Genomic DNA, 55,348 nt, shown 5'->3' with positions numbered 1-55,348 from the left:
GTCCAGCCGAAGTCGGCCGCGCCACCGGGGGCGATGAAGCCGGCGGTCGCGATGGTGCCGCCGAACAGGTACAGCCAGTAGGCGAAAGAGTTCAGCCGCGGGAACGACACGTCGGGCGCGCCGATCTGCAGCGGCACCACGTAGTTCGCGAAGGCGAACACGATCGGCGTCGCGAAGAACAGCAGCATGATCGTGCCGTGCATGGTGAAGAGCTGGTTGTACTGCTCGGGCGACAGGAACTGCAGGCCCGGCCGCGCCAGCTCGGCGCGCATGATCAGGGCCATCAGGCCGCCGATCATGAAGAACGCGAACGCGGTGACCATGTACATGATCCCGATCTGCTTCGCGTCCGTGGTGCGCAGCAGCCGCGCGATGGCCGACCCCTTGACCGGCTCGCGGACCGGCCAGGGCCGGGTCACGACCGGCTTGGGTGCGACGGTGGTCACGAGTGGCCTCCGGTTCTGGGTTGTCCCGCTCGGCAAACGCTGGTCATCTGCGCAGCCGTCATCCGCAAGGAGGATAGTCCCCGGCAGGTGGCACCGCCTCCGGGGGTGGGCCGCTACGATCACCGCCGCCCGGCCCAGCGCCTCAGAGCGGGTCCACGAGAAGCCGGTAGTGCTCCTGGAAGATGCGCCCGCCGCGGCCGCGCAGCAACGGGTCGCGCAGCGCCGGCGGCACGTCGCGGGTCCGGTTGCGGTCCCGGGTGCGGTCCCGCACCCAGCGGGTACGCGGCCGGCGGCGGCTCTCGTACGCGACCAGGGCGGCCTCCACGCTGCCGGCGGCCTGCAGCGACTCGGCGAGCACCACGGCGTCCTCGAGTGCCATGGCGGCACCCTGGGACAGGGTCGGCGCGGTGGCGTGGGCCGCGTCACCGACGAGCAGCACCCGGCCCTGGTACCAGCGCCCCAGCTCGACCTCCTCGGTGATCTCGACGTGCACGTCGTCCAGCGCGGCGAGTATCTCGGGGACCGGGCCGCCGTAGGAGCCGAACAGCTCGTGCAGGCGGGCGAGGGGGTCGGCCGGGACGGTGGTGCCCGCCTCGTCGGCGTAGCAGTGCAGCCCCCCGGCGCCGATGGGCACCACCAGGAAGCCGGCGCGCTGGCCGAGCAGGGCGGTCCAGTCGGCGACCCGGGGGCCGCCGCGGACGATGCCCCGGTAGACCACCTGGCCGGCGGGGCGGGGCGGGCCGCCGAGCGCGCCCAGGGTACGCACCGCGGAGTGCGGTCCGTCGGCGCCGATGACCAGGTCGTAGTCCCCGCAAGTCCCGTCGGTGAAGCCGACGGTGACGCCACCGGGGCGCGGCTCGACGGCGCTGACCTCGGCACCGTGCCGGACCGCCCCGCCGGCGCCGGTGAGCAGCACCCGGTGCAGCTCGGCGCGGGGCAGCGCCCGGCACTCCCCCACCCCGGCCCACAGGCCGTCGAGGTCCACCTCGCACAGCGGCGCGCCGGACGCGTCGAGGAACCGCTGGCGGTGGATGACCTGGCCGAGCGGGCGGAGCGGGCCGTCCAGGTCGAGCCGGCGCAGCGCCCGGGCCGCGTTTCCGGGGAGGTAGAGACCGGTGTCGGCGCGCTCGGTGGGGGGCAGCCTCTCCGTGACGTCGGGCCGGAACCCCGCCAGCCGCAGCGCTCGGGCCACGGCGAGACCGGCGATGCCTGCGCCGACGACGAGGATGCGCAGGGGTGGACCACCCATGGTGGGGTACGCCTCCGGAGGGGTTCGGCACGCGTTGGAGGCACGACACTACTCCCCGCAACCGAAGGGCGGAAGGGCCCATCGGCCCTGGCGGCACCGCCCGTCGGCGCGGCGCGGCGATCCCACCAGCAGGAGTCCCACGTCGACCGGGGGAGGTCGCGCCACGCCACCCGGCGCGGGAGCGAGTGGGCGGTCACCCGACGTCGACATCCGGGACGGATCCGACCGGATGGTTGCGGAAGGCTCTCAGACATGTAAATGTGTTGCGACCGGACTGGGAGCGCTCCCGGTCCTGCTCGCCGGCCCGAACCCGCCATCCTCCCCGCCACCCAAGGAGCACCATGAAGCGTCCACTGAGAGCCCTCGCGGCCGCCGCGCTGCTGGCCGCCGGTTCGCTCGTCGCCGTCGTCCTCGCCGGTGGCAACGCCTCCGCCGACACCCAGATCTGCGAGCAGTACGGCTCGACCGTCATCGGCGGCCGGTACGTCGTGCAGAACAACCGGTGGGGCACCAGCGCGCAGCAGTGCATCAACGTGACCTCCACCGGCTTCTCGATCACCCGGCAGGACGGGGTGGGGAACACCAGCGGCGCGCCGGTCTCCTACCCGTCGATCTTCGTGGGCTGCCACTACACGAACTGCTCGCCCGGCACCAACCTGCCGGTCCAGGTGAAGAACATCAGCAGCGCGCCGAGCAGCATCAGCTACAACTACGTCAGCGGCGCGACCTATGACGCCGCGTACGACATCTGGCTCGACCCCACGCCGAAGCGGGACGGGGTCAACCAGATGGAAATCATGATCTGGTTCAACCGGCAGGGCCCAATCCAGCCGATCGGCTCGCCGGTGGGCAACGCCACCGTGGCCGGGCGGACCTGGGAGGTCTGGCGGGGCAGCAACGGGTCGAACAACGTCATCTCGTACCTGTCGCCGTCGGCGATTCCGAGCCTGAGCTTCGACGTCCTGGCGTTCATCAACGACACCAGAAACCGTGGTGCGATCACCAACGACTGGTACCTGACCAGCATCCAGGCCGGCTTCGAGCCGTGGCAGGGCGGCGTCGGCCTGGCGGTGAACTCGTTCTCGCAGAGCGTCAACACCGGCGGCACCCCGCCGCCGACGACCGCTCCCCCGTCGTCCCCGCCGCCGACCACCACCCCGCCGTCGGGCAGCGCGTGCTCGGTGAAGTACACCCCGAACGCCTGGAACAACGGCTTCACCGCCGACGTGCAGATCACCAACACCGGCTCCGGCACCGTCAACGGCTGGACGCTGACCTACAACCTGCCCGCCGGGCAGCAGATCACCAGCGCGTGGAACGCCACGGTGACCCAGAGCGGGTCCGCGGTGACCGCGCGGAACCTGGCCTACAACGGGACGCTGACGCCGGGTGGCTCGACCAGCTTCGGCTACCAGGGCGCGCTGAGCGGGACGTACTCCTCCCCGACGACGTTCACCCTCAACGGCAGCACCTGCACCAGGGCGTGATGTTGGGGGCACCTGGTGAAGGGGGCGGGCCGCAGCCCGCCCCCTTTCATTCGTTCCGGCTCAGCTCACCAGTCCTCGCACGGGACGTGGCTCGACCTCAGGCAGTGGTCGTCCAGCATGAGCGCCACCCGATACCGGCCAGTGTCCGCCAGCTTCTGGTAGACCTGCTCCCCCACCTCCGCCTCACGTAGCTTCTCGGTGGTGAGGTCGAGATGGAAGGGGTGGCTCAGCGGCTGTTCGTCGTCCCTCGGCCAGTAGGTCACCGACACCTCGAATTCCTCGGTGCCAGCAGCCCCGACCCCGTACCTCAGTGCCGCCTCACGCGTCGGTCCATCGACTGGTGGCACGTAGGCGAAGAACGTCCGATGTCCCTTCGTGACGTCGTGAAACTGGACGCCGAACAACGCAGCCAGCTCAGCAACCAGCGACTCGAGAGGATCGCCGCCGACATCGTCGAGACGGCCCAGCACGATCTCTACATCCATGGATCTACGATCCTGAAATGGAAGCTCGACCTTCTGCTGGCTGGCTGCTTCGACCTCGCAGGACCGAGAGGATCAGCAGCGCCATTCCAGCCGCATTGACGGAGGTCAATCCCAGATCGGCCGCGACCAGCCCGGGCGGGAAATCGGTGATCTCGGGAATGCCACCATCGAAGTGGTCCCGACCCATGGTCCGGGACCACTCGTCCAGGAGGACCCCCCACCACAGCCCCGCGGCGTAGCCAACGGCGAGAATCGCGAAGCCGGTGATCGCTGTGCCGGCCGCCGAACCCAGCCGCCGACGCTGCAGAATCGCCATGACCAGACCTACCAACACGATCGTGGGGTAAGGCAAGTCCGAGAGGTGGTTCATCGCATCACCCTGCCAGGCACGTTGTCGACGCTGCCAGGCTCGGAATCCCTGTCGGCCGGGTCAGCGTCGGGGCCTCGCGGCCGCCGGGCCGCGAAGATCGACAGCACCAGTAGCAGCATTCCGATGATGCTCAATGCCCCGGCGAGAGTCCTGATCGGCTTGTTCCACCGCAGCACGATACGCCAACCTTCGTCGTGGTCACCGACCAACAAGTCCAGCTGATACAGCGTCCACACCGTGTTCGCCATCAGCGCGACGATCAGCATCGCCAACGCCCCCAAGGCCGCCCACGCCACCGGGCCGAGCCGCCGCCGCCGAAACAGCACCAGCCCCGACCCGGCCAGCAGGACGACGAGTTCAGGCATGGCCGCAACCACCAGCAGCAATGTCAACAGGTGTCTCCCCCGGGGCATTCATCCGTAGCTAACGCTACGGCGAGCCGCTGGCGTCCGCCGAAACAGGCCCGCGCAGCAGCGTACGCATCCGTTCCGGAGCCGCATCCTGGCCCCGCTGCGCAACCTCGCATCAGCGCCCTGCACCTGTCCGAACGCCCCGCCATCACCGAAAGCCATCCGATGGGCTCAGGTCGGTTCGAGGCAACGCGAATCGGCGGGCAGAACCTGCCCCAATGGCAAACCCGGACGCCCGCAAGAGAACCGCCCGCGGATCGCGGCGACAGCGCACCAACGACTCGAGTCAGCCACCCAAGGCGTCGATGTCGCGCATTTCCTCGGCGGTGAGCGAGAAGTGAAAGACGTCGGCGTTGGCCTGGATCCGCTCCGGGTGGACCGACTTGGGGATCACCACGATCTCGTGGTCGATGTGCCAGCGGAGCACCACCTGCGCCGGGGAGACGCCGTGGGCCTGGGCGATGCGCACCAGCACCGGGTCGGAGAGGTCGCTGGTCTTGAACGGGCTGTAGCCCTCCAGCACCACGCCCCGGTCCCGGTGGGCGGCGTGCGTCTGCCGGTCGTACAGCGTCGGGCTCCACCGGATCTGGTTGACCGCCGGATTCTCCTCGGTGGCCTGGATCAACTCGTCGATCTGGCTGATGCTGTAGTTGCTCACCCCCACCGTGCGGACCAGGCCCTCGTCCCGGGCGGCCAGGAACTCCCGCCACACAGGAATGCTGTCCCCCGGCGCGGACGGCGGCCAGTGGATCAGCCACAGGTCGACGTAGTCGGTGTCGAGGGCCCGCAGGCTGGCCTCGATGGCCTCCCGCTCCCGGCCGACCTGGTCCGGCAGCATCTTGGTGGTGAGGAAGACGTCCTCCCGGCGCAGCCCGCTCTCCTTGACCGCCCGGCCCACCTCCTCCTCGTTGCCGTACATGGTGGCGGTGTCGATCATCCGGTAGCCGGCGTCGAGGGCGGCGAGCACGGCGTCGTAACCGGCCCGGCCGGTGGCCTGCCAGGTGCCGAACCCGAGCAACGGGATCCGGACGTCGCCGGAGAGCGGGACGGTGGGTTGCTGCTCAACACCAGTCATGGCGGCTGTTCTACCCCTGATCGGGCCCACCATGCCGGCGACCCGCCGGCGGACGGGTCCGGCGCCGACGGCGGAAACGGGACGATCCGCCCCACGACACCCCTGCGGAGCGCCGCCGCGTACCGGACAATGCGGGAGTGGCTGACCGGCTGGAGGAGTACCGGCGGAAGCGGGACGCGGCGCGTACCCCCGAGCCGGTGCCGGAACCGGCCCCGGAGCGGAAGCGGACCTCCCGGCGCAAGCCCCGCTTCGTCATCCAGCAGCACCACGCCCGCAGCCTGCACTGGGACCTGCGGCTGGAGCACGACGGCGTGCTGGCCTCCTGGGCGGTGCCGCGCGGCCTGCCCCGCGACCCGGGTCGCAACCACCTCGCCGTGCACACCGAGGACCACCCGATGGAGTACCTCACCTTCCACGGCGAGATCCCGGCCGGCGAGTACGGCGGCGGGAAGATGACCATCCACGACACCGGGACGTACCGCGCCGAGAAGTGGCGCGACGACGAGGTGATCGTGGTGCTCGACGGGAAGCGGACGAAGGGCCGGTACGTGCTCTTCGCCACCGGGGGCCGGGGGCGGGACTGGATGGTCCGCCGCACCGACCCCGCCCCCGAGGGCTGGACCCCGATGCCCGAGCTGGTCCGCCCGATGCACGCCGCCCCGGGGAAGGGCCTGCCGAAGGACGAGACCGCCTGGGGGTACGAGCTGCGCTGGGCCGGCCTGCGGGCGGTCGCGTACGTCTCGGGCGGCCGGCTGCGGCTGCTCGACGAGTCGGACGCGGACGTGACCGGGGACTACCCCTGGCTGCGGGCGATGGCCGAGGAGTTGGCCCCCACCGAGGCGGTGCTGGACGGCGTGCTGGTCCGCATCGACCCGGCCGGGCGGGTCAAGCCGCCCACCAAGCGGGACGGCCAGTTCCTGGGCGTCGACCTGCTCTGGCTGGAGGGCGTGACCACCCTCGACGTGCCGTACGCCCAGCGCCGCGAACTGCTCGACGGTCTGGCGCTGGCCGGGAAGCACTGGCAGACTCCGCCGTGGTTCCCGGGTGTCGGCGCGGACGCCCTGCGGACCGCCCGCGAACAGGGGCTCCCGGGAGTCGTGGCCAAGCGGCTCGACTCCCCGTACGAGCCGGGTCGGCGCAGCCGGCACTGGCTGAGCATCGACCCGAGCTGAGGACCACCGTGCACCTGACGCACCTGGAGTGCCCGCGCTGCGGCCGGGAGCATCCGGCCGACAAGCTGCAGAACCTGTGCGAGTGCGGATCCCCGTTGCTGGCCCGCTACGACCTGGCCGCGGTGGCCGCGTCGGTGACCCCGGAGCAGTTCGGTCTCCGTCCGGCCGACCTGTGGCGCTACCGGGAGCTGCTGCCGGTGGCCGACCAACGCTTCGTGGCCACGCTGGGCGAGGGCTGGACTCCGTTGCTGCGCGTCCCCGGGTACGGCCAGGAGATCGGCATCCCGGACCTGATCGTGAAGGACGAGGGGCTCACCCCGACCGGGTCGTTCAAGGCCCGGGGCGCGGCGGTGGGGGTGAGCCGGGCCCGGGAGCTGGGCGTCGAGCGGATCGCCATGCCGACCAACGGCAACGCCGGCGCGGCCTGGGCGACGTACGCGGCCCGGGCCGGGATGGGCGCGACCATCGCCATGCCGCTGGACGCCCCGACCATCTGCCGGCGGGAGTGCCTGGCGGCCGGGGCCGACCTGCGGCTGGTCGACGGCCTGATCAGCGACGCCGGCCGGTGGGTGGCCCGGTTGGTCGCCGAGTCAGGCGGGCGGATCTTCGACGCCGGCACGCTGCGCGAGCCGTACCGCCTGGAAGGCAAGAAGACCATGGGGTACGAGATCGTCGAGCAGCTCGGCTGGCAGGTGCCCGATGTGATCATCTATCCGACCGGCGGCGGGGTGGGGCTGATCGGCATCCACAAGGCGCTGCACGAGTTGCGCGAGCTGGGCTGGGTGGAGGATCGGCTGCCCCGGCTGGTGGCGGTGCAGTCCACCGGCTGCGCGCCGATCGTCCGGGCGTTCGCCGCCGGCGAGCCGCGCGCCACCGCCTGGGCCGACGCGCGGACGGTGGCGTTCGGCATCACCGTGCCGGCGCCGCTCGGCGACGAGCTGATCCTCACCGCGCTGCGGGAGAGCGGCGGGACGGCGATCGCGGTGGACGACGCCGAGATCCTCGCCGACCTGCGTGACTTCGCCGCACGGGAGGGGCTGCTGCTCTGCCCGGAGGGGGCCGCCTGCCTGACCGCCGCCCGGCAACTGCGGGCCGGGGGCTGGATCCGGGCCGGCGAGCGGGTGGTGGTGTTGAACACCGGCGCCGGGCTGAAGTACCCGGAGACGGTGGACGTCTCCGGGGTACCGCTGGTGGCGGTCTGATCCCCACCTTGATCCATCGGCCGTAGCTCAGACGTCGAACCGGTCGGGGCACCACCGGTCGACCGACCCTTCCCGGTCGGATCAGGCCCGGCCGGTCACCCGGCGGGCGGCTCGTCCCGGCCGGCGGCCTCGGCCGCGTCGGCCTCCTCCTTGGTCCGGTGCACCGCGCCGTCGGCGTGATCGGGCGGGCCGTAGACGGTGTAGAGGACGAGCGGGTTGGGGCCGGTGTTGACGAAGTTGTGCGTGGTGCCGGCGGGTACGACCACCAGGTCGCCGGCAACGACCTCCTTCTTCTCCCCGGCCACCCGGGCCTCCCCGGTGCCGCTGACGAAGGTCAGGATCTGGTCGATGTCCTCGTGCACCTCCTCGCCGATCTCTCCACCCGGCGGGATCGTCATGATCACCAGTTGGGTGTGCTGCCCGGTCCAGAGCACCCGCCGGAAGTCCGGGCTCCTCTCGGCGACGGTCGCGATCGTGAAATGCTCCATGACGGGCACATACCCGATCGCCCGCACCAGTCACGCCGAAACTCGCGGATGGTGGAATTTGCCACCCGCCCTGGTTTGGACCCCCTCTGGACGGGCATCCGCTGCGCCAGGACCGGTGCACCCTGGCCGGTCGAGCCAAGTCCCCGCTGTCGTACCGCCGTTCGGCTGCGGTGGTGGGAGACGGCCAGAGCGCGGCGACGTTACGACCCCGGTCGAGCGGCGCCGTGCGCTCGTCTGCGTGCCCGTTCCGGCAGCCGGGCGGCTCAGTCGTGGGGGTCGGCCACCGGCTGCCCGCCGACGCACCGCACCCTCAGCTCGTACTCGCCCCCGGGGCCGACGAACCGGACCTTGACGTGGTCGTCCGGTCCTGGTTCGGCTTCCTTCTCCCGGTAGCCCTGGGCGGGCGACCAGGTGACCAGGCGGGCTCCAGCCGGCCCGCACTCCGCCACCGCCGTGCCACCGGGGGTGGCGAAGCTGCTCCGGGCTCCGGTCGGGCGGCCGGTGGGCGTCGGGCTCGCCGAGGCCGGCGGGGTCGTGGTCGGCGAGCCGGTCGGGCTTCGGGTAGGCCGCGGGGATGCCGGCTCGGGGGACGCGAGCGCCCGCTCGACCTCCTGCTGGTCGCGTACGCCGCCGGGGGTGCCGGCGATGCCCTTGCCGACCAACTGGATCGCGCCCACCCCGACGAGGGTGGCGGCGACGGTGGTGGCCAACCACCCGACGGCGGCGAGGATCTGACGACGGCCCATGCGCCGAGTGTCCCCGAGGGAAGGTTAAGGCCGGCACTGGGGAACGTTAAATGAGTCAGCGGGGCTTCGACGACGGCCGCAGCCGTTCGGCCGAGTTAGTCATCCGGCGGCGGTGGCGGTCGGCATCCCGCCTGGGGTCGGGGCGGGGGTCGGTGTGGCGCTCCCGATGGCCTTGACGACCGCGACGGCCACCGCCGTGGTCAGCGGGATCGCGAGCACCAAACCGATGGAGGCGACCAGCGTCCGGACGATCTCCTCGGCGATCTGGGCGGTGGTGAGCACGTTGAGCAGCGGGCGGTCGTAGGCGTTGATCAGCAGCAGGACGGGTAGGGCCGCCCCGGCGTACGCGAAGGCCATGGTGTAGACGGTCGAGGCGATGTGGTCGCGGCCGATCCGCATGGCACTGCCGAACAGTTGTCGGGCGGAGCTGTTCGAGCCCAGTTCGTGCAGCTCCCACACGGCCGAGGACTGGGTGATGGTGACGTCGTTGAGCACGCCGAGTCCGGCGACGATGACGCCACAGAGCACGATCTCCGGCAAGTTGATCCGGGTGTCGAAGAGGGCGAGCGCACCGCTGTCGTGGTCACCGAGGCCCGTCAGGTGGGCGGCGCTGGTGGCCCAGAGCCCGATACCGGCCGTGGCCAGCAGGCCGAACAGCGTACCGATCAGCGCGGAGGTGGTGCGCACCGAGAATCCGTGGGCCAGGTAGAGGACGACGAACATGATCGCCGACGAGCCGACCACGCCGACCAGTAGGCCGGATTCACCGGTCAGCAGCGCGGGCAGCATGAACTTGACGATGATCAGATAAGCGAAGCCGAGCCCGATCAGGGCCTTCAGCCCGCGCATCCGGGCCACTGCGATGACGACCACGGCGAAGGCCGCCGCGAGCAGTGAGATGGGCAGGGTCCGGGAGTAGTCGTAGAAGGCGTACATGGCCGGGCCGCTCTGGTGGTTGAAGACGCGGACCAGCTTGATCCGATCACCGGGTTCGAGGCCGGCGCGGTAGACCTCCGCCGGCACGTCGACGGCCACGCTGCCGCCACTTTCCGGCCCGGTCTCCAACCGGGCCTGCACCGAAGCGCAGGTCACCATCTGTTGCCGGCCGTCTGGTCCGGGCTGTTGACTGCCGGCGGGGCAGTCGTACGTCGCGACGCTCTGCACCGTCGCCTCGGGATGGCTCCGGCTGGGCGCGCTCGCGGTGGCGCTACCGCTCGCCGGCTTGCCGTCCGGCCAGAGCAGCACCATCCCGAGCAGCGTCGCCGCGGCCAACGGCGCCAGGATCAGCGTGAGCAGCAGCAGGGTCCGGCGTCGGGTCGCGCTGTCGCGGGACGGGTCGACCGGCGGCCGGGAGGTCGGCCGGGTGTGGGTGTGCATCGGTTGCTCCGGTGGGTAGCGGAGATGGGCGTGATCGGGGTGGCTGCGGGGACGAAGCCGAGCCGGGCATGCCGGGACAACGGCGGTGGCCGCCGACCGGAGGTCGACGGCCACCGCTTCCCATCGATGTTGATTACTGGATGGCTACCGTCTGCTTGTTGTAGTTCTTGCCGTTGCCGTCCGGCTTGTAGTTGCTCTCCACGTTGCCGGCGATGTCGATCGAGAACCAGTTGACGGTGGTGTTGCCCTTGACCGTGAGGGTCTGGTTGCCCTCCCGCATGCCGGCCAGCGCTAGCTTGGGGGAGTCGAACGTCGGCCGGCTGCCGTCGAGCGTGTAGTAGACGTTCGCCGGCTCGCTGGTGGTGAAGGTAAAGGTTGTGGCACCAGGTTCCTGCTTGACGGTCTTCAGCTCGGATCGCGGCTGGAGCTTGTCCGTCGCGTAGGACCGGGCGACATCGAGGATGGCGATGTTGCCGTTGGCGAACTCCATCGCCTCCTCGTGCCCCTCGGCGAAGGACGGCTGGAAGCCGACCGCGGTGAACCGCTTGGTCGTCGGGTTGTAGACGTCCGCGCCGACCTCGAAGTCCCAGCCGATGATGCCCCGGTTGTACCAGTGCTCGTCGGCGCTGTTACCGGCCGCCGAGTAGAGCACGTCGGTCACCGGCCCGGTGCGACCCGGCCAGATCCCGGTGCCTCGGTGCTCCTGCACGCGGGAGAGGATGTAGTCCGAGGAGGTCCAGAAGAAGGCCTCGGTGCCCTGGTCCACCCGCGGCAGCACCTCCCGCCCGGCGGTCTTGTACGCGCCCGGGGGCCACATGAAGTAACCACCGTAGGAGTGGTTGTTCATGGCGAACTTGATGTTCGGGAAGGTGTCGACCAACCACACCTCGTTGCGTGCTTCCGGCTCCGACAACTTGCTCGGACCGGCGTAGGTGTCACTGGTGCAGCTCGTCGAGCCCCCGTTGTAGCCGTCGTAGACCGAACCGATCGAGAAGTTCCGGTTCAGGTCCACGCCCCAGGCGTTGCGGTTGGCCGGGTCCGCCGAGGTGGCCGGGCAGTAGTTGGTCATGTTCCGGCGCTGCATGTTGTAGTCGTACATGCTGTAGTGCGAGCCGTCCGGGTTGACCGTGGGCAGGATGAAGATGTCCAGGTCATCGACGAGCTTGCGGGTGTTCGGGTCCTTCGCGTAGTTGCGCAGCAGCCGCTCGGCCGTCTCCACGCAGACCAGCGGGGTCACCCACTCCCGGGCGTGCTCCTGGCAGTAGAGGAAGACGCCGACCTTCGAGCCGTCCCGCTGCTTGCCGATCCGCAGCGCCTTCATCTGGAACGGGTCGCGGGACACACTCGCCGGGGCCTTCAGGTTGTCGGTCAGCCTGGTGACCGCCGCCGCGGCCACCACACCGGCGCCGGCGTTACCCCGGTAGGTGCTGGCGGTGAGCAGCTTCGCGGCGTCGGCGTTGCCGTTCGCCGCGGCGACGACCTGCGCCGCGGTGCTGCTGATCGCGCCGGAGCCGTTGGTGGCCAGGTTCACCGTGACGGCCTTGCCGGACACGCCGACCGTCAGCGGGGCGTTCGCCACGCCCGGGTTGACCAGCGACATGGTGATGTCGTTGCCGCCCTCAGAGCCGTACGCCTTCGAGGTGACGTAGACGATGCTCGCCGAGGCGGTGCCGAACTGAGCCTGCGCCTGGCGCCGGTAGCCGTTCGTCTTGTACGGCAGGTCGATCAGCTGGGTCAGCTTCGGGAACTCGGCGGCCAGGCTGCTGATCCGCGCGGTGACCTCGGTCGCGTCCATGTAGTGGTCGACGAAGTCCGACACGTACGGGTGGTTGCCGGTGACCTTGCGCGGGCTGCCCAGCCACTTGCTCACGTCGACGGTGACCGAGCCGCCCTTGTTGCTGGTGATGGTTGCCTTGGCCGGTGCGGCGCTGATGGCCACCGGGTTGCTGAACCGGTGGTACATGTACTGGCCGGCGTCGGTGAACCGGGACATGGTGGCGGTGCCACCGGAGCCGATCTCGGTACCCGCTCCGCTGTCCCAGCTCGCCGTCAGCACGGTCGTCGAGTCGGTGCCGGCGCTCGACTTCACCTCAATGTTGAGGAAGAGCTGGTTGTCGAGGCTGGTGAACCACTCCGCGCGCAGCATGGTCAAGGTGTCCGTGCTGGCCGCCGCAGCCGTCAGGGCGCGCATCGTGCCGGCCCGTTCGGTCATGTTCTCCGCGTAGTCGTTCTGGTCGGAAATGGCGTCCTGGACGTCGAAGCCCATGTCCCGCAACGCCTGGCTCTCCTCCGGGCTGAGGATTGCGTGCACCTCGATGCCGTTGTCGACCGGCTTGACGTACTCGGCGAGGTCGACACCCAGCTCGTTGAGCTGATCGATGCCCGACTTGTCGGCGACCACGATGCGCATCAGCCCGACGCCGTTCTGCGCACCACTCGACACCCTGTCGGGGGCCACCTCGCCGTCCGACGTCATCGCGAGGCCGGGGGCGCTGAAGGCGAGCGCCAGCGGTAGCGCGAGCAGGGCCAACCAGCGGCCCGTTCTGACCGATTTTCTGCTACTCCTCATGAGAGTCCTTCCAGGCAAGGGGGTTCCCGAGGGCCGCTTGGTGGGGGAGTGTCCGGCACGACCTCCGGCTGCCACAGTTGGGCGGAAGTGTGAGCCGCCTCTCAGCCAGTGTCAAGATCAGCGGCGACAGGGCGGACGTTGGTCCGACCGATCGGAACGATCATCCTGACCGGGCTGCCCGCACCGCCAAGCCCTCGACCCGAGCAGCTCGAACCGCATCATTAGCCCAGCTAACATTTCTGTGCACTCAATCGGGCCTTCGGTCGAAGACCGGACCGCCTCGGCAACCCAGACTAGGACTGACCCGGACGGCTCCAGCGGGCTACCGTGCACCCTGTGCCCCGGCTGCTGCTCATCGAGGACGACCTGACCATCCGTGCCCCGTTGATCCGGGCCCTGCGTGAACGCGGCCATGCGGTGGCCGCCGCCTCGACCGCGATGACCGGGTTGCGCGACGCACTCGACGACCGGCCCGACCTGGTTGTGCTCGACCTGGGACTGCCCGACCTGGACGGTCGTGAGCTGCTGCGGATGCTGCGCGCGGTCAGCTCGGTGCCGGTGATCGTGGCCACCGCGCGGGACGACGAGAGCGAGATCGTCCGGCTGCTCGACGCCGGGGCCGACGACTATCTGGTGAAACCGTTCACCGCGGCGCAGCTGGACGCCCGGGTCCGGGCAGTGCTGCGCCGGTCGGCCGGCGACTCCGGGGCGGAGGACGCGGCGCTGGTGGTCGGCGGGCTGCGGATCGACCCGCGCTCCCGGCAGGTGAGCCTGGACGGCGTCCCGGTCGAGCTGACCCCGCGCGAGTTCGACCTGCTGCACCACCTCGCCGGCCGCCCCGGGCAGGTGGTCAGCAAGCGGGAGCTGCTCACCGAGGTCTGGCAGATCCCGTACGGCGGCGCCGACAAGACCGTCGACGTGCACCTGTCCTGGCTCCGCCGCAAGCTGGGCGAGACCGCTCAGGAACCGCGCTACCTGCACACGATCCGGGGAGTCGGAGTGCGGCTGGAGGCTCCCGGGGCCAGCCGGTGAGGGGCCGGCTGGCGCTGCTCGTCGCCGCCGTCAGCGTGCTCGTCCTGACCGCCTTCCTGGTGCCGCTGGCGCTGCTGCTGCGCACCGTCGCCGCGGACCGGGCGACCGTCCAGGCCACCGCCGACGCGCAGAGCCTGGTACCGGTGGTCGGCACGGCCGACCCGGACACCATCCGGCTCACCGTCGAGCAGCGCGCCGCCGACTCGGGTCGACCGGTCAGCGTGTACCTGCCCGACGGCACGGTGCTCGGCACGCCGGTGCCACGGACGCCCGCGGTGGCGCTCGCCGCACTGGGGCAGAGCCTGACCGTCGAGTCGGCCGACGGCCGGGAGGTGGTCATCGCGGTCCGGGGCCGCGATGCCGGGACCGGGGTGATCCGGACCGTGGTGCCCCGGTCGGAGCTCACCGCCGGGGTGACCCGGGCCTGGCTGGTGCTGGCCCTGCTCGGCGTGCTGCTGGTGCTGGTCGGGCTGGCGGTCGCCGACCGGCTGGCCCGCACGCTGGTCCGGCCGATCAGCCAACTCTCCGCGGTCTCCCACCGGCTCGCCAACGCCGAACTCGACGCCCGGGTCACCCCGGCCGGGCCGCCTGAGCTGCGGGAGGTCGCCGGCGCGCTGAACCACCTGGCCGGCCGGATCCAGGTGCTGCTACGCGAGGAGCGTGAGCAGGTCGCGGACCTGTCGCACCGGCTGCGTACCCCGCTGACCGCGCTGCGGCTGGAGGCCGAGTCGCTGCGCGACCCGGACGACGCGGCCCGGCTGACCACCGCGGTGGACGGCCTGGAACGGGCCGTCACCGGCCTGATCCGGCAGGCCCGGTGGCGCAGCGCGGCATCGGACGGCCGGCCCGGCTGCGACGCGGCGGCGGTCGTCGGCGAGCGGGTGACCTTCTGGTCGGTGCTCGCCGAGGACACCGGCCGCACCGTCACCCTCGACCTGGCGCCCGGCCCGCTGCCGGTCGGGGTGCCCCAGGACGAGTTGGCCGCAGCCGTGGACGCGCTGCTGGGCAACGTCTTCGCGCACACGCCGGACGGCACCCCGTTCGCCGTCCGGCTCGCCCCCGAAGCGGGGCAGGTCGCGCTGACCGTCGCCGACTCCGGCCCGGGTCTGCCGTCCGGAACGGTCCGGCGGGGCGCCAGCCACGCGGGTTCGACCGGGCTGGGACTGGACATCGCCGACCGGGCCGCCCGGGCCAGCGGTGGGCGGCTGGAGCTGCAGACCGCCCCCGGCGGTGGAGCGCTCGTGCTGCTGCGGCTCGGGCCGCCCCGGCCTTAACCCCGGCTTATCACGCGGGTAGCGCGCCGCTATCCACTCCGGACCGATCCTCGACGGCACAACCGAGGAAAGGTGGAGACGATGCGACGGACTTCTTTGGTCCTGGCGGCGGCCGGCGGGGCCGCGGTGCTGGCGGTGACCGGTGTGGCGCTGGGCGTGACCGCGGCCGACCCGCCGGCTCCCGGCCCCGCGCTCGCCGCAGAGACCGCCGACGACAACCCCAAGCCGGACGACGACGCGACGTCCAGCGGGGCGGCGCCGAGCGGCACCGCCGACGGTGCGGTGAGCGGCAAGCGGGCGGGCGAGATCGCGCTCGCCCGGCTCGGCGGCGGCCGGATCGTGGAGATCGAGGCCGAGCTGGAGCACGGCCGTCGGGTGTGGAGCGTCAAGGTCGCCAAGGACGGCACCACGTACGAGGTGAAGGTCGACCGGGGTGACGGCACCGTGGTCGAGATCGAGCAGCGGCGGGCCGACGACGGTCGCCGCGGCGACGACCGCACCGCCGCCCGCAGCGGCAGCGACGACCGCAACCACGACGTCGGCGACGACCACGGCGGAGACCGGCCCCGCACGGGCACCGACGACCGCGGTGACGACCACGGCGGCACCCGCACCGGCAGCGACGACCGCAACCACGACGTCGGCGACGACCACGGCGGGGACCGGCCCCGAAACCGCGACGACGACTGAGCAGCCCGCCGCACAGCTCCGGGGCCCGGGCGGACATCGTCTGCCCGGACCCCGGAGTGCCAGCGCGCAAGCACGCAGTCGGCTCAGGAGGTGGTCAGGAATGATGTCCTGCCCGGCGACGCCCGCCCGTGCCGGCACCGCTGGTCATCGGCCGTCAACGACGTCCCGATTCCGTCGAAAGTGTGGGCGAACGCGAATCGCCCGATACATTGAAGTATGGTGCCCGCCCACGGGGGTCGGGCGGCCGATGCGGTCTACCGTCCTGTACTCAATGGCCGCCGGGGTGAGCTGGAGGCGCTGGCCCATCTCGACGAGGTCACCGCTCCGCTGCTCGCTCCGGTCATCGACGTCCACGCGGTGGAGCCGTACACCGTGGACCTGGTCGGCCGGCTTCCGGCCGGGCTGCTTCCCTCGGTCGATGTCTCGGCGCTGCCGGACGGGCCGCGCAGCGAGCTGGTCCGCTGGGGCGTACCGCTGGTGCCGGTGATCGGGCTCGCCGAGAGCCACCGGCGGCTGGTGGCGCACGGCGCCGCCGCGCAGGCGTACGCCCAGCGGGCGGTGCTGCGGCTGCGGACCGGGCAGGACCGGGCCGGGCCGGACGCGACGACCGGCGCGGTGGAGCGGGTGTGGCGGCTGGCCCGGCTGGTGCCCGAGCAGTGCGACCTGCTGATCGACGCCGGGGACGTCTGCTGCCCGGCGGACGTCCGGCTGGCCGAGCCCCGGGTCCGGCGGCTGGCGGAGTGGGCCCGGCGGCACGCGTGGCGTTCGGTGACCGTGGTGGCCGGCGGGATGCCGCCGACGCTGGCCCGGCTACCCACCGACGAACCGGTCCGCCTGGACCGCTTCGACTGGCAGCTCTGGCAGCGGCTGGCCGACCTCGGCGTCGGCTACGGCGACTACGGAGTCTGCTGCGCGGTGCCGGACGCGGACGTGCCGGGCGACCGGCTGCCGACGCTGCGCTACACCACGGACGGGGCGTGGTGGCTGTATCGCTGGTCGCGGCGGGGCGGCCGGGGTGACGAGCGCTTCGCCGACCTGTGCCGCACACTCGTGGCGGCGCCGCACTGGCCGGTTGCCGGGGCCGGCTTCTCCTGGGGCGATCACGAGATCCTGCGCCGGGCCCGGCGGGGTGCGGGGGCCGGCACGACGGCGAACTGGATCGCCTGGAGCACCTCCCACCACCTGGCGCACGTGCTGGCGGCGCTGCTCCCCGCCGGGCCGGAGCAGCGCGACGAGCCGTGGCACGCGGACGGGCCTGAGCGGGGCCGCTCCGGCCGGCCGCACCGCGGCAGTGAGACTCACCGCCGGGCCGGGTGACCGGTGGTCGTCACTCCTTTGTGGTGAAGCCGAACTGGACGATCCCCTCCTCGTCGACGACCGCGTCGACGGAGGTGTCGTTGAGCAGCTGGGCGGCGTCGGCGTCGAGGAAGATCCGGGCGCCCTCGGTGTCGACCACCTGGTCGCCCTGCACCGGCTGCGGCACCAGCTCGATCGAGAGCGAGCCGGCGTCGGTGTCGGCGGCGATGCGCAGCCCGCCCCCATCGGCGACGTCCTGCTGTTCGGCGAGGTCGCGGATCACCAGGACGGCGTTGTCGGTCATGGTCAGCATGGCGGACTCCTCGTGGCAGGTTCGGGATCGAGGACGGGTCGACGCGGCCGTACGCGGCCGGGCCCGGAACCGGAACGGCGAATCACTCTTCGCCGGGCAAATCTGGGCAGCTCGCACTGCCCTCATGGCCTACGGTGCCCCTTGCGCGGGCATCCGTCAAATAGAGCCGGATCAGTGGACACCGGGGCCGTGGCTTGGGCACCCGAATGGGTGACCAGGGGGTTGACCAGGGGTTTTGCGGTTCGCGAGGTGGGTATTCAGCGGAGTTTCAGCCGCGCTTCCATTCGGCGGCGACCATTACGGCAATAACTTTCGCTCCAGAGCCTTCTCCGGAAGAAAACTCCATGGCAGCATCGATACATGCATCGTCGTCTCTTTTCGCGGGCGCTCGCCGTGCTGGCAGTGGTCGCCACCGCGGCCACGGCCGGCGCCTCGACCGCCACCGCCGAGTCGCCCACCCCCGCGCAGACCCGGCTCAACGCGACCATCGACGCGGTCCTCGCCGACTCCCGGCTGGCCGGGGCGCAGGCGGGCGTGGTCGTGGTGGACACCGCCACCGGGCAGACCCTCTATCACCGCAACGGTGACCGTCGGCTGATCCCCGCCTCGAACACCAAGCTGCTCACCTCGACCGCGGCGATGAAACTGCTCGGCCCCGGCCACCGCTTCACCACCGACGTCGCCAACGACGGCGTACGCCGCGCCGGGGTGCTCACCGGCAACCTGTACCTGCGCGGCGGAGGCGACCCGACCATGCTCGCCGAGAACTACGACGAGCTGGCCGCGCGGGTCGCCGCCGCGGGCGTACGGGTGGTGACCGGGACCCTGGTCGCCGACGACACCCGCTACGACCGCACCCGGCTGGGCCCGGACTGGACCTGGGACGACGAGTCCTACTACTACGCGGCGCAGGTCTCGGCGCTGACCGTGGCCCCGGACACCGACTACGACGCCGGTACCGTGATCGTGCACGCCGCCCCGGCCGGCGCGGCGGGCGCGCCGCCGGTGGTCACCATGACCCCGCCCAACGGCTGGCTGCGGATCGACAACCGGGCCGAGACGGTCGCCACCGGCGAGACGAGCATCTCCTTCGAGCGCGAGCACGGCGGCAACACCATCGTGGTGACCGGCCAGATCGCGGTCGGCGAGGACCCGGCGAGCGACTGGATGACGGTCTGGGAGCCGACCGGGTATGCCGCCGACATCTTCCGGTCGGCCCTGCTGCGGCACGGAGTGCGCGTCCTCGGCCGGACGGTGCTGGGCGAGGCCACCCCGCGCGACGCCACCACGATCGCCCGCCACGACTCGATGCCGCTGGCCGAGCTGATGGTGCCGTTCCTCAAACTCTCCAACAACGGCCACGCGGAGGTGCTCACCAAGGAACTGGGCCGGGTCCTGTCCGGCTCCGGCACCTGGTCCGCCGGGCTCGCCGCGATCGGGACGTACGCCGGCAACTCCGGAGTGGACACCGGCACGCTGCGCCAACGCGACGGCTCCGGCCTCTCCCGACGCAACATGATCCCGCCGTCCCAGTTCGTGACGCTGCTCGCCGCCGTCCGGGCCGAACCCTGGTTCGACACCTGGTACGCGGCGCTGCCGGTGGCCGGCAACGCCGACCGCTTCGTCGGCGGCACGCTGCGCGGCCGGATGCGCGGCACGGCCGCCGCGAACAACGTGCACGCCAAGACCGGCAGCCTCACCGGGGCGTCCAGCCTCTCCGGCTACGTCACCGACGCGGACGGGCGCCTGCTGGCCTTCTCCATCGTGCTGAACAACTACCTGACCTCGTCGGTCAAGGGGCTGGAGGACCAGATCGCGGTCGCGCTGGCCGCGTACACCGAGAAGGGGACGAGCACGGCGCGGCTGACGGTGCCGACGGCGCCGGAGGCACCGCGGGCGCCCGAGGGCAGGGAGTGCTCCTGGGTGAAGCCGATCGTCTGCTGACTCCGGTGGAGCCCCGGCCCGCGGGACGGGCCGGGGCTTCACCGGTCAGGCGCCGGGCCTGTGCGGGCGCGGCTCGGCGTTCGGGTCGCCGCGCTCGATCAGGGCGTCGATCTCGGCGGGCGGCAGCCCGTGCAGCGCCAGCACCCGCCGTCCCCAGCGGTGCAGCCGGCACGGGTGCGGACTGGCGTCATTGCGGCAGATCGTCCCGCCCGACCAGCGCTGCGGTGCATGCACCACCACCGCCCGGGCCGCGAACTGGGCGTCCTCGCCGGTCACGTACGGCGGCAGCGGGATCTCCCGGAGCACCTCGCCGGACGGGTCACCCGGGCCGGACAGGCCGACGGGACGGACGACGGACGCACTGCTGCACATGAGAACAGCCTCCACAGGGGACGGTCGAACGGGGACATCGGAAAGGTACGACGGCCCATGGCGCCCCTGACGGACAAACTGTCCCGCCGTCACCGGCCGCAGTGCCGGCACGGCCGACGGGTCCGCAGGTGATAACCGACTGCGGCGACGCCCAGCCCCCAGCCCCACACCCAGTAGCCGGACTCGGCGAACCAGAAGAAGCCCAGCGGGTAACGCCCGTCGCCCAGGTCGACGGTGCCGGTCGCGGTCTCGACGGCGAGCTGGGCGAGACCGACACCGAAGTAGCTGACCAGGCCCACCGCGAAGACGACCGCCGGTGCCAGCGGCACCAGGCGGGGCACCCTACGGCCGGCGAGCAGCGGCACCCACCCCGGCCACACCGTCCCCCACCGGTACACCAGGGCCAGCGGCAGCAGCACCCCGGCGAGCAGGAACCCCACCTCGAACGCCACCACCGAGGCGCCCTGCGCCAGCGGCAGGTCCCCGAAACCCACCGCCACCTGGGCGGCGAGCCGCACCAGGCAGCCGGCGACCGCCGCCCACGCCGCGACCCGGGCCCAGCGCGGCGCCGGCCCACCGGACCTGCGAGCGCGGCCGCACCGGCCGCAGTCCCCCCGGAATCGGCGAAGGTGCGCGAGCGCCGCCGCGTGCAGCAGCGCGGCGCCGGTGAGCGCACCGGCTCGGCTGAGGAACCCGGCCAGGGTGAACGCCGGGCTGAGGTCGAGGATGAGGAAACCGACCAGGTCCAGCAGCAGCAGTGCGCAGGACAGCAGGATGGCGGCGCAGACCGTCCAGGCCGCCGCGGCCAGCGCCGGCCGCCAGGCGTGGGCCCGGGCCAGCCCGACGCCGGCCGTTGCCGCAGCGGCCTGGAGCGCCACGGACCACCAGCCGGTGACCACCACCAGGTCGGTCCCGAGCGGCCCCAACGACGGGGGCCCCACCACCCAGGCCGCGCGCAGCGTGCCGTAGCCGATCGCCCAGGCCACGGCGGCGTACGCCAGCCAGGCGGCACGGCGCCGGGTGGCGGCGGCGGTCGGGGGCGGCACGGTGAGCGTCATGCGTCCCACCCTGCCGCCGCCGTGCCCACGGTCCCTCCCGAGCGGGAGGGGACCGACTCCCCCGGGTGGGGGATCCGCCTCAGCCGGCGTCCTGGCGCAGCCGGGCGGCGGTGCGCGCGGCGCTGTAGTCCGGCCCGACGCCCTGGATGATGATCGCCGAGCCCTCGATGTGCCGCAGGCGCAGCGGCAGGATCTCCTGGTACGCCGGGGAGGCGTACCAGGCGTGGGCCTGCTCGACGTCCGGGAACTCGATGACCACCACCGTGCCCGGCCACTCCCCCTCGATCACCTCCGGCGGAGCGCCGTGCACCCGGAACCGCCCCTGGTAGGGGTCGAGGGTCGCCTGGATCTTCTCCAGGTATTCCAGGACGTCCTCGTTGATCTGCGGCGTACGCAGGTGGGCGAGCGCGAACGCGGGCATTTGTCCCTCCCCGGTGACGTGCGCCGACTCCGCGGCGCAGGGCCTGGCATCGATTCTGCGGCCGGCGGCTTCTCCTCGGGTGCCGCGGGCGTGGGCGACTCGCCCACGGGTCCGGCCCCTACCGGACGTACGCCAGCACCAGCGCCAGCGCGGCCAGGGCCGCCGCCCCGAACAACAGCCGGCGCCGGCGCCGCCGGGCCCGGGCCACGCCGACCCGGGTGACCGGCCCGTCGGGGATGATCCCGACGGCCATGCGTACCTTGGCGGCCGCCGGACCGAGCAACTCGGCCAGGCGACCTCTGACGCTCCGCGACAAGTGCCGGGCCGGCGCCACGGCGCCGGACCGCGGCCCGGTGACCGGCGGTGCGGCCGGCTCGGCCGGGGACCCGAACGGTTCGGGATCACCCTCCCCGGGCCGGTCGACCACGGTCGCCGGTTGAGCGTGGTCGCGGACGAGCGACGGATCGGGGTGGTCGCGGACCGGCACCGGATCGGACGGGGTCTCGCCGTCGGCGGGCAGCCGCCGCGGCCCGGTCAACGCCTGCTCCGGTGCCCGCGCCGGTTCGGCCGATACGGCGGGCAGCCACCCACCCACCCGGATACCGGTCTGCGTGACTTCGTCCTCAGCCACCGATCCCTCCCTCGGCCACCGGCGCCGGCGGTCGCCCCGGTGGCCCGCCGCAGGGAGGATGACACACGCCTCGATCGTCGAGTAGCCGTCGAGCGGAGGCATGTTCCCGACAGCTGGCCGGTCAGCGCCGCTCGCGCCGCCGCAGGCCACGGTCGGGATGCCAGCTCTCGATCAGCAGATGGTCCGGCGGGTCGCCGACCCGGGTCAGCACCACCTCGGTCAACTCGATCCGGAACCGGTGCGAACCGTCCTCGCCGGGCGGCTCCTCGTGCGCCCGCCCGGCGATCTTCGCGTCCCCGCCCCATGACGCCGGGTCGTTCTCCGGGGCGTCCTCGCTCGGGCAGTGCAGCGCCACGCGGGGATCGCGCCGCAGGTCGAGCGCCTTGACCGCGCCGGCCATGCTGCCCAGCCGGAGCTGGCCGTCGTCGGAGAAGTCGAACTCGGTGCCGCTGATCCGCGGCGAGCCGTCCCGCCGCAGGGTCGCCATCGTGCCGTGCTTGCGGACGGTGAATCGGGCGCGCACGCGCGCCGCGAAGTCGGGTTCGGCTGCCACCAGGTCGGACCACCATGTCATGCGGGCCAGCCTGGCAAGGAAATCTGACACCGTGCGGCGCATTTTCCGGACTGCTCAGCGGATCTCGAAGCCCAGCGCCTGGGCCAGCACGATCGCCTGCTCGGCGTCGACGATCGCCCCGGCCCGCTCCACGGCGGTGGGGTCGAGCGCGGTCAGGTCGCTGCCACGCAGGTCGGCCCGGACCAGCCGGGCGGCGTGCAGCTGGGCGCCGGAGAGGTCGACGCCGGCCACGGTCGCGCCGGTCAGGTCGGCGCCGGTCAGGTCCACCTCGCGCATGCGTACGTCGGTGAGGTGCACCCCGCGCAGGTCGGCGCCGGGCAGGGCGACGAAGGACCAGTCCCCGCCGCTGACCCGCAGCGGGCGCAGGTCGCACTGCTCGAAGCTGCTGCCGACCAGCTTGCAGCCGGTGAACTCGGCCTCGAACAGGTTGCAGCGCTTGAAGGTGCAGCGGGTGAAGGCCGAGTCGGTGTGCCGGGAGGCGTTGAAGGCGACGTTGCCGAAGACGCACTCGGTGAACACGGCGCCCTGGCTGACCGCCTCGGTGAGGTCGACGTGGAAGAAGGAGCAGCGGACGAAGTGCCGGTCGGCCAACTCCTCGGCGTACCAGTCCTCGTGGCGGTAGGTGACGTCCTCTGTCGGCTCCGGCATGCGGCCAGGTTAGTGGTGGCCGCCGACACTTCCCGGTCGGCGTACCGGCCGGTAGGTTCGGCGGCGTGAGCGTCGCAGTGAGCACTGACCCGGCCCGTATCGGATTCGACCCCGCCCGGCTGGCGCGGATCGACGAGCATTTCGGCAGGTACGTCGACGACGGCCGGCTCGCCGGCTGGCAGATCGTGGTGACCCGCCGGGGCGAGATCGCCCACTCCTCGACCTACGGGCTGCGCGACCGGGAGGCCGGCACGCCGGTCGAGGCGGACACCCTCTGGCGCATCTACTCGATGACCAAGCCGATCACCTCGGTGGCCGCGATGATGCTCTGGGAGGAGGGCCGGTTCGAGCTGAACGACCCGATCAGCCGTTGGCTGCCGGAGTTCGCCGACGTCCGGGTCTACGACAAGGGGTCGGTGCTCAAGCCGTACACGGTGCCGGTGGTCGAGCCGATCCGGGTCTGGCACCTGCTCACCCACACCGCCGGCCTGACGTACGGCTTCGCCCAGAGCACGGTGGTCGACGGCCTGTACCGGGCGGCGGGCTTCGACCTGGGCGTGCCGCCGGGTGCGGACCTGGCGGCGGCCTCGGCCGGGCTGGCCCGGCTGCCGCTGCTCTTCCAGCCCGGCACGAGCTGGAACTACGGCGTCTCCACCGACGTGCTGGGCCGGCTCGTCGAGGTGGTCTCCGGGCAGAGCCTGGACGCGTTCTTCGCCGAGCGGATCCTGCGTCCGCTGGGCATGACCGACACCCGGTGGTGGGTCGACGAGGGGGATGCCAAGCGGCTGGCCGCGCTGTACGCCCCGCACCCGGCCACCGGGCAGGCGACGCGGCACGACGGCATCGGCCAGGCCGCGCTGACCGAGCCGAGCTGGTTCTCCGGCGGCGGCGGGCTGGTCTCCACAGCCGCCGACTACCACCGGTTCACCCAGTTCCTGCTACGCGGGGGCGAATTCGACGGGGTACGCCTGCTGGGGCCGCGGACGGTGCGCTTCATGACCCGCAACCACCTGCCCCACGGCCGGGACCTGGCCTCGTTCGAGCCGGAGGGCTTCGCCGAGACGGTGCTCGACGGCATCGGCTTCGGCCTCGGCTTCGCCGTGGTGCTGGACCCGGTGCCCGTCCGGGTGCCGAGCAGCGTGGGCGAGTACTACTGGGGTGGGCTGGCCAGCACCGCGTTCTGGGTGGATCCGGTGGAGGAGATCACCGCGTTGCTGTTCACCCAGCTCATGCCGTCGAGCACCTATCCGCTGCGCACGCAGCTGCGCCAGCTGGTCTACTCCGCGCTGGTCGACTGACCCGGCTCGCCGCGCCCGGCCGGGATCGCCGTTACGGCACCGGCCGGGCGATCGGCTCCCTAGCCTGAGGGGCGAGGCACCTGGGGCGGGGAGGTGGTCAGCCATGAGCGAGCGCAGCGAGCGAATCATCGGGCGCAGTGCCGTGGAGCCTCATGCGGTCGCCGAGCGGAGCGAGGTGGCGGCATGAGCAACATCGTCGTGTTCGGCGCCGGTGGGACCGCGGGATCGCGGATCACCGACGAGGCGATGAACCGGGGGCACCGGGTCACCGCGGCGGTGCGCCGCCCGGAGGCGACCAGCTACCTGGCGCCCGGCGTACGCACGGTCACCGGCGACGCCACCTCGGCGCGCAGCGTGCGCGAGCTGGCCGAGGACGCGGACGTGTTCGTGGTGGCGATCGGCGGCGGCGAGCGGGAGCTGTGGCGGGAGGCGGCCCGGACACTGGTCGACACGCTCCGCGAGCTGCCGAACCCGCCCCGGGTGATCCACGTCGGTGGCGGGGCGACGCTGCTGACGTCGAAGGGCACCCCCTACCTGAACGAGCCGGACTTCCCCGCGGAATACCGGGACGCGGCGCTGGGCCAGGCCGAGGCGCTGGCCATCTACCGCTCCGCGGACGACGGGGTTACCTGGACGTACCTCTCCCCGCCGCCGCTGGAGTTCCACCCCGGCGAACGGACCGGGCACTACCGCACGGGCACCGACCACCCGGTGACGGACGCGCAGGGCCGGTCGGTGCTCACCTACGAGGACCTGGCGGTGGTCATCGTCGACGAGATCGAGCACCCGCGGTTCACCAACACGCGGTTCACCGCGGCCTACTGAGCCGGTCAGTCGGCCAGCCGGGCGGGGAAGCCGCCGGTGGCGATCGGGCCCCAGTGCTCGATGGTGATCCGGATCAGCGACTTGCCCTGCCGGACCATGGCCTCGCGGTACTCGTCCCAGTCCGGGTGTTCGCCGGAGATGCTGCGGAAGTACTCCACCAGCGGCTCCAGGGCCTCGGGCAGGTCGAGCACCTCGGCGGTGCCGTCCACCTGCACCCAGGGCCCGTTCCAGTCGTCGGAGAGCACGCAGGCGGAGACCCGGGGGTCGCGGCGGATGTTGGCCACCTTCGCCCGTTCGGGGTAGGTGGAGATCACCAGCCGGCCCGCGGCGTCGACGCCGCAGGACACCGGGGAGGACTGCGGCCGGCCGTCGGCGCGGGTGGTCATCAGCAGGACCTTGTGCCGGGGGCGGAGGAACTCGATCAGGGCGTCCCGGTCGACCCGGGTGTTGGTCGCGATGGTGCGTGCCATGCGTCGGTTCTACCAGTCCGCCGGGTCAGGGATTCGGCGCGGGCTCAGCGGGGGCGATTGGCAACCCCGCGTGGGGTGGCCTGGGCCGGCACCCGGGGCCGGGCCGTCGGCCGCCAGGCCCGGCCGTTGGCGTAGATCACCCGAAAGCCGAGGTATGCGGCGAGGGGCGCCCAGTGTGCCGAGCCCATCCGCAGCTCGGCGGCGTTGTGTCGCTGCCCGTTGGCCAGCACGTCGAGCAGCACGGTCTCGAACGCGGCCGACTCGACCCAGTCCACCTCGCGGGTGAAGCCGCAGACCAGGGCCGCCCCGGTGACGTCGAGGAATTCCCGCAGCGCGGCGTCGGAGGCGCGCAGCACCGAGCAGCTGCCGAAATAGAGGCGCCGCCCGTCGCAGCGGCCGGCCATCCGGTCGGCCACGTCGGCCAGTTCCACGGAGTCCCAGTCGGTGAGGCAGAGCCGGCTCGGTTCGCCGTGCATGGCGAAGAAGCCGACCCGGTAGTCGGCGTACTGCTTGAGCAGCCAGCGGTCGATGAAGTAGAAGAGCTCGTCGCGGGTGGCGGCGTCCTTGTGGATGAATCGGATCCGGCCCAGCCGTTCGAGCAGTTCGAGCGTGGGCAGGACGGAGCCGCGCTCGTTGAGGTCCCGGTGCCACTGCCCCTCGACGCAGAAGACGCCACCCCGCGCCAACGCCCACCTCCCCCGCCAGCGAAGGCCGCCCGGGAAGCCGTGCCCGCCCCCCGGCGCAGACGTTACCGGCCGCGGGCCGCCCGGCAACATCACCCTCGGCACGATTCGACAGCCGTTTCCGTCCCCTCTGAGCCGGCACGCGTGTCGACCGCCCGAATGGGCGTTTCCGAGAATTGGTGCAATTTGCAGAAACAGCCCTTGCCTGCGGTTATGAGGCTGATTCGGGTAAAAGCCTGCTGATGGATCGAAACCGTGCCAGGGTGGATGAGCCGGGACGTCCCACCCGACGCCCTGATCGCACCCCAATCGCACTCCAATCAGGAGGAATCTGTGCGCGTCCATACCTTGAAACGGATCGCCGTCGCCTTCGCGCTGGCCCTGCCCGGGGCCGCGATCGCCACGGTGGTCGCCGCGCCCCCGGCCCACGCCGACGGGTGCTACACCTGGAACCGCACCCTCGCCCAAGGGCGCTCCGGCGAGGACGTCCGCCAGCTGCAGATCCGGGTGGCCGGCTGGGCCGCGTACCGGAACATCGTCCGCGTCGACGGCCGGTACGGTCCCGAGACGGCCGCCGCGGTCCGGCGGTTCCAGTCGGCGTACGGGCTGCGCGCCGACGGCATCGCCGGCCCGCAGACCTTCGCCAAGATCTACGAGTTGCAGGACAACGACTGCACGCCGAAGCACTTCAGCTACACCGAGCTGGACAACGGCTGCGGCATCGGTGGCTGGACCGGCGGCCCGCTCTCCGCGAGCGCGACCCGGGCCAACGCGCTACGGCTCATGTGGAAGCTGGAGGCGCTGCACCACAGCCTTGGCGACCAGCCCGTCCACGTGAACAGCGGCTTCCGCAGCTTCACCTGCAACCGGCGCGTCGGCGGCGCGTCGGACAGCCAGCACCTCTACGGGAACGCGGCCGACCTGACCTCGCGTACCTCGTCGCTGTGCCGGATCGCCCGGGAGGCCCGCAGCCACGGCTTCAGCGGCATCTTCGGCCCCGGCTACCCGGGCCACAGCAACCATGTCCACGTGGACGCGCGCCGGGAGAACAACGCCGACAAGAGCGCGAACACGACCACGTGGTCCGCCGCACGCTGCGGGATCTGACCAGGGCGGAGTCGATGTCGACGGCGGCCCGACGCAGGGGGTGGGGAGCCCTGCGGCCGGGCCGCCGTCGGCGTCGCCTCGGGCGCCATTCGGGCTCGGGAGTGCGTGACGCCACGCCGCGGCCGGAGCGGTCGTCAATCCCGCCAGGCGCCGAGCAGTTCCTCCGGCGAGATGATCGACACACCTTCCATAGCTGCCTCGGACCGGGACACCGCCACCAGCGGGACATGCTCGTCCGCGCCGGGCAACCGGGAGCGGTGCATGAGCAACCGGCCCAGGTCATGGGCGTCGAAGGGCCGGTTCTCCAGCCACTTGACGGACCCGACGAAGGTGATCCGGCGGGCAACCGGTGCCCGGTCCGCGCCAACCAGGTCGATCTCCGGATCATTGGTACGGGTCCAGTAGCCGCCGACCACGGCTGTGTCCCCGGGCAGGCCATCGGCAGGAAGCCGGCGCAACGACTCCCGCACCACCGGCTCCACTGCCCGTCCCCGCCAGGACGTCCACGAGGTAGTGACCCGGCGCAGCGTCAGATCACCCCGTCCCCGTTCGATCTCCGGCAAATGGGGGCCGAGGAATGACAACCAGAACCGGAGGTAGGAGTCGGCCACCGTGTAACGCGTCTCCCGGGACGGCCGGGTGGAGAGCGGGGTGTCCACCTCGACGATGCGCTTGGCGACCAGTAGCCGCAGGGCGCGATTGAGGGAGGCCTGCGGCAGGTCCCCGGCGGCCCGCGCGATGAGGGAGAACGTCCGTTCGCCGGAGCCGATGGCCCGCAGTACCAGATCGGCTTGGGACTGCGGGGGAAACTCGACCGCCAGCGCCCGTTCGGCGCTGACCAGCAGGGCCGAGGTGGGATCCGTGACGGCGTCGGCCAGGTAGTCGCGCAGCGAGGCGCCGGTGGGCCACTCGTCGAGGACCAACGGCAGCCCGCCCGAGACCAGGTAGGCGTCGAACGCGTCGGCCGCGGAGACGCCCAGCATGTCCCGCACATCTGCCGGACTGAGCGGCGGGATCACCATCTCGGTGGCCCGCTGGTGGAAGGGCCGCCCGTAGTCGTTGAGCGCCTCCATCATGGCGAGGTCCGAGCCGACGCAGATGAGCAGCACCGGCAGCCGGGACAACTCCCGGTCGAACACCTTCTGCAAGGTGCCCTCGAATCCGGGATCTGTGGCCATCAGATACGGCAACTCGTCGAGAACCACCACGCTGGGACGGTCCGACGGCAGTGCGGTGGCGAGCAGGGTCAGGGCGGCATCCCAAGTCGCCGGGCGCTGGTCGGCGAAGAGGTGAGCACTGGGCAGGCTGGAGCCGGCCGCGGCTTCCACGAACAGGGCGAGATCAGCGGCGACGGTCGGCTGCGCGGAGGCGGTGAAGAACAGGTACGGCACGTCGGCACGGTCGACGAACTCCTCCACCAGTCGGGACTTGCCCACCCGGCGCCGTCCGCGCATCAGGAGGGCGCGGCCGGGGCGCCCCGCTCGACCGCCGCGGCTGACCCGGCCCAGCATGCCGTGGAGAGCTGCCAGTTCCCGGGTACGTCCCACGAATCCGGCCATGCGCTCCCCCGCAATACTCTCACCAGTGATACAACCAAAAATGATAGCAAGATGCCCGGCGAACGGGCCGGCGCCGCTCAGACCAGGCCGGCGTCGTGGACGAGCAGCGCCACCTGCACCCGGTTGTTCAGCTCGAGCTTGGTCAGCAGGCGCGACACGTACGCCTTCACGGTCGCCACGCTCATGAACAGCTCCGCCGCGATCTCGGCGTTGGTCCGGCCCCGCCCGAGCGCGACCGCGACCTCCCGCTCCCGCTCACTGAGCCCGTCCAGCAGCCGCAGCGCCCGGTCCCGCCGGGGGTCCGCGCCCACCTCGGCCGGGGCGGCGGCGGTCACGTGCCGGATGAGCTGGCGGGTCACCGTCGGCGACAAGGTCGCCTCCCCCGCCGCGACCCGGCGGATCGCCTGGACGATCTCGGCGGGTGGCGTGTCCTTGAGCAGGAAACCGGCGGCGCCGGCGCGCAGGGCCCGCAGCACCTGGTCGTCGGCGTCGAAGGTGGTCAGCACCAGCACCTCGGGCGGCCGGGGCAGCGCCCGCAGTGCCTCCGTGGCGGTCAGCCCGTCCACCCGGGGCATCCGGATGTCCATCAGCACCACGTCCGGCCCGTACGCCTCGACGGCGGCCGGCACCTCGGCGCCGTCGGTCGCCTCCCCGACCACCCGGACGTCCGGCACCCCGCCGAGGATCATCGACAGGCCGGCCCGGACCAGCGCGTCGTCGTCGACGATCAGCACCCGGACCGGTTCCGCGCGGGCGTTCACGCCGGCCACGGCAGCCAGGCGGCGAGCCGGAAGTCGCCCGAGTCGTCGCGCCCGTACTCCAGGCGGCCGCCGGCCAGGCTGACCCGCTCGGCGATGCCGACCAGGCCGGTCCCGGCACCCGGCAGCTCCGGACTCCTGGACCCGCCGACGGGCCAGCGGTTACGGATCTCGACAGTGAGCCCCGCGCCGGGCTCGCCGATCAGCTCCACCGTGACCGCGGCCCCGGCGGCATGCTTGCGGGCGTTGGTCAGGCCCTCCTGCACGATCCGGTAGACACTGCGCCCGAGTGCCGCCGGCATTCGTTCCGCCGCGGTCACCCGATCGCGCAGATCGACCCGCATCCCGGCCGCCCGCGACTCTTCGACCAGAGCCGCGAGGTCCGCCAGCGTGGGCTGCGGGCGTTCCGGAATCCGCTCCGCGCCGGTCTCCGCGCGGAGCACGCCGATCACCTCGCGCAGGTCCTGCAGGGCGGCGTGGGCGCTGCCCCGGATCACCCCGGCCGCCTTCGCCACCTCGTCCGGCGGTGCGTCCGGACGGAACTCCAGAGCGCCCGCGTGCAGGCTGAGCAGGGAGATCCGGTGGGCGAGCACATCGTGCATCTCGCGCGCGATCCGGGTGCGCTCCAGCTGTCGGGCCTGCGCCACCCGCAGCTGCTGCTCAGCCTCGGCCCGCTCGGCCCGCTCCCGCAACGACACGACCAGTTGCCGGCGGGCCCGCACGAACATCCCCCAGGCGAGCACGAGGAAGCTGAGCACCACGCCCCAGGCGGTGGCCGCCCAGTACGGCAGGGAGGGCTCGGGGCGCAGGTAGTTGAAGGCGAGGTTGGTGATCATGCCGGCGGCGGTGACCCCCAGCGCGACGGCCGCCCGGCGGTGCACCACCACGGTGAAGTAGATGATCAACAGGGGGCCCGCGGCCGCCAACGAGAACAGGGTCAACGGCAGGGTCGCGACGGCCAGGCCCAGCGGCCACCGACGCCGCACCCAGAGCAGGGCGCAGCAGGCCAGCCCGAGCAGCGCGTCGGCCGTGATCATCCACGGCTGCGCCAGCGGCTCGGCCATCTCCGGATCGGGCGAGGCCGCATCGGCCGTGGCGAGCACGACCCAGCCGAGGCCGAGCAGGAAGCACAGACTGTCGATGATCCAGTCCCGCGTGGTGCGTCGCGGTCGCGCTCCCGCCGCCGGATTCAGCGTCAGCGCCCCCGGCAACAGCCAGGGGTGCTCGGGCACGGCGCTGCTGGTCACGCCCTCATGCTAGGCAGGCATCGGCGAGTCGGACCAGCGACCAAAGTCGACACCTGAGCGTCGACCTCGGTCGAGGCGATGCCGACCGCCGGCCGCTGCGGGTGGCCGGGTGGCGCGGGCAGGCTCACCGGCATGATCGAGGTTGACCACCTGACCAAGCGCTACGGCCCGCTCCCGGCCGTCGACGATGTCTCGTTCCGCTGCGAGCCGGGCACGGTGACCGGCTTCCTCGGCCCGAACGGCGCGGGCAAGTCCACCACCATGCGGATGATCTGCGGCCTGACCCCGCCGACCTCGGGCAGCGCCACCGTCGCCGGGCTGCCCTATCGGCAGTTGGGCAACCCCGGCCGGGAGGTCGGCGTCCTGCTGGACGCGTCCGCGCAACACGTCGGGCGGACCGGTCGGGAGGTGCTGACCGTCGCCGCGAGCACGATGGGCGTGGACCGGCGGGAGGTCGCCGCGAAACTCGACCTGGTCGGATTGACCGGGCCCGCGACAAAGCGCCGGGTCCGGGCGTACTCCCTGGGGATGCGGCAGCGGCTCGGCCTGGCACTGGCCCTGCTGGGTGATCCCCGGGTGCTGATCCTCGACGAGCCGGCCAACGGCCTCGACCCGGAGGGCATCTTCTGGATGCGCGGCCTGCTGCGCGACTTCGCCGACCGGGGCGGCACCGTGCTGCTCTCCTCGCACCTGCTCCGCGAGGTGGAGGCGGTCGCCGACCGGCTGGTCGTGATCGGCAACGGCCGGGTGGTGGCCCAGGGCGGCAAGGACGAACTGCTCGCCGGCGCCGGCACCCTGGTCCGGGCCCGCGACCAGGGCGCGTTGCGCGTCGCGTTGGACCGGGCCGGGCTCGACGCCGACCAGGTCACCGACGGCCTGCTGGTGCGGGCCGAGGCCGAGGCGGTCGGACAGGCCGCCGCCGACGCGGGCGTCGCCCTCAGCGAGTTGCGACCGGCCAGCAGCTCCGGCCTCGAACAGCTCTTCCTCTCCCTCACCTCCGACGCGCCGACCAGGGAGGACGCCCGATGACCACCACCACGCCCGCACCCGCCCCGCCCACCGTCACCCGCCGGGCCGACCGGCACCAGCCGTCGCTGGCCCGGCTGACCGGGGTGGAGCTGCGCAAACTCGCGGACACCCGGGCCGGATACTGGCTGCTGATCACCATCGGCCTGGTCGCCGCCGGCATCGTCACCGTGCAGCTCTTCGTCCTTCGCGACGAGCAGCAGAACTTCGCCGACTTCTTCGTCCCGTCGCTGCTGCCGGTGGGGCTGCTGCTGCCGGTGCTGGGCATTCTGTCGATCACCGCCGAGTGGTCGCAGCGCACCGCGCTGACCACGTTCACCCTGGTGCCCAGGCGGGAGCGGGTGGTTTTCGCGAAGCTCGCCGCGATGGTGCTGGCCGCGCTGGGGTCGGTGCTGGTCAGCCTGGCCGTGGCCGCCGTCGCCACGCTGCTCGCCCGGGCCACCGGCGGCGCGGGCGCCTGGTCGTTCGACGGGTCCATGCTCCTGCACGCGGCCGTGCTGCAGGTCGTCAGCGTGCTGATGGGCGCCGGGTTCGGGTTGCTGCTGCTCAACACGCCGCTGGCGATCGTCACCTACCTGCTGCTGCCCACCCTCTGGACGATCCTCGGCGGGATGATCTCGGCGCTGCGCGGGCCCGCCCGCTGGCTGGACACCGGGGTGACGATGGAGCCGCTGCTCGGACCCGACGTCACCGCGGGGCAGTGGGCACGCCTGGCCGTGTCGCTGCTGGTGTGGATGGTCCTACCGCTGGCCGCCGGGCTGGTCCGGACGCTCCGGCGGGAGGTGTCCTGACCATGACCACGCGGGGGTACGGCGACACGGTGGTCAGCGGCGGCGCCGGAGAACTGGTGCTGATGTGGGCCGGCTTCCCGCTGCTCGGGGCCGGGCTGGGCGCGGCGCTCACGGCCGCGTCCGGCTGGCTGGCCGGCCTGCCCTGGTTCCCGTTCCAGGGCTGGTTCAAGCTGCTGGCCCGGCTGCCCGACGAGCGGGCGTACGCCGGGGGCGCGGCGGCACTGGCGCTGGTCGGGCTGATCGTCGCCTACCTCGGCACCCGGGAGCGGTTGACCGTGACGGTGGGCCGGGCCGGGGTGCGGCTGCACCGCGACGGCCACGGCCGGGACGTGGCCCGGGCCGGGGTCGCGGGGGTCTTCCTGGACGGGAAAACGCTGGTGCTGCTCGACGCCGAGGGCGGGGAACTGGCCCGGGAGAAGTCCGACCTGGACCAGGGCCGGTTGCGTGCCGCGTTCACCGGGCAGGGCTGGCCGTGGCTGGAGCAGGACCCGCACCGGGCGGCGTACCGGCGCTGGGTGGAGGGGCTGCCGGGGCTGCCGGCCGGGGCGGACGCGCTGCTGCGGGCCCGGCAGCGGGCGGTCGAGGCCGACCGTGGCGGCGAGGTGCGGGAGCTGCGCGAGGAGCTGGGCCGGCTCGGGGTGGTGGTCCGCGACGACGGGAAGCGGCAGTACTGGCGGCTGGTGCCGGGCCAGCCCGACCGGGACGGCGACCGCCGCTAGCGGGTGGCCGGTGACCGCCGACGGCGACGGGCCCGCGCCGACGTGCGGCGCGGGCCCGAAGGGGTACGGAACTTACTTCGCGTTGCCGGTGTTGGTCACCCGGAACGTGTAGTCCGCGTCCAGGTAGGTGAGGTCACCGGTCGGCAGGTTGGAGATCAGGACGGCGAAGTCGTCCTGGTTGCCGTTGGCGCACTTCGTCTTCAGCCCGCTGGCGGTGAACTGGTCGCCGGTGGACCGGTAGACCCAGTTGCCCGCGCCGTCGGTGGTCTCCCCCGGCGAGGTGACGCCCGGGGTGAGGTCGCAGTGGCTGACCACCTGGACCGTCCAGTTGTTGTCCTGCACGCCGCTGGTGGCGAACCAGTTGCCCGCCGCCGAGGTGAGGTTCGCATCGGCGCCGTTGACCTTAACGTCGTCGACGAACCAGCCGGTGTCCATGTACGCGGCGTCGGTGGAGTACCGGAACCGCACGTCCGTCGCGCCGGCCGGCAGGTCGGCGGTCAGGTGCTGGTAGGCCGGGTCGTCCACGAAGTACCGGCCGCCGGAGGTGCCGGTCAGGCCGTTGCCCTCCTCGTTGTTGCCGTGCGGGTCGTCGTTGGTGGTGACGACCTGACCGGCGTCGTTGCGCACCGGCACCGTCACCCAGTTGCCGTTGACCAGGGCCTCGACGAAGCCGTAGTCCCAGCCCTCCTCGATGAAGTACCAGCTCCAGAAGTCCAGCGAGGTCACGCCGCCGGAGGTGTCGACGTCGAGGATGTTGTCGTCCTGGCTCTCGTACCCGGCGTACCAGTGGGTCGTGCCGGTGTGCGGCGCGATCACCGTCTCGTCGTCGCCGTCGAAGGCCAGCGCCACGGTCGGGCCGGGGTTGCGGAACCGCTCGACGGACATGCCGAACGGCACGGCGGTGGTGTCGGGGCGGTTCTTCAACCGCGCCCACTTGGCCTCCGGAGTGGCGCCCTGGTAGTGGCCCCGGCCGCCCCAGAAGACGTCGTCGGCGATGTCGATGGTCCAGGAGGTGTCCGCCGGGTCGCCGAAGTCGAACGCCTTGATGTCGTAGATCGGCGACTTCTCGTCGTCCAGGTAGACCGCCACCGACCAGTCGCGGAACAGGTCGGCCGCGCTGCGCAGGTGCGCGCCGGTCGCCGCGTTGAAGCTGTCGATGGCGTTCTGCACGCCGGCCATGCCGTCGGCCTGTTCCTCGAAGATCTTCTTGATGAGCAGGTCACCGGCCTTGCCGTCGTACTGCTTGTCCGGCGTGTAGGTGCCGTCGCCGTTGCCGCCGGCCTGCTCCCAGAGGTACTGGAAGTAGGTGAAGGAGGCGCCGTAGTTGGCCAGGGTGCTGCCCCACCGGGTCAGCGAGGTCTCCTCGTAGAAGACCTGCTGGTTGCTCAGGTGCGAGCCGCCGGCGTCCAGCCCGTTGAGGAAGATGGCGAAGTCGGCCAGGCCCTCGTCGACCCAGGACAGCTCGCCCGGGTCGCTGTAGTTGTGCAGCAGGTGCTGCAGCTCGTGCGCGACGGTGCCCTCGTACAGCTCGGGGCGGTCGTTGGCCGGGTTGTTGTCGCGCCACGGCGAGTCGTTCGGGCCGACCCGGTTGGCCCAGTCCAGGGCGTCGACCACGATGACGTTCATGCCGTTGGTCTGGATGAAGTCCGGCGCGAAGTAGCCGGCGGTGTAGGACGTCTGCGCGCAGTCGTAGTACGCGTCGTCCTGGATGTTGTAGAGCACCATGACCAGCGAGTCGCTGGCCGGCTCGTCCGGGTCGGCCGCATCCATCGGGCCGAAGTGCTCCTCGTCCACCGCGACGATCTGGTTGGCGAGCTTGTCACCGACGTAGTTGATCTGCGCCTGGGTGAGGGTGAACTGCGCCGCCGTGGCGGTGGCGCAGGGGGTGAACCCGTCGCCCGGGTTGTGGTCGAACTGCGGGTCGAGGCTGGCCACGCCGGCCGGCGCGGTGCCGTCGAGCGGGGTGCCCTTCGGGACGTAGATGTAGATCGGGGTGCCGTCGGGCGTGGTGTTGGCGTACACCCGGGTGAAGTCCTGGTTGTAGGTGCCGCCCGCCGCGCTGTCGTTGATCGGCAACGTGATGGTCGGCTCGCCGGGAAGGTTCTCGTGATCGTTGGCCTGGGCCGGGGCCGAGACCGTGAAGGCGAGCGCGGTGGCGCCCGCCACCGCCGCCGCGATCCGGCTCGGTCGTTTCAATAGCACGCGGATTCCTCCTGCTGGTGAGGCGGTGATCAGCGTCGGCCACCGCCGTCGGTTAACAGGGTCGCCCCGGTGGATGCTGCACCGAGCAGCTTTTGACCAGGGGATGTTGGCTTCAGGCAACCACTTGGGACAGTGCGCTGCGAAGCGGCGGCAGGTCACAAAGTCGGCACGAACGGCCCTCACACACCGCCGTACGGATGATGGCCGCGAACCATCCGTACGCCCTCCAGGTCGATCGACGGCAGTTCGGCCAGGAGCCGTCCGATGCCGAGCGCCACGCGCCCCGGGTCGCCGACGCCGCCCGGAGCGGGCCGGGCGGTGGCGAAAACAGACCCCGCGATCGCGTGATGTGTGGCTGGCCGGCCCGGCCGGACGATCAGCGGCATGACCACGATCCAGCAGCTGCGGCCCACCGGACGGGCCGCAATCCCCGCCCGGCCCCGCGTCGCGCCCCTGCTGGGGCCGGGCTTCGTCGCCGCCATCGCCTACATCGACCCCGGCAACGTGGCGACGAACCTGACCGCCGGGGCCACCTCCGGTTACCTGCTGGTCTGGGTGGTGGTGGCAGCGAGCCTGGTGGCGGTGCTGGTGCAGTTCCAGGCGGCCAAGCTCGGCGCGGCGACCGGAAAGAGCCTGCCGCAGCTCAGCCGGGAGCGGTTCCCCCGCTGGGCGAGCCGAGCCCTGTGGGTGCAGGCCGAGGTGGTCGTCCTCGCCACCGACGTGGCCGAGTTCGTCGGGGCGGCCATCGGCATGCGGCTGCTGTTCGGCATGCCGGTCGGCCTCGCGGCGGTGGTGACCGGCGTCCTCTCCCTGCTGATGCTGGAGCTGCGGCGGCGTGGCCGGACCCGCCGCCTCGAGCTGGTCAGCGCCGCCGCGCTAGTGACGGTCGGGGTCGGCTTCCTCTACAACCTGTACGCGGTGGGCCACCAGTCGGCCACCGCCGCCCTGCACGGCCTGACCCCCCGCCTGGACGGCACGGAGTCGGTGCTGCTGGCGATGGGCATCGTCGGCGCGACCGTGATGCCGCACGCCGTCTACCTGCACTCTGCGATCGTCCGTACCGGCGGCCGACCCGCCGAGGCGGCGCGACGCTCGCCGGCCCTCATCCGGCGCGCCCTACGGATCGACTGCGGCGCGGCGCTCGGGCTGGCCACCGTCGTGAACGTCTCGATGATCGCACTCGGCGCCGGCCTGCACGAGGCGAGCGGTGGCGGGTGGACCGGTGACATCGTCGCCGCCCACAGCGAGCTGCTGACCAAGGTGGGCGGGGGTGCCGCGCTGCTGTTCAGCATCGCCCTGCTCGCCTCGGGTCTGTCGTCCAGCGGGGTCGGCACCCTCGCCGGTGACGTGGTGATGGACGGCTTCCTGGCCCGCCGCATCCCGGTACGGCTGCGCCGCCTGCTCACCATCACGCCCGCCGTGCTCGCCCTGCTGTTCGGGGCGCCGCTGACCGGACTGCTGATCGCCAGCCAGGTGGTGCTCTCCCTCGGCGTACCGGTCGCGCTCTTCCTCCTCGTCTGGTTCTGCCGGGACCGGGCCCTGATGGGGTCGCTGGTCAACGCCCCGCTGACCACCCGCGTGGCCGCCACCGCCGGGGCCGCGGTGGCCGCGGTCGGCTGCGCGCTCCCGCTGCTGCTCCTCGCCTGACCACTGCCCGGAGGACCGATGCGGAACCCGCACGTCCCGCACCAATGAACCGATCGAAGGAGTTGACCACCATGGCACAGGACACCGCACCACAGCCGGTACGCGCGGATGGCGGCAGGCCGGACACCGGTCCGCGCAACGTGATGCTCGACCGGCAGAACCCCGACCTGCTCGTCCCCCCGCCTACCGACCACGGCACGGTGCCCAACCTGCGCTTCTCCTTCTCCAACGCGCACACCCGCATCGAGCAGGGCGGCTGGGCCCGCGAGGTCACCCAGCGGGAGCTGCCGATCGCCACCGAGCTGGCCGGCGTCGACATGGCCCTCGAACCCGGGGCGTACCGGGAGCTGCACTGGCACAAGCAGGCCGAGTGGGCGTACGTGATCAACGGCAGCTGCCGGATCGGCGCGGTCGACCACGAGGGCCGCAACTTCCTGGAGGACGTGCAGCAGGGTGACCTGTGGTTCTTTCCGAAGGGCGTGCCGCACCACATCCAGGCGCTCGCCGACGGGGTGGAGTTCCTCCTGGTCTTCGACGACGGGCTGTTCTCGGAGAACGACACGTTCCTGATGAGCGACTTCTTCGCGCACGTGCCGAAGAGCGTCGTGGCCAAGAACTTCGGCTGGTCGGTCGACCAGTTGGACGCCCTGCCGGAGCGGGAGAAGTACATCTTCCAGGGCGAGCTTCCCCCACCGCTGACCGAGGACCGGGTGGTGAGCCCGGCCGGTGACGTGCCGCGCAGCTTCAAGCACCGGCTGCGCGCCCAGGCGCCGCACCGCTTTCCCGGCGGCTCGGTCCGGATCGCGGACACCACCAACTTCGCGGCGTCGACCGACATCTCCGCGGCCCTCGTGGAGATCGATCCGGGTGGCCTCCGCGAGCTGCACTGGCACCCCACGGACGACGAGTGGCAGTACTACATCTCCGGGCAGGGCCGGATGGGTGTGTTCGCCAGTACCGGCGTCGCTCGGACGTTCGACTTCCGGGCCGGCGACGTGGGGTATGTGCCGTTCGCCTACGGGCACTACATCGAGAACCTCGGCGACGAGCCACTGGTGTTCCTGGAAATGTTCCGCAACCCCCGTTTCCAGGACATCTCCCTCGCCCAGTGGATGGCCAACACGCCCGCCGAGGTCATCTCGGACACCATCAACCTGCCCCGCGAGATGATCGAGGCGCTGCCGAAGGAGAAGCGTCCGGTGGTCCGCTGAGCCGCGCGGGGGCGGCCGGGACCCGATCCGCCGCCGAGGCGGGCGGCTCCCGGCCGTCCCACAGCCGGGCCAGTTGCAGCCGGCTGCGGATGCCGAGCTTGGCGTAGATGGCGCGCAGGTGCGTGTCGACGGTGTGGAACGACAGGTACAGCCGGCCGGCCACCTGCTGTTTGGTGGCCCCGGCCGCCAGCAGTTCGGCGATCCCGGCCTCCCGGGCGGTCAGCGCGGCCAGGCCGTGCTCAGGGGCCCCGGGGGCGGGGCGGCGACGGGTCCGGTCGAGTCGGTGCAGCCACCGCTCGGCGCGCGCCTGGTCGCCCGCCGCGCCCGTGCGGCCGTACCGGGCCGCCGCCTCCTCGCCGGCGGCGCGGGCCTCCGCCAGCCGGACCCGGGGCGAGCGGGCGAGGTCGAGGAGGGCGTCCGCGAGCGCCGGCCCGGCGCCGGTGGTCCGCAACGCCCGCACCGCGGCCCGCAGCGCCTCCGGGTCGCGGCGGACCAGGGCGTCCGCGTGACCGGCAAGGCCACGCCAGAGCGGCACCGGGGTCCGGTCGGCCACCTGCGTGAGATGGCCGGCGGCCGTCCGCGCCCGCGGCAGGTCGCCGAGCAGCAGCAGGGCCCGGACCAGGCGGGGACCGTGCTGGGCGGCCAGCAGCACCGGACGGGCCGACCGGGCCAGGTCTTCGGCGGCGGTGCGGATCAGCGCGGGGTGGCGCAGCGGGTCGGGGTCGGCGGCGGCCGCGCAGCGCAGCGGCGCGTACGGCACGTTGTCGGGCCAGGGCCGGTCAGGGTGCGCGCGGTCGATCAGCGTCCGGGCGGCCTCCGGGCGGCCGAGGCGGTACGCGACCTCGGCGCGGACCGCGAGCAGCGTGGCGCGTGCCTCGTCGGTGAGCGGGGCGGCCGGTCGGTCCAGCGTGAGCCGGGCCTGCGCGTCGGCCTCCAGGAGTTCCCCGACGCCGAGCAACCGCAGGCAGGACAGCGCCGCCAGGGTCGGCCGGGCCGCCGCGGGGAGGTCGGCGTACGCCGTGTCCAGCGCGACCGCCGCGTCCTCGTACGCGCCGAGCGCGAGCTGGACGGTGATCCGCTCGGTCCGGACGGCCGCGGCTTCCCCGCGTACCGCCGGCCGGCTCGGATCGACGGTGGCGAGGAGGTCTCGGGCGGTGTGCACGGCACCGAGGGAGATCGCCCGGGTGGCCCGGGCGAGGACGAGCCGTACGCCCGCCGGGGGCGACGGATGGGCGGCCTGCGCTCGGCCCGCCTCGCCGAGCAGACCGTCGGCGTCCGGATGGCCGACCAGGCACGCGATCGACGCCTCGGTGGCGAGCAGCCAACCGCGGTGGTCCGGACCGGACGGGTGCCCGCTGCGGGCCCGGCGAAGCTGGTCGAGGGCGATGGAGGGGCGGTGGGCCGCATGTCCGGCCCCGAGCCGGCCGAGCAGCAGGGCCCGCTCCGTACCGCCGGCCCGGTCGGCCGCGAGTTCGGCGGAGAGCAGGTCGAGCGCCTCGGTGGACCGTCCCGCGAGGACGAGCAGGTCGGATGCCGCGAGCAGCCATCTGGTCCGGGTCCGGGCGTCGGCCCGGGTCAGTGCGGCGAGCAGCAGGTCCGCCCCGGTCGACGGGTCGACCGGGGCGGTGGTGGCGAGCTGGTCGACCAGTTCAGGGTCCGCCTCACCGGTCGCCCGTAGGGCTGACAGCAGGTGGTCGGCGGCGCGGGACGGGTCGCTGTCGGCGAGCAGCCGCGCGGCCCGCCGGTGCAGGTCACCGAGGAGGGATCGGGGCAGTCCGTCCAGCAGCCGGTCGCGTACCGCCGCTGCGACGGTCAGCCCGTCCCTGTCGTCGGTGAGCACGCCACGGGCGGTGAGGGCCACCACCGCGTCGGCGACCTCGGCGGCGGGCAGCCCGGTCAGCCGCTGGACGTAGCCCAGCCGGCAGGGGCCCGACGCGACCGCGACAGCCCTGGTCACCGACCGTTCGGCGGCGGTCGACGGTGGATCGTCGTGGTGCGGGCCGGCCGCTTCCGGTGGTTCAGCCACGGCACCGAATCAACCACGGCTGCCGGGCCGGGGCGGGCGTTCTAGGTGAAAGCCGCTCGGAACGGTGACGCCGGAGAGCCGGGGAGGTAACACGGGATTCCGGCCCGCCCGTTACCGTTCCGGTCGGGGAGGTGCAGGTGTACGTCGTATCGGTGATCAACTACAAGGGCGGGGTGGGTAAGACCACCATGACCGCCAACCTCGGGGCCGAGCTGGCCAACCGGGGGATGAAGGTACTGCTGATCGACCTCGATCCGCAGGCCAGCCTGACGTTCAGTTTCTACGAGCCGGACGACTGGCGGGACCGGCTGCGCGACGAGCGCACGGTCAAGCGCTGGTACGACGGACTGCGCGGGGACACCCCGGCGGTGGCCCTCGGGGAGCTGGTGGTTTCGCCCGGCCCGGCGAACGCCCAGCTGAAGGGTGCGGGGCGGCTCGACCTGATCGCGTCCCACCTCCAGCTGGTCGACATCGACCTGGCCCTGGCCCGGGGCGTCGCCGACGGCGACGAGTACGACGCCGAGCTGTTCCGGGTCCGCGGTTCGCTCGACCAGGGGCTGCACGACCCGGCGCTGGACCCGTACGACCTGGTGCTCATCGACTGCCCGCCGAACTTCAACGTGGTCACCCAGTCGGCCATCATCGCCAGTGACCACCTGCTCATCCCGGCGAAGGCCGATTACCTGTCCACCCTCGGCATCGACTACCTGCACGGCAATGTCCGCGAGCTGGTCGACCGGTACAACGCGGACTCCCGCCGATTCGCCAAGATCCGGCGTCACCACAAGGTCGCCCCGGACATCGCGGGCGTGGTGTTCACGATGATCCAGCTGATGGCGCAACAGCCGCTCGCCGCGCACCAGGGCTACATGGACCAGGTACGCGCGCTGGGCGTGCCGGTGTTCCCCACCGCGCTGCGGGAGAACGTGACCCTGTTCGCCACGAACACGCCGCGCGGGGTGCCGGTGGTGCTGCGGGACCGGGTCACCGCGCCGGCGGTCCGCGAGGAGCTGCGTCAGATCACCACCGAGTTCCTGGCCCACCTCCAGCCCGCCTCGGCGGCAGCGCCCTCCTCCCCCGCCGCCAACGGCGCGGCGGCAACCCCCGACGTCCCCGTCACCAGCGGCGCGACGGGGGCAGACGGATGAGCGACCCGACCCTCGCCGTGCTGGCCCGGGTGGCCGCATTCCTCGGCGGTCTGTCCGCGGCGGAGGTGGCCGACCTGGCCGCGGGACACGCCCGGCTCGCGCTGCTCCCGGCCGCCGCCGACCCCGCGCCGCCCGCCCCCGGCGTCGCCCCGGCGCCGGGGAAAAGGGGCAGTGCACCGGCAGCCGCCGGACGGGCGGCGCCACCGGGCGTGATCCAGGACGTGGAGCGGGCCCAGGCCGCGCTCGCGGCGATGCCCCGGCGCGAGGACGGTACGGCGTACCTGGGGTCGTGGACGACCCGGGAACTGCGGGCGCTGGCCGCCCGGCTGGGACTGCGCGGGACCGCCGGGCTGCGGAAGATGGAGCTGGTCGAGCGGATCGTCGAGCGCACCATCGGCTTCCGGCTCAACTCCACCGCCATCCGCCAGCGCTGAGCCGCGACGTCGCGGCGCAGCGGTCCGGGAGCAGGAGTGTGGTCCGCCGCCGCCTGCTGAGCCGCCCGGGCACATACCTCGTGAGTCGCTGTCGACCTGATGTCGCAGACGATTCACACCACACGGGCCGGCGCGGCCAGCCGGGCGGCGCCGGGGGCCCTAGGCTGGGCGCGAGTGACGCCGAGGCGAGGAGGCCCAGGATGGCCGACGGCAGCAACCGCTACGCCGCCCTGCTGCGGGGCGTCAACGTCGGCAGCACCCGGCTCGCCATGGCGGACCTGCGTCGCCTGGTCGCCGACCTCGGCCACGAGGACGTGAAGACATACCTGCAGAGCGGCAACGTGGTCTTCACCAGCCCACCGACGAAGGACGAGATCCTGGCCGAGGGCATCGAGCGCAAGCTCGCTGACGAGCTCGGGCTGCGGGTTCCGGTGCTGGTCCGCGACGGCGGCGAGTTGGCGGCGGTCGCCGACGCCAGCCCGTACGCGGGGAAGCAGGACGACCCGACCCGGGTGCTGGTGGCCTTCCTGTCGGCCAAGCCGACCGCGGCGAAGGTCAAGGACCTGACCGTGCCGGCCGGCGAGCAACTCGAGTACGCGGTGATCGGCCGGGAGTTGCACCTGCACTTCCCGGACGGCGGCTACGGGCGGACGAAGTTCACCAACGCGTACCTGGAGAAGAAGTTGGGGGTGGTGGCGACGACCCGCAACTGGAAGTCGGTGCTGGCCCTGCGCGATCTGACCGAGGGCTGAGCGGCGGGGCCGCCGGGGCCCCGCCGCGGCCGGCGTCAGAAGTGGTACGCGGTGTGGTACTCAGGCAGCAGCACGCGGCTGCGCGGCGACACCTTGCGCACCGCGGCGATCAGGTCGTCGAGGCGCTTGCGGTCGCTCTCCGCGACCGTCGGCGGGTTGGTCAGCCTGGTCTCGAAGTTGTCCCAGTGCACCGGCACCACGACCTTCGGGTAGTCCAGTGCGGCCATCAGCCGGGGCACGTAATCGGCGGTGGAGGTGGTGGCGGCGGAGGCGACCATCGCCACGTCGGGGGCCAGCCCGGCGAGGTTGCGCTCGTTGAGGTCACTCGCCCCCATGAAGAACACCGCCGGGCCGTCCGCGATCCGGATCTGGTACGCCAGGGTGTCCCCCTCAGGCAGGTCGGCGATGGTCTGCGGCTTCGGCGGCGGGGTGAGGCGTACGCCGGGGAAGGCCATCGACCAGGACGCGTTGCGGCTGTGCAGGGAGCTGACCACCTCGACCGTGTAGTCGCCGAAGTCGAGCACCTCGCCGCCCTTGACCGGGGCGAGCTTCCCGGACGGCAGCCCGTACGCCAGTCCCAGGTGGTACGCGGTCAGCGTGCCGAAGACCCGGGCGCCGGTCCGGCCGGCGATGTGGGGCACGTCGTTGAAGTGGTCCCAGTGGGTGTGCGTGACGAAGATGTTCTCCGCCCGGTCCACCAGCGAGTCGATGACCTCGGCGTTCACCTCCAACGGGGTGTCCTGATCGAACTTTCCCGTGAACAGGCCGGTGTCGAAGCGGCTCAGGTACGGGTCGACCAGCACCGTGCGGTCGCCGATGTCGATCCGCCAGCCGGACGTACCCCACCAGCGGAAGCTGACCGGGCGGGAGCGGCGGGCGCCGGTGGTGGTGAGCGGTGCGGCGGTCGCCGGAGCGGCCTGGGCCGGCCCGGCGAGCGCGCCGGCGCCGAGGCCGACGGCGGAGACGGCGGCGGCGCCGGCCGCGGCGTCGCGCAGGAAGCGGCGGCGGTCGTACGAGCGGTTCTCGGGCATGGTGGGTCCTCCCCCGTGCGGTGGGTGATCGGTGGCACCAGCCCACCATCGGCCGGTTCGCCCTGTCCAAGATCGAACAGCGGCACGGTCGATACGTATTCGCATATCACCGCAGCTCAACGGGGTAACCCTCGGCCGCGGGTGCGGGCGAAATTCAGCGCAGCGCCTCGACGGCGAGCCGGGCCGCCTCGCCCATCGCCAGGTCCACGTCGATGTTCCGGGTGCTCAGCCGCTCGGTGCGGGCGAAGACCGCCACGGCGTACCGGCCGCCGTCGGGATATTCGGCGACCCCGGCCTCCAGGTGCAGGCCGGGCAGGGTGCCGGTCTTCCCGGCCACCCTGACGCCAGGCGGGAAGCCGGCGGCGAGCCGGGTCCAGAAGAGCTGCCGGCCCATCAGCTCCCGGACCAGCGCGCAGGCGGCCGGCGGTCCGGCCTCGTCGCGCCAGATCAGACCGAGCAGCCGGGTCATCTCCCGGGCGGTGCTGGCGGTGGTGTGCGTGGGGTCGAAGACGCGCATCGCCCGGATCCCCTCGGGTGGCAGGGTCGGGAAGATCCGGGCGAACTCCGCCTCGGTGCGGGCGCCGACGTCGGCGAGCATGGTCTCGACCAGTTGCCGGGGTCCGCCGACGATGCGGGTACGCGGCAGGTCCAGCTCGGCGGCGAGCATCGGCAGCACGTCCGGGCCGATCCGGCGCAGCAGCAAATCGGCGGCGGTGTTGTCGCTGACCGACATGGCGAAGTAGGCGAGGTCGCGCAACGACACCTCGACGTCGTCGGCGCAGCCGGCGACACCCCAGCCGCCGAGCCGGTCCGCGGCCCGCACGAGGACCCGCTCGACCGGGTCGAGCTGCCCGGCGACGGCCTGCCGGGCGAACTCCAGCACCAGCAGGATCTTGAAGACGGAGGCGATGACCACCTGATCGTCCGCCCGGACGGCCACCTGCCGGCTGCCGTCGTCCACGTCCATCACGTGCAAGCTGCCGCTGATGCCCGCCCGCTCGAAGATCGCCTCGACCTGCTCCCCCGCTGCCACCGACACACGCTAACCAGCGGCCGTCGGGAGCGGGCGTAGGGTGCGGGACGTGGATCTGCTGCGACACCTGCGGCACTTCGTCGTGGTGGCCCGGGAGTTGCACTTCGGGCGGGCGGCCGAGGTGCTGGGGATGGCGCAGCCGCCGTTGAGCCAATCGATCCAGCGCCTCGAACGGGAGCTGGGAGTTGCCCTGTTCGACCGGTCAGGGCGGCAGGTGCGGCTGACCACCGCCGGTCAGCTCCTGCTCGGCGAGGCCGACGACCTGCTCGCCGGGGAGCAGCGGCTGCGCAACCTCATGGACCAGGTACGCCGGGGCGCGCTGGGTGTGCTGCGGGCGGGCGTACCGCCGGAGACCCCGGCGGTGATACTGCGCGCGCTGCTCGACGGGCTCGCCGCCCGGGCGCCCGGGCTCGACGTCGACCTGCACGAGCTGACCAGCGCCGAGCAGCGGCGGATGCTGGGCGAGGGACGGCTCGACGTCGGCCTGCTGCACCACCCGGTGGAGGAGGTCGGGTTGCGGTTGGGTCCGGCCGTCGACGTGCCGGTGGGGGTGCTGCTGCCGCGGGCGTCGCCGCTGGCCCGGGCCCGGCAGGTGGACCTGGCCGGGCTGGCCGGGCTGGACCTGATCACCGCACCCCGGGCCACCGCACCCGGCTGGCACGACCACGTCCTGGCGGTGTGCCGGCGGCACGGTTTCGTGCCCGCCCGGGTCCGGCACGCCCGCAACCCGGAGTTCCTGTTCGGGCTCCTGCTGGCGGGCGGGGCGGTGGCCGTCGAGCCGGAGGCAGTGGCGCGCCGCGAACCGCGGATCGCCTGGCGGCCGCTCGCCGGCGCGCCGTTGGTGAAGCGCACCTCGGCGGCCTGGCCGGACCGGGCACCGCATCCCGCCGCGCCGATGTTCGCCCAACTCGCGGCCGAGGTGCTGGCGGTGGTCGAGCCGCCGCCCGGGCCGGCGGCGGTCGCGTCGGCCGCCCGCCCGTGGCCGGTGCTGTTCGAGGCGGGCCAGTCACCGGCCGGCTGACGCGCCGGTCAGCGTGGGGCGGGGACGACTGCCGGGGCCTGCTCCAGCACGGCCGTCGGAAGCTGCGGGCCGGCGGGCAGCGCCACCGGCTCCTTGGCCCGGGTGACCAGGTCGACCACGGTCCGGCTGAGCCGCTGGGCGGACTCCGACATGGACTGGTTCGCGGTGACGATGGCGGTGACCACCTCGGCCCGCTTCTGCTGGCCGTAGCGGACGGCGTCCTCGATGCCCCGGGCCTGCGCGTCGATCGACTCGGCCACCTCGAGGATGGTTTCCGGGCGGACGGTGGGGGTCTGGATCACCCGGGCGATCTGCGGCACGGCCGTCTTCGACGCCGCCGCGTACGCCGACAGCACGTCGTTGGCGCCGTCGGCGACCGCCTGCTGCATGTCGGCGGCCTGGTTGGCCTGCAACAGCAGCGCCCACTGGGCGATGGTGAGCTTCATCGTCGGGAGGGTGAGGTTCATCAGCAGGGCGAGACGCTGGCCGAGCCCGTAGTTGAGGGTGCGGATGTTGCGCACCTGCGGCGAGGTGGACCAGGCGACGAAGAGGCGCTGCTGGAACTCGTTGATCCGCACCTCCAGCGCTTGGGCGAACTCGGTGACCAGGGAGAGTCGTTCCTGCTGGTCCCGTTCGTCGGGTGCGCCGGGGGTGACGGTGATCGACCTGGCGTCCGCCAGCGCCGCGTCGCGGATCAGCTCCATCACCGCGACGACGCCGACGAGCTGCCCGATGGCCGCCTCGTTGGCCTTGTAGAGCTCGTCGCAGAGCACCACGTTGCGGCGTAGCTCCAACTGCTTGTCGCTGAGCTGCCCGGCGATCCGGTCGAGCTGCTGCTCGACGGTCCGGGCCTCCTCGAACAGCATCTCCAACAGGTCCCGCCCCTTGCGGAACAGGCCCCGAATGGCGTCGGAGAACTTGGTGAAGGTCTCCCGCACCCTGGGGTCGCTCGGGTCGTACTTGCGGCGGAAGCTGCGCATCCGGTCGTTGATCTCGTGCATGATGCTGGTCAGTTCCGGGATGTCGACCCGGCCGACCTCTCGGAAGATCCGGCTGACCTGCGCGTTGACCTGGTCCAAGGCCTGGTTGCCGAAATTCGCCAGGGCTTCGGTGTTGGCGAGCATGGTCGGGTAGAGCTGGCGGGCGGCCTGCTCAGCCTGGGTCCGCTGCGCCGGGGTGAGCAGGTCGGTGCAGGAGAAGGTCTTCGGTTCCGCGGTGGCCAGCGCGGTGGTGATGGCCGCGTCGGCCGCACCGGCGGGCGGATCGGCCTGGCCGCCGACGATGCTGCCGAAGTCGATCTGGAGTCCCTCGGTCATAACGTGGGTCCCTTCACTTGCAGGTGGTGGCGTCCTTCATGCAGCTGAGCAACGCGAGCGTCACGTCGGCGGCGGGGGCGGGAGCGGCCCGGAGCTGGTCGGCGAGCCCGATGTCGGGGAAGTCGGCGACGTCGTTCGCGCCGACCTGCACCGCCGAGCGGAAGCCATACCGCTGCCAGGCGATGTCCTGGATCTTCGGGTCCTTGAGCGCGTCGATGAGCCGGCCGGCGGCTGGGTCGAGGGCGAGCACCGGGTGGTCGCTGTAGATGGTCGGATCGGGGTAGAGCACCCGGACGTTCTTCAGCAGGTTGGCGCTGTTGTCGCCGCTCTGCACCACCTGCTGGATGATCTGGTTCTCGTAGCCGGCGTACAGCGGGGCCTTGAACTCGCCGCCCTGGGTGAGCCATTCCCGGAAGCCCGAGTCGGAACTGCGGGACTGCAGGCCCTGCGCGTCGTGCAGCGCGCGCATGGTGGGCAGGGCCCGGCGCGCCTGGGCGAGGCTCGGGGCCGAGAACCCGTCGGCGGTGGCGATGACGTTGAGCTGGAGCTGCGCCAGGGTGAATCCGCTGTTGGACTTGGCGGGATCGGTGCTGGCCACGGTGATCGGGCCGCGCAGGTCGGCCGCGCCGATCGCCTCCCAGGTGCCGCGCTTGACGACGTGGTCGAGGAGCAGGCTCTTCATGTCGACCACGAAGTACCGGTCGCCGCGGCGCTGCACGATGCCCTTGCGCAGGAGCGCGTCGGTGCCGCGCGGTCCGGCGTAGATGACCTCGGGCGACTGGAGCAGGTTCTCCCCGCGGTAGTCCGGGAAGGCTCCGGTGTGCTGGGCCTCGAAGACGCTCTGGGCGCTGGCGCTGGAGGGCCAGAGGCAGTCCAGCTTGCGGGCCTTGATCTCGTCGGTGCTCAGCTGCACCTGGTCGTAGGAGCCCAGTGGCTGGAAGGCGACCACCAGCCGGTAGTCCTCGCGCAGGATCCGCTTGACCTCGCCGTCGGCCATCAGCTCGGACTTCTCGGAGCCGCCCACGCAGGTGACGGTGGTGGGTGGGCCGGCGGTCGCCGGAGTGTCCGCGGAGCGGCGCCAGAGCAGCGCCGCGACGACGCAGACGGCGATCACCGTGACCAGCCCGATCAGGAACCGGGTGCTGGGCAGTCTCAACGTGACTCCTTCATCGGCCCAGGTCGGGCAGGCTGGGTGGGGCGACGGTGTCCAGGTTGGCGGTGTACTGCGCGATGTCGCCCTGGTTGACCAGCCGGACGCTGTCCAGGGCGAAGTCGGCGAAGCGCCGGAACGCGGCTTCGCCGTTGCGGCGCAGCATCTCCGGGTCGTGGTAGAGCACCGGCTGGCGCTGGATGTCGAGGTACTGGCGTACCGCGCCGTCGAGGCTGCGCAGATGGCCGCCGACCTGGGCGGCGGTGGAGTAGAGGCTGTCCGGTGAGCGGTCGCGGACCCGCTCGAACAGCTCGGGGACGTACCGGCAGGCGTCGTCCAGGGCCCGCCGGGCCGCCGGGCTGCGCACGTCCCGGGCGAGTCGCTCGACGCCGCGCAGCACGCGCAGCGCCTCGCCCACCCGGTCGTCGGCCTCGTCGGCGTAGCTGTCGCTGGCCACCCGGGCGGCGGAGCGGTCGTCGAGCATCAGGTAAAGCCCGAGCGCGACGGCGGCGGCGAGCAGCGGTGCCCAGAGCAGGCTGCCGGTGATGGCGAACACCAGCGCGAAGGCGCCGACCGCGGCAGCCAGGGCGACGGGCGCGGCCAGCCGGCGCCTCACTTGTACCCCGCCGCCTGCCGCAGGGCCGCCACCAGATCGTCCTGCCGGACGAAGGTGCCGTTGGTGGCGTCGGCGACCTCCTGGAGCTGGGTGGGGTCGGCGCCGCGGCCGAAGGCGATGGCGACGACCGGCACGCCGGCCGACCGTAGCGCGGCCAGGGCCCTCCCGCGCCGCTTGCTGTCGGACTGGCCGTCGGTCATCAGCACGACCAGCCGCTTACGGTCGTCGGGCTGCGGCCGGGCCAGTTCGTCGGCGGCGCGGAGCAGGCAGGCGTACATGTCGGTGCCGCCGTCGGGCCGGTAGCCGGTGACCTTGCGGACCAGGTCGCGCAGTGCGGCGGGGTCGTTGCCCGGCACGGTCCACGGGCTGCCGCCGGTGATGTCGCCGTTGAAGATGCTGACAGTCGTGGTGTCCTTCGGATGGGTCTGCAGGAAGTTCAGGGCGGCCTGCTCGGGGTCGAAGATCTGCCCGGCGGCGGCCTGGATGCCGGTCCAACCGTCGTTGTCGCCCATCGAACCGCTGCCGTCGAGGCAGTAGTAGACGGCGCCCGGCCGGCGGTAGCGGGTCTGGTAGCGGTCCAGCGCGGCCTGGATGACCGGGGCAGACGGGAACTGGATGGCCTGCTCGTTGATGGTGCCCTGGATGCCCCAGGCCGGGTTGAACACGGCCGGGTCGGGTTTGTCGAGGGTGAGTCCGACGCCGGCGGCGGGGCGGCGGCCCAGCTTGAGCAGCGCGGCCTGTGCGCCAGCGTCCTTGAGCAGGTGGTTCTGCAGTTCGGTGAAGATCCGGTGGGCGTTGTCATTGCCGCCGTGCGGCAGGAAGCCCAGCGGCGCGTCGCTGACCGCGAGGGAGCCCCGGGGGTACGCCACCAGCAGCGGTTCCCGGCCGGCCTTGACCAGCTCGGTGTTCTTCTCGATGACCAGGTCCTCGTAGGTGAACATGGCACGGCACTGGTCCGGGCGGGCGAGGCACTCGGTCATCAGGGTGCCGGTGGAGGGCGGGGTCTGGTCCATCGCCTTGACGAACCGGGTGACGCCCTGCTCGACGGCGGGCGAGTCGAGTTGCTGCTGGGTGAGCGGGGTGCCCGGGCCGTTGCTGGCGAAGTGGTTCAGGAAGCCGAAGAGCACCGTGGCGCCGGAGTTGGACTGGGTGGGGTTGGTGATCCACACCCTGGTCCGCCCCGATTCGACGGCCTGCAGGATGTCGGCGATCGGCACGTCGGAGCGGCCGGCGAAGCCGAGTTTGTCCATCTCGGAGCGCCAGGCGGCGAAGACGACCGGGGTGAGGAACATCGGCTGCACGTCGCGCAGCGCGCTGGCCCGGTCGCCCAGTTGCAGGAAGACGCTGGAGGCGAACCAGTACGCGTCGAAGTCGGCGCTGCCGGAGGCGAGCATCCGGGCCTGGTCCACCGAGCCCTTGAAGGTGACCTCGCACCGGTAGTGCCGCTCGGCGCACCACGGCTTCACGACGGTGTCGACGACGGCCTGCTGTTCACTGCCGGCGACCATGCGCAGGGTGCCGGTGGTCGGCCCGTCTGTCCGCCGCGTCGTCGGCCCGTCTGTCGTACAGCCGGTGATCAGCACCAGCGCCACAGCCAGCGCCGTGAGTCTCTTGGCCCGCACCTGCACCCCGCTCCTGTCCGGTGGAAATCCGCATCCGGGCGGATCGAGGTCGTTGGTAGCACCGGCAAACCAACGGGACGGCCAACCTTGAGTGAACTCCAGGTGTCATGATCGTTTGTCGCGGATCACCGTCGGCCCGTCGTGAGGAACCGCCCCGATCGGGTAGGAGAGCCTGGTGGTATGGCCCGGACGAGGACGTGGAAGCGCTTCCGGGCACCCTCGACGATGGGAGATGAGGCTCGACCATCGCACTCAACGACGGCAACACCATCCCGCAGCTCGGCTTCGGGGTCTTCCAGGTCCCGCCGCAGGAGACCGCGCAGGCCGTCGGCACGGCGCTGGAGGTCGGCTACCGGCACATCGACACCGCCCAGATGTACGGCAACGAGGCCGAGGTCGGGCAGGCGGTCCGCGCCTCCGGGCTGGACCGCGGCCAGGTCTTCGTCACCAGCAAGCTCAGCAACGGCTTCCACCGCCCCGACGACGCCCGCAAGGCGTTCGAGTCGACGTTGCAGGCGCTCAAGTTCGACTACCTCGACCTGTTCCTCATCCACTGGCCGCTCCCCACGCGGTACGACGGGGACGTCGTCTCGACGTGGCAGGTGCTGGAGGAGCTTCAGCGCGACGGCGGGGCGAAGTCGATCGGCGTGTCGAACTTCCAGGTGGCGCACCTGGAGCGGCTGGCCGCCGAGGCGCAGGTGATGCCGGCGGTGAACCAGATCGAGGCACACCCGTACTTCGACAACGAGGAGGTCCGCGCGTACGACCAGGCCCACAACATCATCACCGAGGCGTGGTCCCCGATCGGCCAGGGCAAGGTGCTGGACAACCCGACGATCACCGACATCGCCGAGGAGATGGGCCGCACCCCGGCCCAGGTGGTGCTGCGCTGGCACATCCAGCGCGGCGACGTGGTCTTCCCGAAGTCGACCACCCCGAAGCGGATCGAGGAGAACTTCCGCATCTTCGACTTCGCGCTGGACGGCGCCACGATGGACCGGATCGGCGGCCTGGGCCAGGGCGAGGCCGGCCGGCAGGGACCGAATCCGAACAGCTTCGACTACCTGCCGAGCTGAGCGACGGCGAACCGGACCCGTTCGGGCCCCGTCGTCTGCCCGGGGTAGTTCTTACGAGACTGCTACGGCGCCCTTGCCGGTCTGGTTCGGGGCCGGTGGGGCGGGTTGGGATCGGGATACCTCTGTCCTTCCATGAACGGGGACCTGATGCGACCGTCCACTCTGCTTCGATCACTCGGTGCCGCCGCGCTCGCGGGAGCACTGCTCACCGTCACCCCCATCGCCGCAGGCGCCGCGCCCGGCGGCCGACCCGGCAAGCCCAGCCCGAGTCCCACCGCGAACCCGAGTCCCACCGCGAGCCCGAGTCCCACCGCGAGCCCGAGTCCCACCGCGAGCCCAACTGGAAGCCCCACCCCCACACCAAGCAGCACCAGCGCCCTCATGCCTGTGGTGTCGGGCGGCACGGTGACCCCGTCGACCATCACCGCCGGGCAGCTTGCCACCCAGACCGTCATGCTCTCCGGCCCGGCACCGGCGGGCGGGATCTGGGTCTGGCTCTACGCGGACGTGGTCTACACAAGGTTCGTGGGGAGCGGGGTCTACGTGCCGCCGGGGCACAGCAGCGTCAGCTTCCCGATCCGGCTCGCCGCGAACGTGGCACAGACACAGGTCAGGGTCCTCCACGCCCAGGCACCGGGGCAGAACCTCGTCCCCGCGGGGACGGTCACCGTCGTACCGGCCGATCCGACGGTGCAGGGGGTCAAGGACCTGCGGTTCGACCGGCGGGTCGTCATCGAAGGACAGACCGTGACCGGGACGGTGGAGCTGACCTCGCCGGCGATGGCCGGTGGCCTCAACGTCGACCTCTGGTCGAACAGCGCGTACGGCGGAGTTCGGGTGGTGGTGCCGCCGCTGGTCGTCGTGCCCGAGGGAGCCACCACGGTCAGCTTCACCGTGCCCGTCTACGGCGACGGCGTACCGAGCGAGGGGAACCCCGGCGCGTACCTGGGCGGCACTCGCGACAGCACACCGGTCGCCGCGGTGCCGCCGGCCTTCGCCGTCGGACCCAGCTTCGTCAAGGTCGGCCGCACCGTCACCGGCGTGGTGGGCATCGGCCCCGCCTCGAACCCGGACGGCACCCGGGTAGGGCTCACCGTCGACCTGGCCGGGGTGAGCGTCCCCACCACCGTCGAGATCCCGGCGGGCAGCCCGGGGGCGGTCTTCCCGATCACCGGGGCGGCCGACCTGTCACCGTCCGCGATCGGCACCCTCACCGCCACCTGGAACGGGCAGAGCGCCACCCGCTCCTTCGTCACCGGCTAGTGACGCGCGACGTGCGCTCGCCGATCCGGCGGAAGGCCGCCTGGGTCGGCGAGCCCGGCTCGGGCACGTAGACGATGAGCCGCTGGTCGGTCTCCGGGACCTGCAGCACCCGGCACTCGAACTCCAGCGGGCCCAACTCCGGATGGGCCACCCGCTTGACGGTGGGGCGCCGCTCCCCCACCTCGTGCTCGGCCCAGAGCGCGGCGAACCGCGGCGACGTCCCCAGCAGCTCGGTGACCAGCCCGGCGATCGCCGGGTCGGTCGGGTAACGGCCGTACGCGGCCCGCAGGTCGGCCATCGTGGTACGGGCGAAGCGCAGCGTCTCCGCGTCGGTCCAGTACGACTCCGGGACCTCCCGGCCGAACATCCAGCGGATCATGTTGCGTTCGTCGGCCGGCACCGCCGACAGCTCGCCGACGAACCAGGTGGCCAGCCGGTTCCAGGCCAGCACCTCGTACGCGGCGTCGACCAGGTACGCGGGCGTCTCCGTCATCGCGTCCAGCAGGTGCCGCAGCCCCGGCGGCACCTGCCGGCTCGGCCCGGTCGGTTCCGGCGGGCTCTCCCCGGCGATCCGGAACAGGTACGCCCGCTCGTCGCGGCCGAGCAGCAGCGCCCGGGCCAGCGCGGCGAGCACCTGCCGGGACGGGTGCGGGCCGCGGCCCTGCTCCAAGCGGATGTAGTAGTCGATGGACATGCCGGCGAGCTGGGCGACCTCCTGCCGGCGCAGGCCCGGCGTGCGGCGGCGTACCCCCTCGGGCAGGCCGACCTCGGCGGGGCGCAGCCGGGCGCGGCGGGTGCGCAGGAAGTCGGCCAGCTCATCGCGGCGCAGGCTCGTCATGCCCTCAAGCCTGCCGCAACCCCGGCCGCCGAGGGTGGTACCGCCGGTACCAGCCTCGGCGGGCCTCTCCCGGCCAGCCCGTCGCGGCGGCAGCCTCGGTGCCATGACGACGACGATCGCCCTGATCACCGGGGCCAAAAAGGGAATCGGGCTGGCCACCGCCCGGCAGTTCGGCGCGCGTGGGTGGACCGTGCTGGTCGGCGCGCGGGACGCCGCGCGGGGCCGGGAAGCGGAACGGACGCTGCGCGCCGAGGGCACGGACGCCCGGTTCGTGCCACTGGACGTCACCGACGAGGTGTCGGTCGCCGCCGCGGCCGAGCTGGTCGAGCAGGAGTACGGCCGCCTGGACGTGCTGGTCAATAACGCTGGCATCATCCGCGCCGACGGGTCGGCGCTGCCCAGCGAGACCACCCTCGCCACGCTGCGCGAGGTGTACGAGACGAATGTGTTCGGGGTGGTAGCGGTGACCAACGCGTTCCTGCCGCTGCTGCACAAGGCCCCCGCCGCGCGGATCGTGAACGTCTCCAGCGAGGTCGGCTCCGTCGCGGTGATGACCGACCCGCAGGGCGCCCTGTTCGAGCTGACCTCGGTGCCCTACCCGTCGTCGAAGGCGGCGCTGAACATGGTCACCGCGATGTACGCCAAGGAACTGCGGGACACCGCGATCAAGGTGAACGCGGCCAACCCCGGCTACTGCGCCACCGACCTCAACCACCACTCCGGCTTCCGTACCCCCGAGCAGGGCGCGGAGGTGAGCGTGCACCTGGCGACGCTGCCGACGGACGGGCCGAGCGGGCTGCTGTGGGGTTTTCAGATGGACGCCGGCGGCGGCTACGGGGTGCTGCCGTGGTGAGGGCCGTCCCGGCTGCCGCCGTGGCGCGGGCTTGACTTCGAGCGCGCTCGAAGGTCGAGGGTGGTCGGCGACGGCGCTCATCCCACGGGGAGGATCCATGAGATACCGCACGATCGGCACCGACCCGGCCACCCGCCGCGAGGTCAGCGTGCTCAGCCTCGGCGCGATGCTGTTCGGCACCGCCACCGACGAGGCCACCTCGTACGCCATCCTCGACCGCTACGTCGAGGCCGGCGGCACGTTCATCGACACCTCGGACAACTACGCCTTCTGGCAGAACGGGGGCCAGGGCGGGGA

General features: G+C 72.3%; 56 protein-coding genes (2 of these 56 only partly in view). 24 read left to right on the top strand and 32 right to left on the bottom strand.

What is annotated here, in order from left to right:
- Nucleotides 1-446: the beginning of a cytochrome c oxidase subunit I gene (gene ctaD / locus ACFYML_RS07855; RefSeq protein WP_387419860.1), read on the bottom strand. The gene continues 1,315 nt to the left of window position 1, outside the view; only the first 446 of its 1,761 coding nucleotides appear in the window; its start codon is at nt 444-446; its stop codon lies off the left edge, out of view.
- Nucleotides 447-588: 142 nt separating this feature from the next.
- Nucleotides 589-1,695, bottom strand: coding sequence for an FAD-dependent monooxygenase (locus ACFYML_RS07850; RefSeq protein ID WP_387419859.1), 1,107 nt, complete (start codon nt 1,693-1,695; stop codon nt 589-591).
- Between the two features lie 341 nt (nt 1,696-2,036).
- Between ACFYML_RS07850 and ACFYML_RS07845 the strand changes: the two genes are divergently transcribed.
- The gene (locus ACFYML_RS07845; protein WP_387419858.1) at nt 2,037-3,182 is read left to right on the top strand and encodes a cellulose binding domain-containing protein; all 1,146 of its coding nucleotides are present in this window, start codon (nt 2,037-2,039) and stop codon (nt 3,180-3,182) included.
- A gap of 65 nt (nt 3,183-3,247) precedes the next feature.
- On the opposite strand, the gene ACFYML_RS07840 is transcribed toward ACFYML_RS07845, so the two are convergent.
- From ACFYML_RS07840 to ACFYML_RS07825, 4 genes are all read right to left on the bottom strand, one after another.
- Nucleotides 3,248-3,667 (bottom strand): hypothetical protein, encoded by a 420-nt coding sequence (locus ACFYML_RS07840; RefSeq protein WP_387419857.1) that lies wholly within the window; start codon nt 3,665-3,667, stop codon nt 3,248-3,250.
- Nucleotides 3,668-3,671: 4 nt separating this feature from the next.
- Nucleotides 3,672-4,037: a hypothetical protein gene (locus tag ACFYML_RS07835; protein WP_387419856.1), complete on the bottom strand. Its 366-nt coding sequence runs from the start codon at nt 4,035-4,037 to the stop codon at nt 3,672-3,674.
- Complete coding sequence (locus ACFYML_RS07830; RefSeq protein WP_387419855.1) at nt 4,034-4,429, bottom strand: hypothetical protein; 396 nt, start codon at nt 4,427-4,429, stop codon at nt 4,034-4,036. The genes ACFYML_RS07835 and ACFYML_RS07830 overlap by 4 nt, the downstream gene beginning before the upstream one ends.
- Before the next feature lie 304 nt (nt 4,430-4,733).
- Nucleotides 4,734-5,522 carry an aldo/keto reductase gene (locus tag ACFYML_RS07825; RefSeq protein WP_387419854.1) on the bottom strand — a complete coding sequence of 263 codons (789 nt, stop codon included), beginning with the start codon at nt 5,520-5,522 and terminating at the stop codon, nt 4,734-4,736.
- Nucleotides 5,523-5,659: 137 nt separating this feature from the next.
- Between ACFYML_RS07825 and ACFYML_RS07820 the strand changes: the two genes are divergently transcribed.
- Both ACFYML_RS07820 and ACFYML_RS07815 read left to right on the top strand, forming a co-directional pair.
- Nucleotides 5,660-6,694: a DNA polymerase ligase N-terminal domain-containing protein gene (locus ACFYML_RS07820; RefSeq protein ID WP_387419853.1), complete on the top strand. Its 1,035-nt coding sequence runs from the start codon at nt 5,660-5,662 to the stop codon at nt 6,692-6,694.
- A gap of 8 nt (nt 6,695-6,702) precedes the next feature.
- Complete coding sequence (locus tag ACFYML_RS07815; RefSeq protein WP_387419852.1) at nt 6,703-7,896, top strand: threonine synthase; 1,194 nt, start codon at nt 6,703-6,705, stop codon at nt 7,894-7,896.
- 95 nt (nt 7,897-7,991) lie between these two features.
- On the opposite strand, the gene ACFYML_RS07810 is transcribed toward ACFYML_RS07815, so the two are convergent.
- The 4 genes from ACFYML_RS07810 to ACFYML_RS07795 form a co-directional block, all read right to left on the bottom strand.
- On the bottom strand, nt 7,992-8,384 hold the full coding sequence (locus ACFYML_RS07810; protein WP_387419851.1) for a cupin domain-containing protein: 393 nt from the start codon (nt 8,382-8,384) through the stop codon (nt 7,992-7,994).
- A gap of 263 nt (nt 8,385-8,647) precedes the next feature.
- A complete protein-coding gene (locus ACFYML_RS07805; protein WP_387419850.1) occupies nt 8,648-9,130 on the bottom strand; it encodes a septum formation initiator in 483 nt (160 codons plus the stop codon).
- Nucleotides 9,131-9,229: 99 nt separating this feature from the next.
- Nucleotides 9,230-10,507 carry a YibE/F family protein gene (locus ACFYML_RS07800; RefSeq protein ID WP_387419849.1) on the bottom strand — a complete coding sequence of 426 codons (1,278 nt, stop codon included), beginning with the start codon at nt 10,505-10,507 and terminating at the stop codon, nt 9,230-9,232.
- A gap of 133 nt (nt 10,508-10,640) precedes the next feature.
- A complete protein-coding gene (locus ACFYML_RS07795) occupies nt 10,641-13,076 on the bottom strand; it encodes a M14 family zinc carboxypeptidase (RefSeq protein ID WP_387419848.1) in 2,436 nt (811 codons plus the stop codon).
- 336 nt (nt 13,077-13,412) lie between these two features.
- Between ACFYML_RS07795 and ACFYML_RS07790 the strand changes: the two genes are divergently transcribed.
- The 4 genes from ACFYML_RS07790 (at nt 13,413) to ACFYML_RS07775 (ending at nt 17,389) form a co-directional block, all read left to right on the top strand.
- Nucleotides 13,413-14,108 (top strand): response regulator transcription factor, encoded by a 696-nt coding sequence (locus tag ACFYML_RS07790; protein WP_387419847.1) that lies wholly within the window; start codon nt 13,413-13,415, stop codon nt 14,106-14,108.
- A complete protein-coding gene (locus ACFYML_RS07785; RefSeq protein WP_387419846.1) occupies nt 14,105-15,382 on the top strand; it encodes an ATP-binding protein in 1,278 nt (425 codons plus the stop codon). Before ACFYML_RS07790 ends, ACFYML_RS07785 begins: the two co-directional genes overlap by 4 nt.
- 81 nt (nt 15,383-15,463) lie before the next feature.
- Nucleotides 15,464-16,072: a PepSY domain-containing protein gene (locus ACFYML_RS07780; RefSeq protein ID WP_387419845.1), complete on the top strand. Its 609-nt coding sequence runs from the start codon at nt 15,464-15,466 to the stop codon at nt 16,070-16,072.
- 216 nt (nt 16,073-16,288) lie between these two features.
- Nucleotides 16,289-17,389, top strand: a complete 1,101-nt coding sequence (locus ACFYML_RS07775; protein ID WP_387419844.1) for a hypothetical protein — start codon at nt 16,289-16,291, stop codon at nt 17,387-17,389.
- A gap of 10 nt (nt 17,390-17,399) precedes the next feature.
- Here the strand turns inward: ACFYML_RS07775 and ACFYML_RS07770 are convergent, their stop codons facing one another.
- Complete coding sequence (locus tag ACFYML_RS07770) at nt 17,400-17,681, bottom strand: iron-sulfur cluster biosynthesis family protein (protein ID WP_357434098.1); 282 nt, start codon at nt 17,679-17,681, stop codon at nt 17,400-17,402.
- Between the two features lie 360 nt (nt 17,682-18,041).
- On the opposite strand from ACFYML_RS07770, the gene dacB reads away from it, so the two are divergent.
- On the top strand, nt 18,042-19,625 hold the full coding sequence (dacB, locus tag ACFYML_RS07765) for a D-alanyl-D-alanine carboxypeptidase/D-alanyl-D-alanine-endopeptidase (protein ID WP_387419843.1): 1,584 nt from the start codon (nt 18,042-18,044) through the stop codon (nt 19,623-19,625).
- 45 nt (nt 19,626-19,670) lie between these two features.
- On the opposite strand, the gene ACFYML_RS07760 is transcribed toward dacB, so the two are convergent.
- From ACFYML_RS07760 to ACFYML_RS07735, 6 genes are all read right to left on the bottom strand, one after another.
- A complete protein-coding gene (locus tag ACFYML_RS07760; RefSeq protein WP_387419842.1) occupies nt 19,671-19,997 on the bottom strand; it encodes a hypothetical protein in 327 nt (108 codons plus the stop codon).
- Between the two features lie 89 nt (nt 19,998-20,086).
- Complete coding sequence (locus ACFYML_RS07755) at nt 20,087-21,055, bottom strand: hypothetical protein (RefSeq protein WP_387419841.1); 969 nt, start codon at nt 21,053-21,055, stop codon at nt 20,087-20,089.
- A gap of 79 nt (nt 21,056-21,134) precedes the next feature.
- Nucleotides 21,135-21,476, bottom strand: a complete 342-nt coding sequence (locus tag ACFYML_RS07750) for a DUF1330 domain-containing protein (RefSeq protein WP_357434107.1) — start codon at nt 21,474-21,476, stop codon at nt 21,135-21,137.
- A 118-nt stretch (nt 21,477-21,594) separates the two neighbouring features.
- Nucleotides 21,595-22,107 carry a hypothetical protein gene (locus tag ACFYML_RS07745; RefSeq protein ID WP_387419840.1) on the bottom strand — a complete coding sequence of 171 codons (513 nt, stop codon included), beginning with the start codon at nt 22,105-22,107 and terminating at the stop codon, nt 21,595-21,597.
- A 121-nt stretch (nt 22,108-22,228) separates the two neighbouring features.
- Entirely contained in the window at nt 22,229-22,681 is a 453-nt protein-coding gene (locus tag ACFYML_RS07740; RefSeq protein WP_387419839.1) for a pyridoxamine 5'-phosphate oxidase family protein, read from the bottom strand.
- Between the two features lie 54 nt (nt 22,682-22,735).
- Nucleotides 22,736-23,329 (bottom strand): pentapeptide repeat-containing protein, encoded by a 594-nt coding sequence (locus tag ACFYML_RS07735; RefSeq protein WP_387419838.1) that lies wholly within the window; start codon nt 23,327-23,329, stop codon nt 22,736-22,738.
- Nucleotides 23,330-23,394: 65 nt separating this feature from the next.
- Here ACFYML_RS07735 and ACFYML_RS07730 point away from each other — a divergent pair, with 65 nt between their 5' ends.
- Together ACFYML_RS07730 and ACFYML_RS07725 are read left to right on the top strand one after the other, a co-directional pair.
- A complete protein-coding gene (locus ACFYML_RS07730; protein WP_387419837.1) occupies nt 23,395-24,627 on the top strand; it encodes a serine hydrolase domain-containing protein in 1,233 nt (410 codons plus the stop codon).
- Nucleotides 24,628-24,810: 183 nt separating this feature from the next.
- Complete coding sequence (locus ACFYML_RS07725; RefSeq protein ID WP_387419836.1) at nt 24,811-25,452, top strand: NAD(P)-dependent oxidoreductase; 642 nt, start codon at nt 24,811-24,813, stop codon at nt 25,450-25,452.
- Nucleotides 25,453-25,457: 5 nt separating this feature from the next.
- Here the strand turns inward: ACFYML_RS07725 and ACFYML_RS07720 are convergent, their stop codons facing one another.
- A complete protein-coding gene (locus ACFYML_RS07720) occupies nt 25,458-25,922 on the bottom strand; it encodes a PPOX class F420-dependent oxidoreductase (RefSeq protein WP_073832324.1) in 465 nt (154 codons plus the stop codon).
- Nucleotides 25,923-25,966: 44 nt separating this feature from the next.
- Nucleotides 25,967-26,608, bottom strand: coding sequence for a DUF6642 family protein (locus ACFYML_RS07715; RefSeq protein ID WP_387419835.1), 642 nt, complete (start codon nt 26,606-26,608; stop codon nt 25,967-25,969).
- 330 nt (nt 26,609-26,938) lie between these two features.
- Between ACFYML_RS07715 and ACFYML_RS07710 the strand changes: the two genes are divergently transcribed.
- Nucleotides 26,939-27,712: a D-Ala-D-Ala carboxypeptidase family metallohydrolase gene (locus ACFYML_RS07710; protein WP_387419834.1), complete on the top strand. Its 774-nt coding sequence runs from the start codon at nt 26,939-26,941 to the stop codon at nt 27,710-27,712.
- A gap of 134 nt (nt 27,713-27,846) precedes the next feature.
- Here ACFYML_RS07710 and ACFYML_RS07705 read toward each other — a convergent pair whose 3' ends face one another.
- The 3 genes from ACFYML_RS07705 to ACFYML_RS07695 form a co-directional block, all read right to left on the bottom strand.
- Entirely contained in the window at nt 27,847-29,271 is a 1,425-nt protein-coding gene (locus tag ACFYML_RS07705) for an ATP-binding protein (protein ID WP_387419833.1), read from the bottom strand.
- Between the two features lie 77 nt (nt 29,272-29,348).
- Nucleotides 29,349-30,050, bottom strand: coding sequence for a response regulator (locus ACFYML_RS07700; RefSeq protein ID WP_387420009.1), 702 nt, complete (start codon nt 30,048-30,050; stop codon nt 29,349-29,351).
- Nucleotides 30,029-31,276, bottom strand: coding sequence for a sensor histidine kinase (locus ACFYML_RS07695; RefSeq protein WP_387419832.1), 1,248 nt, complete (start codon nt 31,274-31,276; stop codon nt 30,029-30,031). Before ACFYML_RS07695 ends, ACFYML_RS07700 begins: the two co-directional genes overlap by 22 nt.
- Nucleotides 31,277-31,408: 132 nt before the next feature.
- On the opposite strand from ACFYML_RS07695, the gene ACFYML_RS07690 reads away from it, so the two are divergent.
- From ACFYML_RS07690 to ACFYML_RS07680, 3 genes are read left to right on the top strand one after another with little or no spacing between them, the layout of a single operon-like run.
- A complete protein-coding gene (locus tag ACFYML_RS07690; protein ID WP_387419831.1) occupies nt 31,409-32,305 on the top strand; it encodes an ABC transporter ATP-binding protein in 897 nt (298 codons plus the stop codon).
- Nucleotides 32,302-33,093, top strand: a complete 792-nt coding sequence (locus ACFYML_RS07685; protein WP_387419830.1) for an ABC transporter permease — start codon at nt 32,302-32,304, stop codon at nt 33,091-33,093. Before ACFYML_RS07690 ends, ACFYML_RS07685 begins: the two co-directional genes overlap by 4 nt.
- 2 nt (nt 33,094-33,095) lie before the next feature.
- Complete coding sequence (locus ACFYML_RS07680) at nt 33,096-33,812, top strand: hypothetical protein (RefSeq protein ID WP_387419829.1); 717 nt, start codon at nt 33,096-33,098, stop codon at nt 33,810-33,812.
- 72 nt (nt 33,813-33,884) lie between these two features.
- Here the strand turns inward: ACFYML_RS07680 and ACFYML_RS07675 are convergent, their stop codons facing one another.
- Both ACFYML_RS07675 and ACFYML_RS07670 read right to left on the bottom strand, forming a co-directional pair.
- Nucleotides 33,885-36,014 carry a hypothetical protein gene (locus tag ACFYML_RS07675; protein WP_387419828.1) on the bottom strand — a complete coding sequence of 710 codons (2,130 nt, stop codon included), beginning with the start codon at nt 36,012-36,014 and terminating at the stop codon, nt 33,885-33,887.
- Nucleotides 36,015-36,193: 179 nt separating this feature from the next.
- Nucleotides 36,194-36,400, bottom strand: coding sequence for a hypothetical protein (locus ACFYML_RS07670; RefSeq protein WP_387419827.1), 207 nt, complete (start codon nt 36,398-36,400; stop codon nt 36,194-36,196).
- Between ACFYML_RS07670 and ACFYML_RS07665 the strand changes: the two genes are divergently transcribed.
- Both ACFYML_RS07665 and ACFYML_RS07660 read left to right on the top strand, forming a co-directional pair.
- Nucleotides 36,399-37,661: an Nramp family divalent metal transporter gene (locus tag ACFYML_RS07665; RefSeq protein WP_387419826.1), complete on the top strand. Its 1,263-nt coding sequence runs from the start codon at nt 36,399-36,401 to the stop codon at nt 37,659-37,661. The genes ACFYML_RS07670 and ACFYML_RS07665 overlap by 2 nt on opposite strands.
- 71 nt (nt 37,662-37,732) lie before the next feature.
- Nucleotides 37,733-38,872 carry an oxalate decarboxylase family bicupin gene (locus ACFYML_RS07660; protein WP_387419825.1) on the top strand — a complete coding sequence of 380 codons (1,140 nt, stop codon included), beginning with the start codon at nt 37,733-37,735 and terminating at the stop codon, nt 38,870-38,872.
- Here the strand turns inward: ACFYML_RS07660 and ACFYML_RS07655 are convergent.
- A complete protein-coding gene (locus ACFYML_RS07655) occupies nt 38,811-40,898 on the bottom strand; it encodes a LuxR C-terminal-related transcriptional regulator (RefSeq protein WP_387419824.1) in 2,088 nt (695 codons plus the stop codon). The two genes, ACFYML_RS07660 and ACFYML_RS07655, sit on opposite strands and share 62 nt — an antisense overlap.
- A 137-nt stretch (nt 40,899-41,035) precedes the next feature.
- On the opposite strand from ACFYML_RS07655, the gene ACFYML_RS07650 reads away from it, so the two are divergent.
- The 3 genes from ACFYML_RS07650 to ACFYML_RS07640 all read left to right on the top strand — a co-directional run bounded on the left by ACFYML_RS07650 (nt 41,036) and on the right by ACFYML_RS07640 (nt 43,232).
- Nucleotides 41,036-42,046, top strand: coding sequence for a ParA family protein (locus tag ACFYML_RS07650; protein WP_387419823.1), 1,011 nt, complete (start codon nt 41,036-41,038; stop codon nt 42,044-42,046).
- Nucleotides 42,043-42,480 carry a Rho termination factor N-terminal domain-containing protein gene (locus tag ACFYML_RS07645; RefSeq protein ID WP_387419822.1) on the top strand — a complete coding sequence of 146 codons (438 nt, stop codon included), beginning with the start codon at nt 42,043-42,045 and terminating at the stop codon, nt 42,478-42,480. Before ACFYML_RS07650 ends, ACFYML_RS07645 begins: the two co-directional genes overlap by 4 nt.
- Nucleotides 42,481-42,680: 200 nt before the next feature.
- Nucleotides 42,681-43,232, top strand: coding sequence for a DUF1697 domain-containing protein (locus ACFYML_RS07640; protein ID WP_387419821.1), 552 nt, complete (start codon nt 42,681-42,683; stop codon nt 43,230-43,232).
- A 35-nt stretch (nt 43,233-43,267) separates the two neighbouring features.
- Here ACFYML_RS07640 and ACFYML_RS07635 read toward each other — a convergent pair whose 3' ends face one another.
- Both ACFYML_RS07635 and ACFYML_RS07630 read right to left on the bottom strand, forming a co-directional pair.
- On the bottom strand, nt 43,268-44,263 hold the full coding sequence (locus tag ACFYML_RS07635; protein WP_387419820.1) for an MBL fold metallo-hydrolase: 996 nt from the start codon (nt 44,261-44,263) through the stop codon (nt 43,268-43,270).
- 154 nt (nt 44,264-44,417) lie between these two features.
- Nucleotides 44,418-45,296 (bottom strand): serine hydrolase, encoded by an 879-nt coding sequence (locus ACFYML_RS07630; RefSeq protein ID WP_387419819.1) that lies wholly within the window; start codon nt 45,294-45,296, stop codon nt 44,418-44,420.
- A gap of 49 nt (nt 45,297-45,345) precedes the next feature.
- On the opposite strand from ACFYML_RS07630, the gene ACFYML_RS07625 reads away from it, so the two are divergent.
- Nucleotides 45,346-46,317 (top strand): LysR family transcriptional regulator, encoded by a 972-nt coding sequence (locus ACFYML_RS07625; protein WP_387419818.1) that lies wholly within the window; start codon nt 45,346-45,348, stop codon nt 46,315-46,317.
- Between the two features lie 8 nt (nt 46,318-46,325).
- Here ACFYML_RS07625 and ACFYML_RS07620 read toward each other — a convergent pair whose 3' ends face one another.
- The 4 genes from ACFYML_RS07620 to ACFYML_RS07605 are packed head-to-tail and all read right to left on the bottom strand — an operon-like array spanning nt 46,326 to nt 51,021.
- A complete protein-coding gene (locus ACFYML_RS07620) occupies nt 46,326-47,633 on the bottom strand; it encodes a toxic anion resistance protein (RefSeq protein WP_387419816.1) in 1,308 nt (435 codons plus the stop codon).
- 13 nt (nt 47,634-47,646) lie between these two features.
- Nucleotides 47,647-48,789, bottom strand: coding sequence for a hypothetical protein (locus tag ACFYML_RS07615; RefSeq protein ID WP_387419815.1), 1,143 nt, complete (start codon nt 48,787-48,789; stop codon nt 47,647-47,649).
- A 10-nt stretch (nt 48,790-48,799) separates the two neighbouring features.
- Complete coding sequence (locus tag ACFYML_RS07610; RefSeq protein ID WP_387419814.1) at nt 48,800-49,399, bottom strand: hypothetical protein; 600 nt, start codon at nt 49,397-49,399, stop codon at nt 48,800-48,802.
- Nucleotides 49,396-51,021, bottom strand: coding sequence for a VWA domain-containing protein (locus ACFYML_RS07605; RefSeq protein ID WP_387419813.1), 1,626 nt, complete (start codon nt 51,019-51,021; stop codon nt 49,396-49,398). The genes ACFYML_RS07610 and ACFYML_RS07605 overlap by 4 nt, the downstream gene beginning before the upstream one ends.
- 245 nt (nt 51,022-51,266) lie before the next feature.
- Here ACFYML_RS07605 and ACFYML_RS07600 point away from each other — a divergent pair, with 245 nt between their 5' ends.
- Nucleotides 51,267-52,097: an aldo/keto reductase gene (locus ACFYML_RS07600; RefSeq protein ID WP_387420008.1), complete on the top strand. Its 831-nt coding sequence runs from the start codon at nt 51,267-51,269 to the stop codon at nt 52,095-52,097.
- A gap of 381 nt (nt 52,098-52,478) precedes the next feature.
- The gene (locus tag ACFYML_RS07595; RefSeq protein ID WP_387419811.1) at nt 52,479-53,360 is read left to right on the top strand and encodes a hypothetical protein; all 882 of its coding nucleotides are present in this window, start codon (nt 52,479-52,481) and stop codon (nt 53,358-53,360) included.
- Here the strand turns inward: ACFYML_RS07595 and ACFYML_RS07590 are convergent.
- On the bottom strand, nt 53,350-54,198 hold the full coding sequence (locus ACFYML_RS07590; RefSeq protein ID WP_387419809.1) for a helix-turn-helix transcriptional regulator: 849 nt from the start codon (nt 54,196-54,198) through the stop codon (nt 53,350-53,352). The genes ACFYML_RS07595 and ACFYML_RS07590 overlap by 11 nt on opposite strands.
- Nucleotides 54,199-54,301: 103 nt before the next feature.
- Between ACFYML_RS07590 and ACFYML_RS07585 the strand changes: the two genes are divergently transcribed.
- A complete protein-coding gene (locus ACFYML_RS07585) occupies nt 54,302-55,051 on the top strand; it encodes an SDR family oxidoreductase (RefSeq protein WP_387419808.1) in 750 nt (249 codons plus the stop codon).
- Nucleotides 55,052-55,148: 97 nt separating this feature from the next.
- Nucleotides 55,149-55,348, top strand: the beginning of a protein-coding gene (locus ACFYML_RS07580) for an aldo/keto reductase (protein ID WP_387419807.1). 784 nt of this gene lie beyond the right edge of the window; only the first 200 of its 984 coding nucleotides appear in the window; the start codon lies at nt 55,149-55,151; the stop codon falls past the right edge of the window.

This window comes from Micromonospora sp. NPDC007230, from assembly GCF_042869115.1.
Classification (GTDB): domain Bacteria; phylum Actinomycetota; class Actinomycetes; order Mycobacteriales; family Micromonosporaceae; genus Micromonospora.
The sequence above is the reverse complement of the archived record's forward strand: the minus strand, read 5'-3'. Positions and strand labels throughout refer to the sequence as shown.

Excerpts from the sequence above, each read along its gene's own strand:
- ACFYML_RS07850 (WP_387419859.1), bottom strand. The coding sequence starts at position 1,695 with ATGGGTGGTCCACCCCTGCGCATCCTCGTCGTCGGCGCAGGCATCGCC.
- ACFYML_RS07845 (WP_387419858.1), top strand. The coding sequence starts at position 2,037 with ATGAAGCGTCCACTGAGAGCCCTCGCGGCCGCCGCGCTGCTGGCCGCC.
- ACFYML_RS07840 (WP_387419857.1), bottom strand. The coding sequence starts at position 3,667 with ATGGATGTAGAGATCGTGCTGGGCCGTCTCGACGATGTCGGCGGCGAT.
- ACFYML_RS07835 (WP_387419856.1), bottom strand. The coding sequence starts at position 4,037 with ATGAACCACCTCTCGGACTTGCCTTACCCCACGATCGTGTTGGTAGGT.
- ACFYML_RS07825 (WP_387419854.1), bottom strand. The coding sequence starts at position 5,522 with ATGACTGGTGTTGAGCAGCAACCCACCGTCCCGCTCTCCGGCGACGTC.
- ACFYML_RS07810 (WP_387419851.1), bottom strand. The coding sequence starts at position 8,384 with ATGGAGCATTTCACGATCGCGACCGTCGCCGAGAGGAGCCCGGACTTC.
- ACFYML_RS07805 (WP_387419850.1), bottom strand. The coding sequence starts at position 9,130 with ATGGGCCGTCGTCAGATCCTCGCCGCCGTCGGGTGGTTGGCCACCACC.
- ACFYML_RS07800 (WP_387419849.1), bottom strand. The coding sequence starts at position 10,507 with ATGCACACCCACACCCGGCCGACCTCCCGGCCGCCGGTCGACCCGTCC.
- ACFYML_RS07795 (WP_387419848.1), bottom strand. The coding sequence starts at position 13,076 with ATGAGGAGTAGCAGAAAATCGGTCAGAACGGGCCGCTGGTTGGCCCTG.
- ACFYML_RS07780 (WP_387419845.1), top strand. The coding sequence starts at position 15,464 with ATGCGACGGACTTCTTTGGTCCTGGCGGCGGCCGGCGGGGCCGCGGTG.
- ACFYML_RS07775 (WP_387419844.1), top strand. The coding sequence starts at position 16,289 with ATGGTGCCCGCCCACGGGGGTCGGGCGGCCGATGCGGTCTACCGTCCT.
- ACFYML_RS07770 (WP_357434098.1), bottom strand. The coding sequence starts at position 17,681 with ATGCTGACCATGACCGACAACGCCGTCCTGGTGATCCGCGACCTCGCC.
- dacB (WP_387419843.1), top strand. The coding sequence starts at position 18,042 with ATGCATCGTCGTCTCTTTTCGCGGGCGCTCGCCGTGCTGGCAGTGGTC.
- ACFYML_RS07760 (WP_387419842.1), bottom strand. The coding sequence starts at position 19,997 with ATGTGCAGCAGTGCGTCCGTCGTCCGTCCCGTCGGCCTGTCCGGCCCG.
- ACFYML_RS07755 (WP_387419841.1), bottom strand. The coding sequence starts at position 21,055 with ATGACGCTCACCGTGCCGCCCCCGACCGCCGCCGCCACCCGGCGCCGT.
- ACFYML_RS07750 (WP_357434107.1), bottom strand. The coding sequence starts at position 21,476 with ATGCCCGCGTTCGCGCTCGCCCACCTGCGTACGCCGCAGATCAACGAG.
- ACFYML_RS07740 (WP_387419839.1), bottom strand. The coding sequence starts at position 22,681 with ATGACATGGTGGTCCGACCTGGTGGCAGCCGAACCCGACTTCGCGGCG.
- ACFYML_RS07735 (WP_387419838.1), bottom strand. The coding sequence starts at position 23,329 with ATGCCGGAGCCGACAGAGGACGTCACCTACCGCCACGAGGACTGGTAC.
- ACFYML_RS07725 (WP_387419836.1), top strand. The coding sequence starts at position 24,811 with ATGAGCAACATCGTCGTGTTCGGCGCCGGTGGGACCGCGGGATCGCGG.
- ACFYML_RS07720 (WP_073832324.1), bottom strand. The coding sequence starts at position 25,922 with ATGGCACGCACCATCGCGACCAACACCCGGGTCGACCGGGACGCCCTG.
- ACFYML_RS07705 (WP_387419833.1), bottom strand. The coding sequence starts at position 29,271 with ATGGCCGGATTCGTGGGACGTACCCGGGAACTGGCAGCTCTCCACGGC.
- ACFYML_RS07690 (WP_387419831.1), top strand. The coding sequence starts at position 31,409 with ATGATCGAGGTTGACCACCTGACCAAGCGCTACGGCCCGCTCCCGGCC.
- ACFYML_RS07685 (WP_387419830.1), top strand. The coding sequence starts at position 32,302 with ATGACCACCACCACGCCCGCACCCGCCCCGCCCACCGTCACCCGCCGG.
- ACFYML_RS07680 (WP_387419829.1), top strand. The coding sequence starts at position 33,096 with ATGACCACGCGGGGGTACGGCGACACGGTGGTCAGCGGCGGCGCCGGA.
- ACFYML_RS07665 (WP_387419826.1), top strand. The coding sequence starts at position 36,399 with ATGACCACGATCCAGCAGCTGCGGCCCACCGGACGGGCCGCAATCCCC.
- ACFYML_RS07670 (WP_387419827.1), bottom strand. The coding sequence starts at position 36,400 with ATGCCGCTGATCGTCCGGCCGGGCCGGCCAGCCACACATCACGCGATC.
- ACFYML_RS07660 (WP_387419825.1), top strand. The coding sequence starts at position 37,733 with ATGGCACAGGACACCGCACCACAGCCGGTACGCGCGGATGGCGGCAGG.
- ACFYML_RS07645 (WP_387419822.1), top strand. The coding sequence starts at position 42,043 with ATGAGCGACCCGACCCTCGCCGTGCTGGCCCGGGTGGCCGCATTCCTC.
- ACFYML_RS07640 (WP_387419821.1), top strand. The coding sequence starts at position 42,681 with ATGGCCGACGGCAGCAACCGCTACGCCGCCCTGCTGCGGGGCGTCAAC.
- ACFYML_RS07635 (WP_387419820.1), bottom strand. The coding sequence starts at position 44,263 with ATGCCCGAGAACCGCTCGTACGACCGCCGCCGCTTCCTGCGCGACGCC.
- ACFYML_RS07620 (WP_387419816.1), bottom strand. The coding sequence starts at position 47,633 with ATGACCGAGGGACTCCAGATCGACTTCGGCAGCATCGTCGGCGGCCAG.
- ACFYML_RS07595 (WP_387419811.1), top strand. The coding sequence starts at position 52,479 with ATGCCTGTGGTGTCGGGCGGCACGGTGACCCCGTCGACCATCACCGCC.
- ACFYML_RS07590 (WP_387419809.1), bottom strand. The coding sequence starts at position 54,198 with ATGACGAGCCTGCGCCGCGATGAGCTGGCCGACTTCCTGCGCACCCGC.
- ACFYML_RS07585 (WP_387419808.1), top strand. The coding sequence starts at position 54,302 with ATGACGACGACGATCGCCCTGATCACCGGGGCCAAAAAGGGAATCGGG.